This is a genomic window from Aeromonas diversa CDC 2478-85 (assembly GCF_000819805.1).
GTDB classification, from domain to species: domain Bacteria; phylum Pseudomonadota; class Gammaproteobacteria; order Enterobacterales; family Aeromonadaceae; genus Aeromonas; species Aeromonas diversa.
On sequence record NZ_CDCE01000033.1, the window covers coordinates 125,244 to 181,126 of the forward strand.

Consider the following 55,883-nt stretch of genomic DNA (forward strand, 5'->3'; position numbering starts at 1 on the left):
CGGGCTGCAGCTCCACCTGCTGAGCCCCCGGCTCTGCCAGCACGTGGCCGAGTCCATCGGACGCGAGCCGCTGACCCTGGCCGAGCTCACCGCCGAGTTGCTGCGCTGCGAGCTGCTCCCCCGGGTCCCCGGGATGGAGGCCGAGGAGCAGGAGGCGAGCTTCTCCCCCCGCCAGCTGGAGCAGATCCAGCTGCTGCTGAGCCATGCCCGAGCCAGCGGCGAGACGGCGCGGGAGGTGGCCGGAGAGGCCCATGAGGTGCTGCTCGATAGCCTGCTGGAGGCGCAGCAGGCCGAGTTTGCCCAGCTGCGCGGCGAGCTGGAGCGGCTGCGCGCACTGGCCGAGCAGCAGGCGTTGCAGCTGCAGCAGCTGAGGCTGAGCGGCCGTGCTGTGACCGGTGCGGTCGAGAGCAGCCGGGGCAGCAGCACGGAGGAGATAAGCCTGGCCGAGATGGCGCCACCGACCGAGAAGATGCAGAAGGTGAGGCAGAAGGGGATCTTCTGAGACGAGAGAGCGTGGCACCGGCCACGCTCTTCTGTTTTCAGGGGTTGCTCCACCAGAGCAGGGCGGCGAAGAAGAGCAGGTTGCCGGCCACGCTCAGCCACAGCGGCAGCTTGTACTCTTTCTTGCTCGACTTGTGGCGCAGAAACTGGCGCGCCAGCAGGGCGCCGGGCCAGCCACCGAGCCAGCTCCAGGTGTGCAGGGTCTGCTCGGGGACGCGCTGGCGCTTGAGACGGGCGGCCCGCTTGTCCCAGCCATAGACCAGGAAGGTGAGCAGGCTCATGGCGGCATAGAAGAGGGCGACCGGCAGGGGCAGGTGGCGACTCAACACCAGCAGGGGCAGGGCCAGCAGCTGGCCGAGGGCGAGCAGGGTCTGAAAGCTGGTCATCTAGTCTCCGATAGGGGCGCGGCGACCCGCCTTGATGGCCCCCTTGCGCTTTTTGGCGTCGACCCGGCGCACCTGGGAGCCGCGGGTTGGTCGGGTGGCGTGGCGCGTCTTGGGCCGCTCGGCGGCCTTCTTGAGCAGGGTGAGCAGGCGCTCGATGGCCTCCTGACGGTTCATCTCCTGACTGCGATGACTCTCGCTGCGGATCAGGATGAAGCCATCGTGGACCCGGCTGTCGCGCAGGCGATCCAACCCCTCCTTGTAGTGATCTGGCAGGGTGGGGGAGGCGCGATAGTCAAAACGCAGCCAGACTGCGGAGTCGGTCTTGTTGACGTGCTGGCCGCCGGCCCCTTGGGCGCGCATGGTCTGGAACTGCAACTCGTGCCATGGCAACAGGCAGCGTTGCGAGACAAACAGGCCGTTGGGGGGAGGTGAAAGCATGGTGAAACTGTCGCTGTGGTGCATGTCGTCAGCATTGTAATGCCTGTCTCTCCGAGGGTCGAATCCCGGTACACTCGCCTGTATAAATCCTGAATTTAATCGCAATCAAAAAAATATTTCCCGATAGGAGATCTGGACTTGTGCGGAGTGGGAGAGTATGCAAAATACAAACGCGAATTATTGCTACTTGCACCCTAGCTCCAGGAACACGAAGAGATGAAAAAGACACTGCTGGCTCTGATTTTCTCCGCCGTCGCCGCGCCTTCGGCCTTCGCCGCCCAAGAGGTGAACGTCTACTCCAACCGCCAGGATGAGCTGATCAAGCCCATCATCGAGCAGTTCGAGAAGGAGAGCGGCATCAAGGTGAACCTGGTGTTCGCCAAGGACGGGCTGACCGAGCGCCTGCAGCGCGAAGGCAAGCTGACCCCGGCCGATCTGATGCTGACCACCGATATCAGCCGCCTGACCGAGCTGGTGGACAAAGACCTGGTGCAACCGGTGCAAAACAAGACTCTGGAGGAGAACATCCCTGCCTCCCTGCGTGACCCCGATGATCGCTGGTTCGCCCTGACCACCCGGGTGCGTGCCATCTACTCCAGCAAGGATCGCCTCGGCAAGCTGGACGCCATCAGCTATGAGGATCTGGCCAAGCCCGAGTACAAGGGCAAGGTCTGCGTACGCAGCGGCAAGAACGACTACAACGTTGCTCTGATTGCCTCCATGATCGCCCACCACGGCAAGGCCGAGGCCAAGCAGTGGCTGGAAGGGGTCAAGGCCAACCTGGCTCGCAAGCCCCAGGGTAACGACCGGGATCAGGTCAAGGCGATCAAGGACGGGGTGTGTGACCTGTCGCTCGGCAACAGCTACTACCTCGGCAAGATGCTGGCCGACCCGGCCCAGAAGGCCTGGGCCGATGCCGTCTACATCAACTTCCCGAACCAGAAGGATCGCGGCGCCCACGTCAACGTGAGCGGCATGGCGATGACCAAGTACGCCAAGAACAAGGACGCCGCCGTCAAGCTGATGGAGTTCCTCTCCGGTGACGAAGCCCAGCACCTCTATGCCGAGCTCAACACCGAGTATCCGGTCAAGCCGGGTGTCGAGCGCTCCGAGCTGGTCAAGTCCTGGGGTGACTTCAAGGCCGACAGCCTGGCGGTGAGCGACTACGCAAAACTGCGTAAGGACGCCCTGACGCTGCTGGATGAAGTGAAGTTCGATCTGTAAGGTGTAGGGGTTTTCCCTACCCGTACCAGGAAACCGATGAAGTATTCCGGTTGGATGGCCGGCAGCTGGCTCGTGGGCCTGCTGCTGGCCTTGCCCATTGTGGCCCTCTTCGTTTCTGCCCCGTCTGCCGACGGGGCTGTGATCGCACATCTGGTCGACACAGTGCTCGGCACCTATGTGAGCAACACTCTGCTGCTGATGCTGCTGGTGGTGGGACTGTCGCTCCTGTTCGGGGTGCCAACCGCCTGGCTGGTCGCCATGTGCCAGGTGCCGGGACGGCGTGCCCTGGAGTGGGCGCTGATGCTGCCCATGGCGATGCCCTCCTACATAGTCGCCTACGTCTACACGGATCTGCTCGACTTCTCCGGCCCCCTGCAGGTGACGCTGCGCGCCTGGTTCGGGCCCGAGCTGCGACTGCCGGAGATCCGCTCCCTCGGCGGGGCGGGCTGGATGCTGGCGCTGGTGCTCTTCCCCTATGTCTACCTGCTGACCCGGGCCTCCTTCCTCGAGCAGTCGGTGAGCCTGATCCAGTCGAGCCGCCTGCTCGGCTGCAGCCCGTGGCAGAGCTTCCGTCGCCTCAGCCTGCCTCTGGCGCGGCCCGCCATCATGGTGGCCGCCTCTCTGGTGGCGATGGAGACGCTGGCCGACTTCGCCACCGTGCACTTCTTCGCGGTCAACACCCTCACCACGGCGGTCTATGACACCTGGCTCGGCTACGGCAGCCTCTCGGCGGCCTCGGCCCTCTCCTGCCTGATGCTGGTGGGGGTGGCGGTGCTCATCGCCCTGGAGCGGCTCAGCCGCCGTCGGCGCCAGGTGTTCCAGAAGGGAATGGGTCACGAGCCCCCCCTCTGCTATCCCCTCTCGCCGGTGCGCCGACTGTTGGCGGCCCTCTGGTGTTGGGGGCTGGTGCTGGCGGGCTTCGTGCTGCCGTTTGCCATCCTGCTCGGCTACGCCATCGACTACGCCGGTCCCTCCTGGACGCCGGAGTTCGTTCGCTTCTCGAGCAACAGCCTGATGATCTCGGGGCTGGTGGCCTTGCTGGCGGTGGTGCTCTCCCTGCTGCTGGTCTTCACCCGTCGCCTCGACGGCGGGGTGAAGAGTCTGATCCCCCTGCGCCTGGCGGCGCTCGGCTATGCCCTGCCGGGTACTGTGCTGGCCATCGGGGTGCTGGTGCCGCTGACCGCCCTAGACTTTGCCATCAACGATCTGGCCGAATGGCTGGGAATCAGCGGCCCCGGCCTGCTCTTCACCGGCACCCTCACCGCCATCGTCTTCGGCTATCTGGTGCGTTTCATCGCCATCGCCATCGGCTCGGTCGAGAGCAGCATGGGCAAGATTGCCCCCAGCCTCGACATGGCGGCGCGCACCCTGGGTGAGCGCAGCGCCGGCATGTTGCGCCGGGTGCACCTGCCCCTGGTGCGACGCGGTCTGCTGGCCGGTGCCATGCTGGTGTTTATCGAATCGATGAAGGAGCTGCCGGCGGCCCTGCTGCTGCGCCCCTTCAACTTCGAGACCCTGGCCACCCACGTCTATCAATTTGTTTCCGACGAGATGCTCGAGCGCGGCGCGCTCGGGGCCATCGTCATCGTCCTGGTCGGTCTGTTGCCCCTCATCTGGGTCAACCGCTCTCTCGACAGCCAGGGCCACTGATCCAAGGAGTCGCCGATGTCGGTGCTTTCGGTCGAGCGGGTGAGTTGCCGCTATAACGGCCACAACGTGCTGGAAGATCTCTCCCTGACCGTGGGGGAGAACGAGATCGTCTGCCTGCTCGGGGCGAGCGGTTGCGGTAAGACCACGCTGCTCAAGGCCATCGCCGGCCTGCTCCCCCTCGCCCGGGGCGCCATTCGTCTCGGCAGCGAGACCCTGGCAGAGGAGGGGGTGATGGTGGCGCCGGAAGAGCGCCAGATCGGCATGATTTTTCAGGACTATGCCCTCTTTCCCCACCTGACGGTGGCGGGCAACATCGCCTTTGGCATCAGTCATCTGCCCCCCGCCGAACAGCGGAGTGAAGTGGCCGAGGTGCTCGAGCTGGTCAACCTGCAGGGGCTGGCCGAACGCTACCCGCACCAGCTCTCCGGGGGGCAGCAGCAGCGGGTCGCCATCGCCCGCGCCCTGGTCTGCCAGCCGCGCCTGATGTTGCTCGACGAGCCCTTCTCCAATATCGACACCCAGGTGCGGATGAAGCTCATCGCCGAGATCCGTGCCCTGCTCAAGAGCCGTGGCATCGGGGCCGTGTTTGTCAGCCACAGCAAGGAGGAGGCGTTTGCCTTCGCCGATCGGCTGGCCCTGTTTCGCAGCGGTCACATCGAGCAGGTGGGGGAGCCGGAGCGGCTCTATCGCCGGCCCGAGAATCGCTTCGTGGCCGAGTTTCTGGGGGCGGTCAACTACCTGCCGGCCGAGGTGCTGGATGAGTGGCGGGTGATGACGGTACTCGGTGAGGTGACCGGCAGCGAGCCCCACGGTCACGCCGTCGGCAGCCGGCCTGCATTGATGCTGCGTCCGCGTCAGCTGCATCTGCAGCCCGATGAGGCGGGCTGGCCCGTGTTGGGACAGCAGTTCCTCGGCCACCACTGCAAGGTGAGCATCGCCTGTGGCGATCTGACGCTGGAGGCGAGCAGTGCCGAGCCGCTGCCCACGGAGCGGGTCAGGGTGGAGGTGGCTCCCCATCCGCTGGTATTGTTTGAAGCCTGATTTGTTCCCGAGCAAGGACCGGGCCTCTGACCGGCCTATAATGGTCCGCTCAACTCGATGAGGGAGATAGGATATGCAAGCCCAACACGGCGTCTGCGCCGAACCGAACCTGCACGCACTCTACCTGATGCTCAACCGCAGCGGCGATGCCGGCGAGCTGACTGACCGCTTGGCCAAGGTGCCGGCCTTGTGGCAAGCGGTGCAGGCCGATTTCCCGGATGCCGCCTTCAGCGGTCTGGTGGCCATCGGCTCCGAGGCGTGGGACTCCCTCTATCCTGCCGCCCGTCCCGAGCAGCTGCGTGGTTTCATGGCTCAGTCTGCCAACGGTCATGAGGCGCCCCACACCCCGTTCGATCTCTTCGTCCAGCTGCGTGCCGACCGGGTCGATGTGTTGCACCACGCCGGCCATCGCCTGCTGGCCCTGCTGGCCGGTCTGGTGACGATCGCCGAGGAGCAGCGCGGGTTTCGCAACCTCGATTGCCGGGATCTGACCGGCTTCGTGGATGGCACCGAAAACCCGCAAGGGGAGCACAGGCCCGAGGTGGCCCTGGTGGCGGACGGGGAGTTCGCCGGCGGCTCCTATCTCCACGTGCAGCGCTTCGTCCATGCCATGAGCGACTGGGAGAGGCTGGCCATGAAGGCCCAGGAAGACATCATTGGTCGCACCAAGGCCGACAACGTCGAGTATGAGTCGGCCGACAAGCCGCTCACCGCTCACATCAAACGGGTCAACCTGAAGACCCCCAAGGGCGAGTCGATGGAGATACTGCGCCAGAGCATGCCCTGGGGCACCATGACCGAGCAGGGGCTCTACTTCATCTCCTGTTGCCGCACTCCGCTCCACTTCAACGCCATGCTGGCCAGCATGTACAAGGGGGAGGGGGGCCACTTCGATCACCTGCTGCGCTTCACCCGCGCCGTGACCGGCGCCGCCTTCTTCGCCCCGAGCATCGACTTCCTGGTGCGTCAGGGTCGCTAAAGCCCCACAACGAACAAACCCGGCCAAGGCCGGGTTTGTTGTTTCTGAGCGAGTCTCAGGGAGTCTGTTCGAACAGCTCGAGGGCCGACATGTAGAGCTCCTCGATCTCGGTATCGCTGGTCGGGGTGATGAAGATGGTGTCATCACCGGCGATGGTACCGAGGATCCCTTCCGCCTTGCCGAGGGAGTCGAGCAGGCGGGCGATCAGCTGGGCCGCACCCGGGCTGGTGTGGATCACCACCAGGGCACCGTTGTGATCGATGTCCAGCACCAGGTTCTTGAGCGGGCTGGAGGTAGTGGGTACACCCAGCTCGACCGGCAGACAGTAGACCATCTCCATCTTGGCGTTGCGGGTGCGTACCGCGCCGAAGCGGCTCAGCATCCGTGACACCTTGGATTGGTTGATATTTTCGAAACCCATTTCCTGCAGGGCGGCAACGATCTCCGCCTGGGAGCCAAACCGTTCCTCCTTGAGCAAGGCCTTGAAAGCCTTAGCCAGCTTCTCTTGCTTGTCGTTATGTTTCATCTTGATCTCAGCGTAAAGATGCCTGTGGTGCCCAGGCGGCAGGGTATTTCGCCCGCTTATTCTGCATTCGGCCCCCGATTTTTGCAAGAAAGAGCGCTTTATACTGCATATCGATTCAAATTTGACTTGATTTGGCCGATGTTAAGGCTAGAATCGGAACTTATTTTTGCAAACTTATTCATTATAACTGTATGGCTATTGAGTTGTCCTGCGTGGTCAAAAGTTGGCAGGAACACCCCATTCTTCAGCACATCTCGTTTCGCACCGAAGCGGGAGAGACGCTGGTTCTGCTGGGGCCAAGCGGTGCGGGAAAGAGCTCGCTGCTGCGTCTGATGAACCTGCTCGACACCCCGGACAGCGGCACCCTGTCTATCGGTGGTGCTGAATTTTCTTTCCCGGCGGCCCTCGGCAGCCCCGACTATGCCCGCCAGAGCCAGGCCTTGCGGCGCAAGGTGGGCATGGTGTTTCAGCAGTATCATCTGTGGCCTCACCTCACCGTGATGGAGAACCTCATCGAGGCGCCGCTCAAGGTACTGGGGATGGGCCGGGCCGAGGCGACAGACAAGGCGCGCTACCTGCTCGCCCAGCTGCGCCTGGGGGACAAGCAGGATGCCTGGCCGGCGCGCCTCTCCGGTGGCCAGCAGCAGCGGGTGGCGATCGCCCGTGTCCTGATGATGGATCCCGAGATCCTGCTCTTTGACGAGCCGACTGCGGCCCTGGATCCCGAGATCACCAAGGAGGTGGCCGAGATCATCCGTACCCTGGCCGGCACCGGCATCACTCAGGTGGTAGTGACCCATGAGGTGGAGTTTGCCCGCCGCATCGCCAGCCAGGTGATCTACCTGGAACGCGGCCAGATTGTTGAGATGGGGGGCCCGGAGTGTTTCACTGCCCCCCGCACCGAGCGCTTCGCGCAATTTCTGATGCATTGATAAGGAAAGCTGTCATGAAAAAAGCGGTATTGCTGTTGGCTACTCTCGGCCTGATGGCCGGCTCTGCCGTCGCCAAGGAGATCAAGTTTGCCACCGAGGCGACCTATGCCCCGTTCGAATTTATCGACGACAAGAACGAGTTTCAGGGTTTCGACATCGATCTGGCCCGCGCCATCTGCGCCGAAGCCAAGCTGGAGTGCTCCTTCCACAACCAGGCGTTCGACAGCCTGATCCCGAGCCTCAAGTTCCGCCGCTACGACGTGGCCATCGCCGCCATGGATGTCACCCCGGAGCGTACCGCCCAGGTCGATTTCTCCGACATCTATTACGAGAACTCCGCCGTGTTTGTGGCCAAGAAGGGGGGGCTCAAGAGCCCGGAAGAGCTGGCCCAGAAGACGGTTGGCGTGCAAAACGGCTCCTCCCATCAGTCTTATGTACTGGATAACTGGAACAGCAAGGGCGTGCTGAGCGTGCCTTACGCCAGCTACCAGAATGCCTTCCTCGACATGCTCAACGGTCGTATCGATGCCGTGTTTGCCGACACCGCAGTGGCCGCCGAGTGGCTCAAGCAGCATCCGGAATACGCCATGCTGGGTGACAAGGTGACCGACGCCAAGTATTTCGGCACCGGCTTCGGGATGGCGGTGGCCAAAGGCAACGGCGAGCTGCTGGGTCAGCTCAACGCCGGCCTGAAGGCCATCAAGGCCAACGGTACCTACCAGAAGATCTACGACAAGTACTTCGCCCACTGATCCATGCTGAACCTGCTGTTACAGGCCACCCTCATGACCCTTGGTCTGGGGCTGGCCTCTCTGCTCGGCGGCCTGTTGCTGGCCATCCTGTTCAGCGCCGCCGAGCTCTCGGGCAAACGCCCCCTGGCCTGGCCGGTGGCCCTGGTCACCTCGCTTATTCGTGGCCTGCCCGAGATTTTGGTCGTGCTGTTCATCTACTTCGGCTCGACCCAGGTGCTGTTCCTCATCACCGGTGAGTACGTGGAGTTCAGCCCCTTCGCCTGCGGTGTGCTGGCCCTCTCGCTGCTGTTTGCCAGCTACGCCAGCCAGACCCTGCGTGGTGCCCTCAATGCGGTGCCCATGGGTCAGCGGCAGGCGGCCTGGGCGCTTGGGCTCGGACGCGTGCATACCTTCGTGCGTATCGTGCTACCCCAGGCCTGGCGCCACGCCCTGCCCGGGCTTGGTAATCAGTGGCTGGTGCTGCTCAAGGACACGGCCCTGGTGTCGCTCATCGGGGTCAACGACCTGATGCGTCAGGCCCAGCTCGCCTCGGCCAGCACCTATGAGCCTTTCACCTGGTACGCCGCGGCGGCCCTCATCTATCTGGTCATCTCCCTGTGCAGCGAGTGGCTGCTGGGACAGGCCGCCCGCTACACCCGCCGCTACGGAGGCTAGTCATGCTTGCCTATCTCGCCACCCTGCTCGAGGGGCTCGGCACCACCCTCGGCCTGACGGTGGCCAGCCTGCTGCTGGGGGTGACCCTGGCCCTGTTGATGACCTGGGTGCTGGAGCGCCGGGTGCCCCTGGTGCGCCAGCTGGTACAGACCTGGATCCTGCTGTTCACCGGTACCCCGCTCTTGGTGCAGATCTTCCTCATCTATTACGGACCGGGCCAGTTTGCCTGGCTCAAGGAGAGCTGGCTCTGGATCTGGCTCAAGCAGCCCTGGTTCTGCGCCATGCTGGCGCTTGGCTTCAATACGGCGGCCTACTCGACCCGCTTGTTCAAGGGGGCCCTCGACGCCATCCCGTCCGGTGAGGTGGAGGCGTGCCGGGCACTGGGCATGAGCCCGGGGCAGACGCTCTGGATGAAGGTGCGCCACGCGGCGCGGCGCCTGGTGCCGGCCTATTCCAACGAGGTGATCCTGGTGCTCAAGGGGAGCTCCCTTGCCAGCACTATCACCATCATGGACATCATGGGACTGGCCCAGCGACTCAACGCCCAGACCTACGACACCCTGGCCGTGTTCGGGGTGGCGGGTTCCCTCTATCTGGCCATGAACGGATTGTTAACGATTTTGTTTCGTCTGGTAGAAAAACGGGCCCTGCGTTTTCAGGCATGAGGGGCCGAATGAGCATAAAAATGGAAAAAAACCGTGCTTTGTATCCACTTGTGGGTATTTTTGTGCGGCTATTTTCTCCCCTTGTCTGATGCCTCACAGAACCCGACGTCGACCCTGTTATCAGATTGTTTTTTCGGGGGTGATCCAGTAAGGTGAGGCGCACAAGAACATAGTGCCTTAAACCTACGCTTAAACAGGGAGTTGATCATGAAAGTTGCCGTACTGGGTGCCGCAGGTGGCATCGGCCAAGCCCTCGCTCTGCTGCTCAAAAATCGTCTGCCGGCTGGCTCCGAACTGAGCCTCTATGACATTGCTCCGGTCACCCCGGGCGTCGCCGTGGATCTGAGCCACATCCCGACCGATGTGAAGATCAAGGGGTTCTGCGGTGAAGACCCGACTCCGGCTCTGGTCGGTGCCGACGTGGTGCTGATCTCTGCCGGTGTGGCCCGCAAGCCGGGCATGGATCGCTCCGATCTGTTCAACATCAACGCCGGTATCGTGCGCAACCTCATCGAGAAGTGTGCGGCCACCTGCCCGAAGGCGCTGATCGGCATCATCACCAACCCGGTCAACACCACGGTCGCCATCGCCGCCGAGGTATTGAAGAAGGCCGGTGTCTATGACAAGCGTCGCCTGTTCGGTGTCACCACCCTGGACGTGATCCGCGCCGAGACCTTCGTGGCCGAGGCCAAGGGTCTGAACGTGGACAAGGTTCGCGTCAAGGTGATCGGCGGCCACAGCGGCACCACCATACTGCCGCTGCTCTCCCAGATCGAAGGCGCCTCCTTCACCGAGGAAGAGGTCGCGGCCATGACCAAGCGTATCCAGAACGCCGGTACCGAAGTGGTCGAAGCCAAGGCCGGTGGCGGCTCTGCCACCCTCTCCATGGGTCAGGCGGCCTGCCGCTTCGGCCTGTCGCTGATCAAGGGCCTGCAGGGTGAAGCCAACGTCATCGAGTGTGCCTACGTGGAAGGCAACGGCAAACACGCCACCTTCTTTGCCCAACCGGTGCTGCTTGGCAAGAACGGGGTCGAGTCCGTGCTGGAGTACGGCAAGCTGAGCGCCTTCGAGCAGAAGGCCATGGACAGCATGCTGGATACCCTCAAGGGTGACATCCAACTCGGGATCGACTTCGTCAAGTAAGTTGTCTCTGGATGAAAGGGGAGCTCAGGCTCCCCTTTTGCATTTCAGGCTGTCGCCAAGCGGCCGATAAACAGGAACAGCAGGAGGTGGTATGAAAAAGATGCTCTGTTTGTCCCTGTGGGGCATGGCGGCGCTCGCCTGGGGAGCGGATGAGATCCCCGTGGTGCGCGCCCCGGAGGGGAGTGAGGCGCCCATGGAGGCGGTACAGCTCTATAGCCAGGATGAGTTGATTGGCTGGATCGAGCAGGGGACCCATCTCAAGCGGGTGCAGGATGACAAGTGTCAACTGACCCAGGACATTGAGGCGCGGGCCAGCGTGATGAAGATCCCGGCCTATCAGTTCCTGTGGGGAGATATGTTGGCCTGGGGGGTCTGCACCAAGGCCAATGCCGAGCTGGGGATCTCTTATCTGCGGGAGGCGGCCGATCAAGGCCTGGCGCCGGCGCTCGAGCAACTTGGCCGTTATTACTGGAAGGGCACTCTGGTACAAAAGGATCTGCGCCGTGCTGAGGTTATGTTGCGTGAGGCGGCCGGAGCCGGCTTTATCAAGGCCCAGATCCTCTGGGTGGAGTTTCTGGTGGCAGGCAATGGCAGCCCGCTCGATTACGAGAACGCCTATCACTTGCTGCACAACGCCGTGATAGGCGACAAGGCGCAGCACCAGAAGGCGGTTTCGCTGCTCTCACGACTGGCCAGCAAGATGCCTGAAAACGTGGTGGCTCGCGCTCAGGCGATGCATTAAAACAAGGGGCGTGCCAGGCACGCCCCTTCTCTTTTACAGGCTCTGATGGGGGCCGAAGAACTCGTAGTGCAAACGCCCCTCTTCGACCCCGCGTTCGCTCAACTGGCGTTTCACCTCTCGCATAAACCCTTCGGGGCCGCAGAAGTAGTAGTGGGCCCCTGCCGGTAACAGCTCATAGATCTGCTCCAGGTCCATCTGGCCACTAAAGTCGAATCTCCCCTTGTCCTCATCGCGTGGTTGGCGGTACCAGGTTCTGGCCTCCAGATTGGGGTGGCTGGCTGCCTTGGTGGCGATCTCGTCGGCGAAGGCGTGCAGGCCGCCATGCTCGCAGGCGTGCAGCCAGCGGATCTCTGCCTGATGCCCGCTCGTTAGCAGGTGGCCCAGCATCGACAGCATGGGGGTGAGGCCGACCCCTCCCGAGAGCAGCACCACCGGAGTGTCGGGCTCTGCCTGCAGGACGAAGTCCCCCGCCGGCGGCACCACCGCCAGTTCGTCCCCTTCCTCGAAGTGATCGTGCAGCAGGTTGGAAACCTGTCCACCCGCCTCGCGCTTCACGCTGATGCGGTAGTGGCGGCCGTTGGGGGCATCGGAGAGCGAGTATTGACGAATCTCGGTATGGGCAAGAGCGGGGTGGCTCAATTGCAGGCTCAGGTACTGGCCCGGGATGAAGTCGACCACCTGACCCCCGTCTTTGGGCTCGAGCACGAAGCTGGTGATGAGGTCGGATTCGACCCGTTTCTGGCGAATGATGAAGGGGCGAGTACCGCGCCAGCCGCCGGCCGCCTGCTCCCGTTCGGTGTAGATCTGCTCCTCACGACCGATGAAGACGGAGGCGAGCAGGCCATAGGCCTTCTCCCAGGCGGCCAGGATGCCATCGGTGACCGCCTCTCCCCCCAATTCTTTGAGCGTGGCCAAGAGATGGGTACCCACAATGTGGTATTGTTGCGGCTGAATCATAAATCCGGTGTGCTTATGGGCGATGCGTTCAACGGCGCCCGTGAGTGCGGCCAGATTGTCGATGTGCTGGGCATAAGCCGCGATGGCGTTGAAGAGGGCGACCGGCTGGCCACCACTGTGCTGATGAGCCAGGTTGAACACCTCTGTCAGTTCGGGGTTATGGGTGAACATACGCTGGTAGAAGTGCTTGGTCATGGCTGGACCGGCTGATTCCAGAAGGGGGATGGTGCTCTTGATGGTGGCAATCGTCTGTTGATCCAGCATGGTGATCTCCGCTTTAATTGAACATATAAAATGTCATTTACTTAAGTGGCATCCTAAATGTTTATTTGATTCAGATCAATAAATCTCCCTGCAGAGAGCAAGAGTCGACTATGAGACTGACCAGTTATACCGATTTTGGACTGAGAGCCCTGCTCTATCTGGCGATCCTGCCGGAGGGGGAACTGTCGAGTGTTGGCAAGGTTTCGGCCCTCTATGACGTCTCCCGTAACCACATGGTCAAGGTGATCAATCAGCTGGTGAAGCTGGGGTATCTAGGGTCACAGCGCGGTAAAAACGGGGGGATCTGGCTGGCCGTGAAGCCTGCCGAGGTGAACGTGGGGGCGGTGATCCGCGAGCTCGAGGGGAATCTCGACGGCATCGACTGCGGCTCACCGGTTTGCCACATCGTCTCCGTCTGCCTGCTCAAAGGGGCGCTCAAGGAGGCGATGAGTGCCTTCTTGCGGGTAATGGATGGCTATACCCTTGAGGATCTCCTCGCCAACCGGAGCGAATTACAGCAGGTCTTTGGACAGCTCATCCCTACCCTGACGGTAGAAGAGGATCCGGAAGAGTAAAAGGGGCGGCCAACGGGCCGCCCCTCTGTCAATGATCGCCGTCCTGTGTGCGCCGATAGAGATCGGGCATCAGACGCACCAGCTTCACCATGTTTTGCTCCACCTCGAGGACTTCGATGGGATAGCCAGCCAGTCGCAGGCTGATGTTGGGCTGGGGCAGATCTTCCAGATATTCGAGGATCAGGCCGTTGAGGGTGCGAGGCCCGTCGGTGGGCAGATGCCAGCCCATCTCCTTGTTGAGTTCGCGAATGTTGGCCGAGCCCTCCACCAGATAGGTGCCATCGGGCTGGGGATGGATCTCGTCGCTCGGCGTCGGGGCCATCGAGGTGGTGAAATCGCCCACTATCTCCTCGAGGATGTCATCCAGGGTGATGAGACCCTGAATATCCCCATACTCATCGACGATGAGGCCGATCCGCTCCTTGTTACGCTGGAACTTGGCCATCTGCACGTTGAGTGGCGTCCCCTCGGGGATGAAGTAGATCTCCTTGACCGCACGCAGCAGGCTCGACTTGTTGAACTGCTCCTTGGCCAGCAGGCGCAGGGCATCCCGCGCGTGCAGGAATCCCACCACGTCGTCGATGTTGTCCCGATAGAGCAGCGCCTTGGTATGGGGGCTGTGTACCAGCTGGCGCACTATGCTCTTCCAGTCGTCGTTGATGTCGATGGCATAGATGTCGCTGCGCGGCACCATGATGTCCTCGACCAGCACCTTGTCCAGATCCAGTATGCTGAGCAGCATGTCCTGGTGACGCTGGGGGATAAGGTTACCCGCCTCGTTGACTATGGTACGCAGCTCCTCTGGGCTGAGGGACTGATCCGAGCCCGGCTGTAGCCGCAGTAGCCGCAGCAGCAAGTTGGTCACCCCGTTGATCATCCAGACGAAGGGAGAGAGCGGCACCATCAGCCCCTTGAGAATCCAGGAGGCCGGGTAGGCAACCCGCTCAGGGAACATGGCGGCCAGTGTCTTGGGGGTCACCTCACCGAAGACGAGTACGACTATGGTGAGACCGAAGGTCGCGATGGCGACCCCGAGATCCCCGAACAGACGGATACAGACCACGGTGGCGATGGCCGAGGCGAGGATGTTGACCAGGTTGTTGCCGATGAGGATGAGACCGAGCAGACGGTCCGGCCGCTCGAGCAGCTTCTCGACCCGTCGTGCCGCTCTGTGTTTGGTCTGGGCCAGATGGCGCAACCGATAGCGGTTGAGCGACATCATGCCGGTTTCTGAACTGGAGAAGAAGGCGGAACAGAGGATGAGCAGCACCAGAACGATGAGTAGTGTGCCCGTCGATATGCTATCCAAAAAGGACTCCCTTGGTTGGTTGAAAGAGCGCAGCCGGCGCGGTTAGCTCAGGATGATCTCCTTGACGAAGCGGCTGCCAAAATAGGCGAGGGTGAGGATCAGGCTGCCCAGCAGGCTTAACCAGACTACCTTGCGACCCCGCCAGCCATGGACGTGATGTCCCCACAGCAGGAACACATACACACACCAGGCGATGATGGAGAGGATCGCCTTGTGCGCCTTGCCCTGAGCAAACATGTCGCTGAGGAAGAAGAAGCCGGAGGCGATGGAGAGGGTGAGCAGAAACAGACCCACCGTCATGAGACGAAACAGACGTTTCTCGACCGTCATCAGCGGCGGCATGGCGGGCAGGTGGGTGAGCTTGCGCGCCTTGAGGCGATAGTCGAGATAAGCCAGTTGCAGGGCAAACAGGCTGGCGATGGAGAGCACAGAGTAGGCGATGAGGGCCAGCCCGATATGCAGCAGTAGCTGGGGGTGTGACTCCAGATGGGTGATGAAGTGGTTCGGGATCAGGGTATCTGCCACGATAAGCAGCGCCGAGAAGCCGTACACCACGGGCAGCAGCAGCCAGCCGTTGAAACGCCGGGTCACACCGGTCATGAAGGCGCTGATGATGAAGCTGACCAGGGAAGCGACATTGAGCAGGCTCAGATTCTGGCCTGACTGGGTGACCACCTCCTGCGTGAGGGAAAACAGGTGGCAGAGCAGGGCCAGCCCGGCACAGGCAAACAGCTGCCTGTGACCCTGAGTGCCCGGTGCGAGCAGCAGATGCAGGGAGGCGATGATGGCCAGCAGATAAAAGGCCAGCGCCAGAACGGAGAGAACGATCATAGGTAAGTCGTTGCCGAGCAAGCTCTTCTGTGGTCAAGACTGGCAGTATACCCCCTGCGGCGCCCTGCTCGCCAGTTGTGCAATTCCGATCCTGCCCCCATATCCGGTGCATCGGACCTCGCTCGCCATCGTGCCGCGGCCGATGCTGGGTTATAATGCCGCCAATTTGCAACGCCAAGACATTCGGAACGCGTCATGTTTGAGAATTTGACAGATCGACTCTCGCGCACCCTGCGCAACATCAGTGGCCGTGGCCGCCTCACCGAGGAGAACATCAAGGAGACCCTGCGTGAAGTGCGCATGGCCCTGCTGGAAGCCGACGTGGCGCTGCCCGTGGTGCGTGACTTCGTGGGGCGCGTCAAGGAGCGGGCGGTCGGCCAGGAGGTCGCCAAGTCCCTGAGCCCGGGTCAGGCCTTCATCAAGATCGTCCACGCCGAGCTGGTCGGCGTGATGGGCGAGGCCAACGAGCAGCTGAATCTGGCGGCCCAGCCCCCCGCCATCATCTTGATGGCCGGTCTGCAGGGTGCCGGTAAGACCACCTCGGTGGGCAAGCTGGCCAAGTTCCTCAAAGAGCGCAACAAGAAGAAGGTGCTGGTGGTCAGTGCCGACGTCTACCGTCCGGCGGCGATCAAGCAGCTCGAGACCCTGGCCAGCGACATCGGCGTCGACTTCTTCCCGAGTGAGGCAACCCAGAAACCGATCGACATCGCCAGCGGTGCCGTCGACCACGCCCGCAAGAAATTCTACGACGTCGTGATCGTCGATACTGCCGGCCGTCTGCACGTGGATGGCGAGATGATGGAGGAGATCAAGGATCTCCACGCCGCCATCAAGCCGGTCGAGACCCTGTTCGTGGTCGACGCCATGACAGGTCAGGACGCCGCCAGCACCGCCAAGGCCTTTAACGAGGCGCTGCCGCTGACCGGTGTCATCCTCACCAAGGCGGACGGTGACGCCCGCGGTGGTGCCGCCCTGTCGGTGCGCCACATCACCGGCAAGCCGGTCAAGTTTATCGGGGTCGGCGAGAAGACCGACGCCCTCGAGCCGTTCCATCCGGACCGACTCGCCTCTCGCATCCTCGGCATGGGCGACGTGCTCTCCCTGATCGAGGAGGTGGAGCGCAGCGTCGACAAAGAGAAGGCCGCCAAGCTGGCCGAGAAGGTCAAGAAGGGGCAGGGGTTCGATCTCGAGGACTTCCGCGAGCAACTGGCCCAGATGCGCAACATGGGCGGCATGATGGGGCTGCTCGACAAGCTGCCCGGCATGTCCGGCCTGCCCGATAACGTCAAGGATCAGATGGATGACAAGCTCACCGTGCGTATGGAGGCCATCATCAGCTCCATGACCCGCAAGGAGCGCGCCCATCCTGATATCATCAAGGGCTCACGCAAGCGCCGCATTGCGGCCGGTGCCGGGGTGGAGGTGCAAGACGTGAACCGCTTGCTCAAGCAGTTCACCGAGATGCAGCGCATGATGAAAAAGATGTCCGGCAAGGGCGGCATGCGCAAGATGATGAGCCAGATGCGCGGCATGATGCCGCCGGGCTTTGGTGGCGGCCGCGGATTCTGACGGTCATGACCCGACAGGGGGCTCGCTACGGCGGGCCTCCTGCGTTTCTATTGGGCAAAAAATGGCAGGTTCGGTTGCATTTGTCCCGAATCCAAGTAGAATTATGCGGCTTATTTTAAGCTAGGGTCCGCGTGTTTGCGGGCCTTGTTCATTTGATGTTTATGAGGACGATATGGTAACCATTCGTTTACAACGTGGTGGCGCGAAAAAGCGTCCGTTCTACCAGGTAGTAGTTGCTGACAGCCGTAACGCCCGTGACGGCCGCTTCATCGAGCGCGTTGGTTTCTTCAACCCGATCGCCGCCGGTCAAGCTGAAAAGCTGAACCTGGACATGGCTCGCATCGAACACTGGGTTGCCACTGGCGCCAACGTGTCCGACCGCGTTGCCAAGCTGATCAAAGACGCCCGCAAGGCTGCTTAATCAGTCTGATTGGTAAGGAGTCCGAGGTGGAAAAACCTGTAGTCATGGGCACGCTCGGTACCGTTTACGGTATCAAGGGTTGGCTCAAAGTGAACTCCTTCACCGACGTTGCCGAAGCGATTTTCGATTACAACCCCTGGTTGATTCATCAAAACGGGGAGTGGCGCGAAATCCGGGTAGCCGGCTGGAAACGTCACAACAAGGGTCTGATTTGCAAGCTCGATGGTATCGACCTGCGCGAAGATGCCCTCGCATTGACCAATCTCGAGATTGGCGTCAACGCGGATCTGCTGCCCGATCTGCCCGATGGCGAGTTCTACTGGCGCGACCTCATCGGTTGCACCGTGGTGACCACCAAGGGGTATGACCTGGGCGAAGTGACCGAGTTGATGGAGACCGGCTCCAATGACGTGCTGGTCGTCAAGGCGAACGTAAAAGATGCCTTTGGCAAAAAGGAGCGGCTGTTGCCGTTTCTGGAAGGGCAGGTGGTCCTCAATGTGGATCTCGCTGCCAAAACAATCGAAGTTGATTGGGATCCTGGTTTCTAGTTCCCTGACATTCGGTGTCGGAGGTTTCATATGTGGATTGGGGTGATTAGCCTCTTCCCGGAAATGTTCCGAGCCATTACCGAACACGGGGTAACGGGTCGGGCCGTCAAGAATGGCCTGTTGCAGATTGAGTGCTGGAACCCCCGGGACTTTACCCACGATAAACACCGCACGGTCGACGATCGACCCTATGGTGGTGGGCCCGGCATGTTGATGATGGTTCAGCCGCTGCGTGATGCGATTCACGCGGCCAAGACGGCGGCAGGTGACGGGGCGAAAGTCATCTATCTCTCACCCCAGGGGCGCAAGCTGACACAGGCTGGCGTCACCGAGCTGGCGGTCAATCAGAAGCTGATTCTGGTGGCCGGTCGATACGAGGGTATCGACGAGCGGGTAATCCAGACCGAGGTCGACGAAGAGTGGTCCATCGGTGATTACGTGCTAAGTGGCGGCGAACTGCCTGCCATGACCCTGATCGACGCTGTATCGCGTCTGGTGCCAGGGGTCTTGGGGGATCAGGCAAGCGCCGAGCAGGACTCCTTTACGGATGGCCTGCTGGATCACCCCCACTATACCCGGCCCGAGGTGTTGGACGGGCTGACGGTGCCCGAGGAGCTGCTGAGTGGCAACCATGCGCTGATCCGGCGCTGGCGACTGAAGCAGTCTCTTGGACGGACCTGGCTGAGAAGGCCGGAACTTATTAACAACCTAGCTCTGACTGACGAGCAAGAATCGCTTCTTGCCGAGTATGTTCGCGAACAGCAGGACATCGTTAAGTAGAGTTATCAGTTAACCCTAGGTAGGAAAAGACTATGAGCAAGATTATTCAACAGCTTGAACAAGAGCAGATGCGTACCGATATCCCGGCTTTTGCCCAGGGCGATACCGTGCGTGTTCAAGTTCGCGTTAAAGAAGGTGGTAAAGAGCGTCTGCAGGCTTTCGAAGGCGTTGTTATTGCCAAGCGTAACCGCGGTCTGCACTCTGCTTTCACCGTTCGCAAGATCTCCAACGGCGAAGGCGTTGAGCGTGTATTCCAGACTCACTCTCCGCTGATCCACAGCGTAGAGCTGAAGCGTCGTGGTGACGTTCGCCGCGCCAAGCTGTACTACCTGCGCAACCTGTCCGGTAAAGCTGCTCGTATCAAAGAGAAGCTCAACTAATTCCGACAGGAACGAAAAGGCTCGCCAATGGCGAGCCTTTTTTGTTGGTGTTGGACTGATTACTGCACCCGGATCACCGAGTTGTCGCGGCCGAAGGGGCCGGGAACATAGTCGTCGGCTGCCCAGTCGTTGTCATAGCGCTCTTCCCCTTCCTGGTTGACCAAGCGGTAGCAGTATTGAAACTGCGCCTGCTGATCGGTCGGCAGGTTCAGGGTGGTCTTGAATTCACCGCTCTTCATCTTCTTGAGCTCCAGCGGTTCCCACTGATTGAACTCACCCAGCAAGAATACCTGCTCGGCCCCGGTGGCCGCCTCTCTATCGACCGCAAAGGTCACCTTCACTTCGGGTTTGGACTTGAGATATTGCTTCGACAACGGCATGACTAGCTCCTCTGAGTAATGTATTGGGTTCCATCATCTCAGGCTAGTTTTACACCAATTCTTGATGTGAGTGTTATTTGTCTCACTCGCCGTGGGCGTAATAGTGTTGCAGCAGGGTGTGGGTAAAGGGGATCTTGAGGTAGAAACCACGGGGGCGCGTCAGGACGGGATCGCCGTCTTGCCCGATGGCCCGGGTGAGTGCCTGTCCGTTGGCCGCCTTGGGGCGTAGCTGTAGCACCTGGCCGTGGCGGGCGGTGATCTGCTCGACCTGGCCCAGCACTATCATGTCCATCAGCTCTTCCCAATCCTGACGCAGCAGCGCCTCTTCCTCGGGCGAGGGGCGCCACAGCAAAGGCATGCCGACACGCCGCTCGGCGACCGGGATCTCGCGGGATCCCTCGACCGGGATCCAGAGCACCTGGGAGAGCTTGTTGCGAATATTGGAGTGCTCCCATGACAAACCGGTGAGGCCGACCAGAGGAGCAACGCAGACGAAGGTGGTCTCGAGGGGCTTGCCGGCTGGATCGATTGGGATCGTCTTGAGCTCGACGCCCAGCTCGGGAAAGTCCTGCTCCGGTTTGCTGCCGGCGGTGGCACCCAGATGCCATTCGATGAGCTGACCGACCCATCCCTTGTGGCGTCGCAGATCCTTGGGGACACGCTGGCCGGCGAGCCCGGCCAGTTCAGCCAGCGGTAGGCCAGCAATCTCGTTGGCTCGGAGCAACAACTGGTCGAGCGAGTGGGGAGGAAGTGGTGCTTTCATAGGGCGCTATTCTACTCGATCACAGAGATCTTATGGTTGTCTGTTTTTTGTACGGTTATGCCGGTGTCCAATCCTGACTGACCCACAGTGCTGTTTTTAGTGTAATTATATGTTTTTTATCGCTTTTTATTATGTTGACTTCATGGCTTTAACGGCTTGTTCAATCACAAACGGCTTGTCCAAGGGTTGAGCAGACCTGTTGCACATACTTATCCACAAAAAAATGGGATAACTCCCATTTTTCTTCCTCATCTCCGCCAGACGGAGAAAATTTTGTCCTTCACGCGCATTTTTACTGCCAAACTGGTCGATAATCTGGGCATCTTTTGTGGATAAAATGAGTTAGAGCGATCTTTGAGCAGGAAAACTTGTTCACAGTCCATAGGACAGATCCTGCGGGGATCTCGATCCGGCAAAAGGATCCTTTTATTCGGTGTATGATTATGTTTTTAAATGATTTATTATCTGTCTATACGATTTTTCAAGACACTAGGCCCATCGAGCGGCCGGCGTAGAATCGGGAGCTATACCAAGATATCCCAAGCTTTTTCCACAGAACAGGTGGGAAACTCGGGCGGTGGGTTACTCGAAAATGTTTATAACTTTGCTTGAAAAGTAAAGTTATCCATGATTCTTCCACTCCGCAGGTGGTTTACCGCCATAAGGCGAATGTGGAACAATCATCCTTAAATCAGATTTAGCCTTGTTAAGGTGATCACGTGATAGATGGTGACGGGTTTCGTCCCAATGTCGGCATCGTGATCTGTAACCGTGATGGACAGGTATTGTGGGCTAAACGCTATGGTCAGCACTCCTGGCAATTTCCCCAGGGGGGCGTCGACGATGGCGAGACCCCGGAGCAGGCCATGTACCGAGAACTCTATGAGGAGATCGGTCTCAAGCCGGAAGATGTTACCGTGCTGGCAACCAGCCGGAACTGGCTCAAGTATCGCCTGCCCAAACGCCTGGTTCGCTGGGACAGTTCACCGGTCTGCATAGGCCAGAAACAGAAGTGGTTTTTGCTCCAGCTCGACAAGAGCAAGGAGTCGCGTATTGAATTTGGCTGTCATGGCCACCCCGAGTTTGATGATTGGCGTTGGGTGAGTTTCTGGTATCCGGTTCGGCAGGTCGTCTCGTTCAAGCGTGAGGTCTATCGCCGGGTGATGAAGGAGTTTGCGCCTATCGCCATGCCGGTCTCGCAGCCGGTGCAACCCAAGAAGGAAAACAGGCGCCACCGCCCCCGTTAAGGAGAACACGATTGCTGACCCAGTTGCGCCATATCGTTGAGAGTATGACGGCGGCTTCCTCCCTCGAGCAGGCCCTGCAGACTCTGGTGCATCTGACCCGCACCGTGATGCAGGTCGACTGCTGCTCTGTCTATGTGGCCGAGCCGGAGCGGCGCTGCTATCGATTGGCGGCAACCGATGGGTTGGCCGAAGCGGCGGTCGGCAAGGCATTTCTTCCCTTCGATGAAGGGATCGTGGGGCTGATCGGTCAACGTGAGGAGCTGATCAACCTGGCCGACGCTCCCTCACATCCGGCGTTCAAGCTATTGCCGGATGTGGCGGAAGAGGCGTTTCGTTCCTTCCTCGGCACGCCGATCATGCATCAGCGCCAGGTGGTTGGCATCCTGGTGGTGCAACAGACCGAGAGCCGCCTCTTCGATGAAGGGGAGGAGTCCTTTCTGGTCACCCTGGCAGCCCAGCTGGCAGCCCGCATCGCTCATGCCCAGGCGCGCAGCCAGCTTAACCGGACCGATTGGGGCAAGCCCCTGCGCGGGGTGGCCGGCTCTCCCGGTGTGGCCATAGCGCGAGCCTGGGTCTGGCGACCGCGCAAGGAGCTCTCTGCCATAGTGCCGCGTAAGGCGGAGGAACCTGAGGCTCAGCTGGGGCGCTTCGATCTGGCCGTAGAGGCGGTCCGCCATGAGCTGGAGGCACTGGCGCTGCGCTTTCGTGAGTCGTCGAGTCAGGACTCGGTGGCGATCTTCGATATCTACCTTCACCTGCTGGCCGACCCCAGCTACATCAAGCCTATTCGTCTGCGTATCGAGCAGGAAGGGTGGACGGCCATCAGTGCCGTCAAACTGGTGAGCGAGACCCTGATCGGGCGCTTCGGATCGATGCAGGATCCCTATCTGAGGGAGCGGGCCAGCGATATCAAGGATATTGCCCTGCGCCTCATCAGCCGCCTGGTGCAGGACGAGCCGGAACACCTGACCATCAGCGAGCGGGTGGTGTTGGTGGCGGAGGAGGTGACCGCGACCATATTGGCCGAGGTGCCGCGCGAGTGTCTGGCCGGCGTGGTCTCCATCAAGGGGTCGAGTAACTCTCACACCGCGATCCTGGCGCGCGCCATGGGCGTGCCCGCCATCATGGGGGTCGAGTTTCCCCTGGCCGAGATCCATCGCCTCATGCTGGTGGTGGATGGCTACAGCGGCGATCTCTTCGTTGAGCCCAAAGAGCCCATCCTGGCCGAGTATCGTCAACTGCTCCATGAAGAGCAGGCGCTGGATCAGTTGGTGCACAGCACAGATGGACACCCGTCGGAAACCCTCGATGGGGTCAAGGTCTCCCTGCTGCTTAACGCCGGCCTCAGCGCCGATACCGAGATCGCCATCAATGATCTGGCGGATGGGGTGGGGCTCTACCGCACCGAGATCCCCTTCATGCTGCACGACAGCTTTCCCTCCGAGTGGGAGCAGACGGCGCGCTATCGGGGGATACTCGAGACCTACCGTAACCGGCCGGTCTGCATGCGGACCCTGGATGTGGGGGGTGACAAGCAGCTTCCCTACTTCCCTATTGTCGAAGAGAACCCGTTCTTGGGCTGGCGCGGCATTCGCCTGACCCTGGATCACCCCGAACTCTTTCTGGTGCAGCTCAAGGCGATGCTGCGTGCCAGCGAGGGGCTCGACAATCTGGCCATCATGCTGCCCATGATCAGCAGTGTGGGCGAGATCCGCGCCGCACGGCGGCTGCTCGATCAGGCCTGGAACGAGGTGTCTCAGGAGGTTGGCGCCCGCGGCGCCGAGATCCGCTATCCTGCACTCGGGGTGATGATAGAGGTGCCCTCGGCCCTCTACATCCTGTCCGAGATGGCTCCGCTCATCGATTTCTGGTCGGTCGGCTCTAACGACCTGACTCAATACTTGCTCGCGGTCGATCGTAACAACGCCCGGGTCGCCAGCATCTATGACTCCTTCCATCCGGCGGTGATCCGGGCCCTGCAACTGCTGGTCGATACGGCCCGTCGCTATGGCAAGCCGGTCTCGGTGTGTGGTGAATTGGCCGGCGAACCTATCGGTGTCTTGGTATTGCTGGCCATGGGATATCGGCGCTTCAGTATGAACACCCGCAATATCCCGCGCATCAAATATGTGCTGCGCAACACCTCTCTGGATGAACTGGTGCCACTGCTGGCGGAGGGGCTCAGGAGCGACTCACCCCATGCCCTGCGTGGGCTCTTCTCTCGCTATCTGGAAGAGCGTGGCATGGGCGGCTTTCTGCGGGCCGGCCACAAGGTGACGGCCTAATCAATCATCTCTGGATTGGCCTGTATGGTTGCCCGATGTGGGGAATGATAGGACAATGCGGCTCTTCAATTTCACGTGACAGAGTCTCCTATGCAAGTGCAAGACGGATATTGGGTATTCCCACAGTTTGATCCTGTGGCCTTCGCCCTGGGACCGCTCCAGGTTCGTTGGTACGGTCTGATGTACCTGTTCGGTTTCGCCTTCGCCATGTGGCTGGCGGGCCGCCGTGCCGATCAACCGGGCAGTGGCTGGACTCGCGATGAGGTCTCCGATCTGCTGTTCTACGGTTTTCTCGGCGTGATCCTGGGTGGGCGAGTCGGGTACGTGCTCTTCTATAATTTCGACCTGTTCCTGGCCGATCCCCTCTACCTGTTCAAGGTGTGGACCGGCGGTATGTCGTTCCACGGTGGCCTCATCGGTGTCATTACCGCCATGGTCTGGTTTGCCCACAAGACCAAACGCCACTTCTTCACCGTGGCCGATTTTGTCGCGCCGCTGGTGCCCTTCGGCTTGGGAGTCGGCCGCCTCGGTAACTTCCTTAACGGTGAGCTGTGGGGGCGCGTGACCGATGTGCCCTGGGCCATGATCTTCCCCGAGGCCGGCATTGAGCCGCGCCATCCTTCCCAGCTCTATCAGTTTGCCCTGGAGGGGGTGGTGCTGTTTATCGTTCTTAACCTCTTCTGGCGCAAGCATCCTCCGCGCGGGGCCATCTCTGGCATGTTCCTGCTCTGTTATGGCCTGTTCCGCTTCATCGTGGAGTTCGTGCGCCAGCCCGACAGCCAGCTCGGCCTCTATTTTAACGAGATCAGCATGGGGCAGATCCTGTCCACTCCCATGATCCTGGCAGGCTTACTGATGATCTGGGTCGCCTATCGCAAACCGGCGCTGTTTGGCGTCAAGGCGGAGGGGACAAAATGAAGGTCTATCAGGAGCTGATGCGCCAGATCCTGGCCGAGGGGACTGACAAGTCGGATCGCACCGGTACCGGTACGCGATCCATCTTCGGTCATCAGATGCGCTTCAATCTGGCCGACGGTTTCCCGTTGGTTACCACCAAGAAGTGCCATCTGCGTTCCATCATCCATGAGTTGCTCTGGTTCCTGCAGGGGGAGACCAACATCGCCTACCTCAAGGAGAACGGGGTCACCATTTGGGACGAGTGGGCCGATGAGAACGGCGATCTGGGGCCGGTGTACGGTGCGCAGTGGCGCTCCTGGCCAACCCGGGATGGTGGCGTGGTCGATCAGATCCAGAAGGCGGTGGACGATATCCGCAACAATCCGGATTCGCGTCGCATCATCGTCTCGGCCTGGAATGTGGGTGAACTCGACAAGATGGCGCTGGCCCCTTGCCACGCCTTCTTCCAGTTCTACGTGGCGGACGGCAAGCTCTCCTGCCAACTCTACCAGCGTAGCTGCGACGTCTTCCTCGGCTTGCCGTTCAACATCGCCAGTTATGCCCTGTTGACCCATATGATGGCCCAGCAGTGCGATCTGGAGGTCGGTGACTTCGTCTGGACCGGCGGTGATGTGCATCTCTACTCCAACCATATGGAGCAGACCGCCCTGCAACTGAGCCGTGAGCCTCGCCCGCTGCCCACCCTGGTCATCAAGCGCAAGCCAGAGTCGATTTTCGACTATCGATTCGATGATTTTGAGATAGTGGGCTATGACCCTTATCCCGGGATCAAGGCTCCCGTGGCCGTTTGAAAAGAGGCGCCGAAGGGCGCCTTAATTGTTTATAGCCTCTTCATTTTTCCATTTTTAACGGTATTAACCTCGGTTTTTCCGAGTATAAAGGTAGTTAGAATCGATTTTTAAAGGGGGAAAGCCTTAACTAGACTGGAGAAATCAAGCACAACGAGGTTTCAACGAAATGAGCGAAATGGTCAAAAGGTTTCTGCGGCTGGAGTCTGCATCGGGGATCATTCTGATCCTGTCGGCTGCCCTGGCGATGCTGCTGGCCAACACCTCATGGTCAGTCGGTTATCAGGCATTTCTGGATACACCGGTGCAGGTTCGTATCGCAGCCCTGGATATCAACAAGCCGCTGCTGCTTTGGATCAACGATGGGTTCATGGCCATCTTCTTCTTGCTGGTCGGTCTCGAGGTAAAGCGCGAGATGCTCGAAGGGGCACTGTCGACCCGTGAGCAGGCCACGTTTCCGGCCATCGCTGCTCTGGGGGGCATGTTGGCGCCTGCCCTGATCTACACCTTCTTCAACTACACCGACGAGATCGCTCGCGCCGGTTGGGCTATCCCGGCGGCAACCGACATCGCCTTTGCCCTCGGCGTCATGGCCCTGCTCGGCAAGCGCGTTCCGCTGAGCCTTAAAGTCTTTCTGTTGGCACTGGCCATCATGGACGACCTGGGGGTCATCGTCATCATCGCCCTCTTCTATACCAGCCAGCTCTCGACCATGGCGCTCGGTGTCGCCCTGGTGGCGGTCGGCGTGCTGTGGTGGATGAATCGACGTGGTGTCGACCGTATCTCTGCTTACATGCTGGTCGGCCTGGTGCTCTGGGTTGCCGTGCTCAAATCCGGTGTGCATGCCACCTTGGCGGGTGTGGTGGTGGGCTTCATGATCCCCATCAAGGGCGTGCGTCATGAGTCTCCCCTCAAGCACCTCGAGCACGCGCTGCACCCCTGGTCTGCCTATCTGATCCTGCCGCTGTTTGCCTTTGCCAATGCCGGGGTGTCGCTGGCGGGGATTGGCCTGGCCGACATGCTCAACCCGGTGCCGCTTGGCATCATGTTGGGGCTGTTCATCGGCAAGCCGCTGGGTGTGTTCACCATCAGCTGGTTGGCTGTCAAAGCCGGGATTGCCAAGATGCCAGATGGCATCAACTTCCGACACATCTTCGCCGTCAGCATCCTGTGCGGGATCGGGTTCACCATGTCCATGTTTATTGCCTCGCTGGCCTTCGAGCACGGTGGCCTGGACTATGGTAACTACTCTCGCCTCGGCATCCTGAGCGGCTCAACCCTGGCGGCCATCGTGGGGTATCTTGCCCTGCGCTGGGCCCTGCTACAGAACAAGCCAACGCAAGGAGACGAGAGATGAGAACCTTTTGGATGATGAGCGTGCTGCTTTCCGGATCGGTATGGGCACAGGGAGAGGGGATCGAGGCGTGCAAGAGCGAGGCGTCCTCCCCCGCGTGTGCCACCTACCTCAACGGGGTTGTCGACAGCGCCCTCATGATGGGCGACCGGCAGGCGCGTGCCACCTTCGGTGAGACGTTTGGCGAGCGGGCCCTCAGCAGTCGGGTCGGTGAGCGTATCAAGCAGACCGGGCGCAGCAGCTGTCGCCATGGCCGGCCCGATCCTTTTCATCTTAAAGGGGTGCTCAGGGAGGAGTTCGCCGCCGGCAAGGTTGACTCGACCAGCGACATGTACGACATTCTGGCCGCAGAGATGAGCTGCCCCGGCAGGCAGCGCACAGCGGAACCAAAACTGGATGTCACACCTTAACTACAACCACCTCTATTATTTCTGGATGACCCAGAAGAAGGGCTCTGTCACCCAAGCGGCAGAGGCCCTTTTTTTGACCCCCCAGACCGTCACCGGCCAGATCAAGCAGCTCGAGCAGCGTCTTGGTGGCAAGCTGTTCAAACGCAAGGGGCGCTCTCTGGAGGCAACCGAGCTGGGTCAGCTGGTCTATCGCTATGCGGATCGTATGTTCAGCCTCTCCTATGAGATGCTCGACATCGTCAATTATCGTAAAGAGAACCAACTCCTGTTCGATGTGGGGATCGCCGACGCCCTCTCCAAACGGCTGGCCAGTCGGGTCCTGCTCTCCGTCATTCCCAATGATGGCTCTATCCATCTGCGCTGCTTCGAGTCGACTCACGAGCTGCTGCTCGAGCAGTTGAGCGAGCACAAGCTCGACATGATCCTCTCCGATTGTCCGGTGGACTCCGCCCAGCATGCGGGGCTGCTTTCCAAGCGTCTCGGTGGCTGTGGGGTGAGCTTCTTCTGCAAGGCTCCCTTGCCGGAGCGCCCCTTCCCTGCCTGCCTCGAAGAGCGGAAGTTGTTGATCCTTGGCCGTCGTACCGCCATGGGACGTCAGCTGACCCAGTGGTTTGAAGAGCAGGGGGTGACGCCCAATATACTGGGGGAGTTTGACGACGCGGCCTTGATGAAGGCTTTTGGCTTCTTCAATCAGGGTATCTTCATGGCCCCCTCTATCTATCGGGAGGAGATCCTGGAGAGTGAGGGAGTGGTGTTGCTGGGGGAAACCCAGGATCTGAAGGAGGAGTATTACGTCATCTTCGCCGAACGGATGATCCAGCATCCTGCGGTGAAGCGCATCTGCGAGAGCGACTTCTCTCCCTTGTTCACCGAGAGCGAAAACCTCAACAACCTCTCACCGTTCGCGACCGGATTTTAAAAACGGCTCACTCCCAGTATGATACAACCCTTTCATCTATCGGAGAGCGGTCATGGAACTCGAGCAGATGGAGGCGAATGCGGCCCGCGCTGTTGCCCTGCTCAAGGCGCTGGCAAACGAGCGTCGGCTCTTTATCCTGTGTCATCTACTGGATCGGGAGCTGTCGGTCGGTGAGCTCAACTCCATACTGGGTTTAAGCCAATCGGCCTTGTCGCAGCATCTGGCTGTGTTGCGTCGAGATGGGTTGGTGGGGACGAGAAAACAGGCGCAGACTGTCTACTATTCTCTCAACAGTCGCGAGGTGCGGGAGGTGATAGCGTTACTCCATCGCCTCTACTGCAGCGAAGGGCAATAAAAAACCGGCATTTCTGCCGGTTTTTTCGTTCGATCGAACTTCGAGGCGTAGATTAGGCCAGAGCCTTGATCTGAGCAGCCAGACGGCTCTTGTGACGAGCAGCCTTGTTCTTGTGGATCAGACCCTTGGTGGCCATGCGGTCCAGGATCGGCTGAGCCTTCTCGAAAGCGGCAACTGCGGCAGCCTTGTCACCGGAAGCGATAGCAGCGATCACTTTCTTGACGTAGGTGCGGGTCATGGAACGACGGCTGGCATTGTGCTGACGACGTTTCTCTGCCTGAATCGCGCGCTTCTTAGCAGATTTGATGTTAGCCAAGTTAAACTCCTAAAACTGTCTTAGCGAGTGTATTGCAAAGGCCGAGGAATATGCCTCTGCAACCACATTTTGTCAAACAATTTGTGCAAATAAGCACCGACCCCCGATGGTGTGTCAGCGGGCGTGCGGGTAAACTGTCGGCCGATTCTATCAGCATTCATTTCTTTCTGACAGTTCCCGAGGCCTTCCTTGAGCAAGAAATTGATTAAATCGGGCATGATCGTCTCGTTCATGACCCTGCTGTCCCGCATCATGGGGCTGGTGCGCGATGTGGTCATCGCCAATCTGCTGGGGGCGGGGGCGGCGGCCGACGTCTTCTTCTTCGCTAACCGCATCCCCAATTTCCTGCGCAGGTTGTTTGCCGAGGGGGCCTTCAATCAGGCGTTCGTGCCGGTTATGACCGAGTACAAGAAGGAGGGGAATGAGGATAAGGTGCGCGAGCTGCTGGCCGTGGTGTCCGGTACTCTGGGAGGGATCGTCACCATAGTGACACTGCTCGGGGTGCTCTTCTCCGGCGTCCTGACCGCGCTATTCGGCTGGGGTTGGTTCTGGGATTGGTTGCACGGGGGGCCGGCTGCCGAGAAGTTCGAGATGGCGAGCCTGATGCTCAAGATCACCTTCCCCTACCTCTGGTTTATCACCTTTACCGCCATGGCGGGGGCGGTGCTCAATACCTTCGGCCGCTTCGGGGTCTCTTCCTTCACCCCTATCTTTCTCAACATCACCATGATCGCCGCCGCCTGGTGGATCTCGCCGCTGCTCGACGATCCCGAGCTGGCGCTGGCGATCGGGGTCTTTCTCGGCGGCCTGGTACAGTTCCTGTTTCAGTTCCCCTTTCTGCGCCGGCTCAACATGTTGGTGTGGCCCAAGTGGGGGTGGCATCACCCTGGGGTTGTGAAGATCCGCACCCTGATGATTCCGGCTCTGTTCGGCGTCTCGGTCAGCCAGATCAACCTGCTGCTCAACACCATGCTGGCCTCCTTCCTTGCCACCGGGGCTATCAGTCATCTCTATTACTCCGATCGCCTGCTGGAGTTTCCGCTCGGCCTCTTTGGCGTCGCCATCAGTACGGTGATCCTGCCCGCGCTGTCACGCAAGCATGTGGATGCGGATGCGGCGGACTTTTCCCGTACCATGGACTGGGGGGTGCGCATGGTTCTGCTGCTGGGATTGCCCGCCATGCTGGGAATCGCCGTGCTGCGTGAACCCATTCTGCGGGTGCTCTTCATGCGCGGTGAGTTCGGTATGCATGAGGTGACCATGTCCAGTGCCAGCCTGCTGGCCTCTGTCTCGGGATTGCTCTCGCTGATGCTGATCAAGGTGTTGGCCCCCGGCTACTACGCCCGGCAGGACACCAGGACGCCGGTGCGCATCGGCATCATCGCCATGGTGGCCAACATGGTCTTCAACCTGGCCTTCATCTATCCCCTCGACTACGTTGGGTTGGCCCTCTCCACCGCCTGCTCGGGCACCCTCAACGCCATCTTGCTCTATCGCGGACTTCGCAAAGGCGGGATCTATACCATCTCGCGCGAGACCTGGCTCTTCCTGCTGAGACTGGTGATCGCCAGTGCGACCATGGCGGGTCTGTTGGCCTGGCTCTCGCCCGATCTGGCTCAGTGGGGCGAGTGGTCCATGCTTAAGGCGACCCTGGAGCTGACCAAGCTGTTACTGCTCGGTGGCGCTGCCTATGCAGTAGTGTTGCTGGCCGGCGGAATCCGCCCCCGTCATCTTAAAGCCGGACGCGAGGGCTGATCGCAGGGCCCGGCTGAGATATAATCCGGCGATTTCGACAGCAGCAAGATACAAGGCACTGATGGAGCTTATCCGCGGTATCCACAATCTGCGCCCCCCTCACAAGGGGTGCGTGTTGACCATTGGCAACTTCGACGGGGTGCACCTTGGTCACCGCGCCGTGTTGGCGCGGTTGCAGGAGAAGGCGGCCAGCCTTGGTTTGCCCGCCTGTGTCATGCTGTTCGAACCGCAGCCTCTGGAGCTCTTTGCCGACGCCAAGGCGCCTCCCAGGCTGACCCGTCTGCGTGAGAAGGCCGAGGCCCTCAGGGGCATAGGCATCGACCGGGTGCTCTGTGTCCGGTTCAGCCACGCCTTCGCCGAACAGTCCGCCGAGACCTTTATCGAGGATCTGCTGGTTGGCAAGTTGGGGGTCCGTTATCTGGTGGTGGGGGACGACTTTCGCTTTGGCAAGGGGCGAGAGGGGGACTTCCACCGGCTGGAGACGGCGGGGCAGCGCTTTGGTTTTGAGGTGATCAGCACCCAGAGTTTTAACGTCTCCCGCCAGCGGGTGAGCAGCACGCTAGTGCGCGAGGCCCTGCTGGCTGGCCGTATGGCCGAAGTGGAGCTGATGCTGGGGCGCCCCTACAGCATCAGCGGGCGGGTAGCCCACGGTGACAAGTTGGGCAGGACCATAGGGTTTCCCACTGCCAATCTGGCCCTGAAGCGGCGTGTGGCGCCGGTCAGTGGCGTCTATGCGGTGGAAGTGTTATGTTCCGGCAAGACTTTCCCCGGCGTTGCCAATGTGGGGCAACGACCCACTCTGAACGGCACTCAGGCCCGTTTGGAGGTTCATCTGTTTGACTTCTCCGGTGATCTTTATGGTCAGCAGGTCAAGGTGCTGCTTCGCCACAAGTTGCGCGAAGAGCAAAAATTTGCCTCGTTTGATGCCTTGAAGGCGCAGATTGAACAGGATGCCCGCACGGCCCGAGCCTGGTTCGGGCTGGTTGCGGGATGACCGTTTCGTACTCAATTTAATGCACTCTTTAGTGATGACTCTTTAGTTATGACTCTTTAGTTATGAAGGGAACCCAGGATCGATGAGCGACTACAAACACACCCTGAATCTTCCGGAAACCGAGTTTCCGATGCGCGGCGATCTGGCCAAGCGTGAACCCCAGATGCTGCAGCGCTGGAACGATCAGGATCTCTACGGCACCATCCGTAGCGTCAAGAAGGGCAAGAAGTCCTTCATCCTGCACGATGGCCCTCCCTATGCCAACGGCAACATCCACATCGGTCACTCCGTTAACAAGATCCTCAAAGACATCATCATCAAGTCCAAGGGCCTGTCCGGCTTCGACTCTCCCTATGTGCCGGGTTGGGATTGCCACGGCTTGCCCATCGAGCTGAAAGTGGAAGGCATGGTCGGCAAACCGGGTGAAAAGGTGACCCCGGCCGAGTTTCGTGCCGAGTGCCGCAAGTATGCCAAGACCCAGATCGAGGCCCAGAAGGCCGACTTCATCCGTCTCGGTGTGCTGGGTGACTGGGAACATCCCTACCTGACCATGGACTTTGGCACTGAAGCCAACATCATCCGTTCCATGGCCAAGATCGTGGCCAACGGTCACCTGCACAAGGGCTCCAAGCCGGTGCACTGGTGTACCGATTGCGGCTCTGCCCTGGCCGAAGCCGAAGTTGAGTACTACGACAAGAATTCCCCCTCCATCGACGTCCGTTTCAAGGCGGCCGATGAGGCAGCCGTGGCCGCCAAGTTTGATTGCGCCGAAGGCCATTTCGGCCGTGGCCCCATCTCTGCCGTGATCTGGACCACCACTCCGTGGACCCTGCCGGCTAACCGCGCCATCGCCATGCACGCCGACCTCGACTATGCGCTGGTGCAGGTCGAAGGAGACAACCCAGAGCGTCTGATCCTGGCCACCGAACTGGTCAAGGACGTGATGGACCGCGCCGGCATCGAGCACTACCACAATCTGGGCTTTGCCAAGGGTGCTGCGCTCGAGCTGGTTCGCTTCTGCCACCCCTTCTACCACTTCGATGTCCCTGTGGTGCTTGGCGATCACGTCACCCTGGACGCCGGTACCGGCGCCGTCCACACCGCGCCTGGCCACGGCCCCGAGGACTTTGCGGTCGGTCAGAAATACGGTCTGGAAGTGGCCAACCCGGTTGGTAGCAACGGCGTCTATCTGCCCGATACCGAGCTGTTCGCCGGTCAACACGTGTTCAAGGCCAATGCGTCCGTGGTCGACGTGCTGACCGAACGCGGTGCCCTGCTGCACCATGAGGTATTCAACCACTCTTATCCACACTGCTGGCGTCATAAGACCCCGATCATCTTCCGTGCCACCCCCCAGTGGTTCATCAGCATGGATCAGAACGGCCTGCGTAAGCGTGCGCTGGAAGAGATCGATCGTATCGAGACCCAGGGGATCGCCGAGCACGGCCAGAGCGGTTGGGTTCCGGCTTGGGGTAAAAACCGTATCCAGGCCATGGTGGAAGGTCGTCCGGACTGGTGTATCTCCCGTCAGCGTACCTGGGGTGTGCCCATCTCCCTGTTCGTCCACAAAGAGACCCAGGCGATCCATCCGGACTCTGTGCGCCTGATGGAAGAGGTGGCCAAGCGGGTCGAACAGGCCGGTATCCAGGCCTGGTGGGATCTCGACAAGGCCGAATTGCTCGGTGCCGATGCGGATCTGTATGACAAGGTGCCCGACACCCTGGACGTCTGGTTCGACTCCGGCTCGACCCACGCCTCTGTGGTTGACGCCCGCCCCGAGTTCAACGGCAAGCCGGCTGACATGTATCTGGAAGGCTCTGACCAGCACCGCGGCTGGTTCATGTCGTCGCTCATGATCGGCGTCGCCATGAAGGACAAGGCCCCCTACAACCAGGTGCTGACCCACGGCTTCACCGTAGATGGTCAGGGCCGCAAGATGTCCAAATCCATCGGCAACGTGGTGAGCCCTCAGGATGTGATGAACAAGCTGGGTGCCGACATCCTGCGTCTGTGGGTCGCCAGTACCGACTACACCGGCGAGATGACCGTCTCGGACGAGATCCTCAAGCGCTCTGCCGACGCCTACCGCCGTATCCGTAACACTGCCCGCTTCTTGCTGGCCAACCTGAACGGCTTCAATCCGGCGACCGACATGGTGGCACCGGCCGACATGGTGGTGGTAGACCGTTGGGCCGTGGGTCGCGCCAAGGCCGTACAGGAAGAGATCATCGAGGCGTTCGATGCCTACAACTTCCACGGTGTGACCCAGAAGCTGATGCAGTTCTGCTCGGTTGAGATGGGCTCCTTCTATCTGGATATCATCAAGGACCGTCAGTACACCGCCAAGGCCGACAGCCTGGCCCGCCGCTCCTGCCAGAGCGCGCTCTATCACATCGTCGAGGCCATGGTGCGCTGGATGGCGCCCATCATGAGCTTCACCGCCGACGAGATTTGGGCCCTGCTGCCGGGTGAGCGCGCCGAGTTCGTGTTCACCGAAGAGTGGTACCAGGGACTGTTTGGCCTGGCTGCCGACGAGCAACTGGGTGACGCCTTCTGGTCCGAGATCCTCGACGTGCGTGGCGAGGTCAACAAGGCCCTGGAAGCGGCTCGTGGTGAGAAACGCATCGGTGGCTCCCTGCAGGCCGAGGTGACCCTCTATGCCAAGCCGGCGCTGGCCGAGCAACTCAAGGCCCTGGGCGACGAGCTGCGTTTCGTGCTGCTCACCTCCAAGGCCAGTGTCGCGGTCGCCGAGTCGGCTGCCGAGGGTGCCGTGGCGACCGAGCGTGACGATCTCTGGGTGAGCGTGGTGCAATCGTCCGCCGCCAAGTGCGAGCGTTGCTGGCACCATGTGGAAGACGTGGGCACCATTGCCGGTCACGAGCAGATCTGTGGTCGCTGCGTGACCAACGTCGACGGTGACGGCGAAGTCCGTTCCTTTGCCTGATGGGTGACATGATGCAACAAAAGAGTGGCCTGCGTTGGCTGTGGCTGGCCGCCCTGGCCTTTATCCTTGACCAGGCGACCAAGCTCGCCGTGGTCAAGATGCTGCCATATGGCTACCCGGGGGTGGAGATCACCCCCTTCTTTAACCTGGTGCACGTCTACAACAAGGGGGCTGCTTTCAGCTTCCTGGCCGATCAGGGAGGCTGGCAGCGCTGGTTCTTCGCGGCGTTGGCCTTCGCCATCTGCGGCCTGCTGACCCACTGGCTGCGCAAGCAGCCGGTCGAGCAGAAGTGGAGCGGCATCGCCTATGCCTGCATCATCGGCGGGGCGCTTGGTAACGTGTTTGACCGGTTGGTGTTGGGCCATGTGGTCGATTTCCTCGACTTCTACTGGGGTCGTGCCCACTGGCCGGCCTTCAACCTGGCTGACAGCTTCATCTTCATCGGTGCCGCCATGATAGTGCTGGACGGTCTGCGTGGCGACAAACAGAGCAAGGAGCACGCATGAGCCGAGTCATTGGGGCCGACAGTCAGGTCATCTTCCATTTCACCATCAAGCTGGAAGACGGCTCGGTGGCGGATAGCACCCAGCTCGGCGGCAAGCCGGCCAAGCTGGTGATGGGCGATGGCAGCCTGACCCCGCACTTCGAGGCCTGCCTGCTGGGCCTCTGTGCCGGTGACGCCAAGAGCTTTACGCTGGCACCGGAGCAGGCCTTCGGCCTGCCCAATCCCGACAACGTCCATCACCTGGATCGCGCCAAGTTCGGCGCCGATGCCGAACCCGAGGTGGGTGCCATCATCGGCTTCAGCCTGCCGAACGGCGGCGAGATCCCGGGGATAGTCCGGGCGGTGGAAGGGATGTCGGTGACCGTCGATTTCAATCACCCCCTGGCCGGGCACACCGTGACCTTCGAGGTCGAGATCCTGGCCGTGGACGAGGAGCTGGAGGAGGCCTGATGGAGATCCTGCTTGCCAACCCCCGCGGGTTTTGCGCCGGTGTCGACCGCGCCATCAGTATCGTCGAGAGTGCCCTGGAGAAGTTCGGGGCGCCCATCTACGTGCGGCATGAGGTGGTGCACAACCGCTACGTGGTCAACAAGCTCAAGGAGGCGGGGGCCATCTTCGTCGAGGAGATCGACGAGGTGCCGGATGACAACATCGTCATCTTCTCCGCCCACGGTGTCTCCAAGGCGGTACGCGAGAAGGCCAAGGCCCGCGCCCTCAAGGTGTTCGACGCCACCTGTCCGCTGGTGACCAAGGTGCACATGGAGGTCCATCGCGCTAGCCGCAAGGGCTCCGAAGCTGTGCTCATCGGTCACGCCGGCCACCCCGAAGTGATTGGCACCATGGGCCAGTACGAGAACCCGAATGGGGGCATGTACCTGGTGGAGACCCCGGATGACGTCGCCACACTCCGGGTGAAGAACCCGGACGATCTCTGCTTCGTCACCCAGACCACCCTGAGTGTGGACGAGACCTCCGACGTCATCGACGCCCTGCGCCGCCATTTCCCCAAGATCCAGGGGCCGCGCAAGGATGACATCTGCTATGCCACCCAGAACCGCCAGGACGCCGTGCGTGAGATGGCCGGTCTGGTGCAGGCCATGCTGGTGGTGGGGTCGCGCAACTCCTCCAACTCCAACCGCCTGCGCGAGCTGGCGGAAAAGGTGGGGGCGCGTGCCTATCTCATCGATGATGCCGCCATGATAGAGCCCCAGTGGCTGGAAGGCGTGGCGCGCATCGGTGTGACCGCCGGCGCCTCTGCCCCTGAGGTACTGGTGCAGCAGGTGATAGGCCGGTTGCGCGAGTTGGGTGGCGAGATGGTGGCCGAGCACCCGGGCCGCGAAGAGAACGTGGTGTTTGAGGTGCCCGCCGAGCTGCGGATCCTTTAAAAGCGAATGCCGGCCCTTGGGCCGGCATTTTTTTATGGGGATCGCGCCCCGGTCCGCGTTTATTTTGCTTGGTCGAGACGGCTCTGCGAGTGGCCCTTGGTCAATCGCCTGCGCTGACCCTGAAAACCAGGCTACCAGGTGCAGGCGTTGGACCAATGCCCCTGGCCCAACCAGTAAGGAAGAGCGAGTAATCCGTCGCGCTTTGGTATCAGTTCAGCCGATATGCGAGCTGCCCGGTTTCCAGTTCGCTTCTCTCTTGTTGACTCAGCAAACTGAAAACGTAGTCCAGTGCGTTATGGACACCCCATATATCGTGGTAGTCGTAATTTTCCTCTAGCGAGAGTGTGTGGGCATGCCTCTCGCGCAGCCTGGCATAGTCATACCACTGTCGAACGGTTCCGTAGCGGTGATGCCAGTCATGGCAGACCAAAGAGCCTTGGACAATCAGCATGCGGCTTGGCAGGTGGACCAGCAGATGCATCGCCAGCCACTTGGCCCATTGCGCGGCGTACTTGGGTGCAAAACCGTCTGGGCATCTCTCCCCACAGAAACGGGCAAGGCTGTTGTTGATGTGGCTATCCCGCACGGATTCTCCCTCACCGCGCACAATCCATACGTGTTCGGTCAGTAGATGCAGCAGTGATGCGACCTGATAAAACACCACGAATGGCAGCAGCAGGATCAGGATGGCATTCGAGGTGCCCAGTACGGTGCAGATGCCTGCCAGGGACGCCCACCAGCCGAGCGTCATCGCCAAGCGATAGAGGGGGACCCCAGCCAGATTGGATTTCAGGCGGCCATAGAAGAACACGAGGTGGAATTTGGGGCTGAGCAGGGTCAGGAAAAGATGTGTGTAGAGTTCGGCCTTGCCCTTGCCTGGCGTGAAGCCCAGTTGGTAGATAGCCGCCAGATCTTTGTCCTCAAAGGTCGAAAATGCACGACCGTGGTGTTCATAGACATGGAACTGGCGGTAGGATTCGTATGGCTGCACGATGAGCAGTGTCGAGAGTATCTCACACAGTGTCTTGTTCACCTTTTGTGACTTGTATAAATGACCATGGACCCCATGGTGGATAATGGTTGCCACGATATAGCGCGCACCAGCCGTGGAGAACAGGGCTCCGACAACATACAAGGCTATCGATGCACCAAGTGTGGATGCATAAAAAATAGCTGAACAGGTTAACCACACGCCAATGAATACCCACAGTACGGACCAGACAATCAACTCTGAGGAATTACTTTCCCAAAGCGGCTTGCGGCCCAGTATTTCTTTTCCTGTCAACCAACTCCATACTCCCTGAAAGGGTAATATTTCGTAGCTTTTTCTTATTTTCGTTGAGTGATGATAATCTTTTTCCACGCGGTCCATGCGTTATCCTCTGATAGCCGGGCTAGATGAAATAGTTGATGGTGTAAAAGGCAGCGAGGCTTAGCAAGACGGCGCTGACGATGTTCTTGATGTAAAATGAGATTACGATGCTGATCAGTGCGCCCAGAAAGTAAGGGTTGTTAGGAAATTCCCTTATGGCACCATGCTCCATGAGTATAATTGGGCCGCAGATCGCAGTCATGAGACATGGTGCAGAATACTTAAGGGCCCTGTTGACCAGGTTAGGTATTTTCAATGGTACGTTAGGTTCAAGAAAGACATAACGATTAAAAAATACAATTGTTGCCAGTGCTAAAATAAGAAGCCAACTCATCTTCAATCCTTATTGAGTCATTCTTGAGATTGCTCTTCATTCAGTAGTACAGATGCCAGTACGGCAGAGAACATGCCGCAGAGCCCGGAGATGACAATGGCGCCCTCTAGTTGCCAATAGCTAAGAAGCATGGAAAGCAGCAGTGAAACTGCAACACCAACCAGGGTGCTGATTTTTTTCACCATAGGTACCACAATAGTGATAAAGGTTGCGACAATAGAGTAATCGAGATGGTACTTTTCAAGGTTTGGTACCGAGGAGGCCATTAAAATACCCATCAAACTGAACGCATTCCAAGAGAGGTAGAAAGTCAGTCCGGCACCGATTAAATAACTGGGTGTTAATTCAGATTCTTTGTTTTTTGTCTCGCTCAAAGCAAATAGCTCATCGGTGAGCAGGAAACCAATAGGAAGGCGGAGCTTAATCTTCAGGTAGGACACAAATTCTCTGAGTGTGAGGCCGTATATGAAGTGCTGTGATGTGATAAAAAACACTGAAACAAGAATTGCAAATAAATTTGCTCCTGCCATTATCATGCCTAAGGTAACCAGCTGGGCCGCGCCGGCAAAAACAATCGCCGACATGCCTACGCTTTGCCAGAAGGTTAAACCGGCCTGTATTGCCATCGAGCCAGCCAGTATTCCCCATGGGATCACTGAAACGCACAGTGGAAGCATCTCAATAGCACCACGCATAAACGATGAGCTCGAAGAGGACTGTTGCGCAGGAGAGGAGCAGGTGCCTGATTCAATCATTGCTTTTCTCATGGATTAGGTAAAGGGAGCCGTTAACATTAACGGTCTCCGAGTCGGCAGTATTGAATGATCTTGCTGCTGGTGGCGAAGCCAGGCTGTGCGTTCGGGTGAGCGGCGGGTGGGGGGCGTTCAGTGCCTGATACCCTTGTCGGCACTATCGTGAGGCGGTGGTCTGTGTGCTGCTTGGCTCGACAAACAACCTGAGTGTGTTTTCGAGAGGTCAGGCCTTGATGAATTCGCCGGGAGTCAGACCCACAGAGTTTTTAAAATGGCGGTGGAAATGGCTTTGGTCGGTAAAGCCACAGAGGATGGCCGTGTCGAGGATAGTTACACCCTGACGCAGTAAGACGCGGGCCTTGCGAAGGCGTGCCTGCACCAGATAGGCGTGCGGTGTCATGCCGGTTACTGCCTTGAATTGTCTGAGAAAATGCCACTGACTCAGGTCAGCCAGCTGTGCAAGCCGAGTCAGGGTGTGCTCCTCTTGTGGGCAGCTGTCCATCAACTCCTTTGCTCGAAGGATAGGCAGAGTGGCGGCGGGAAGTTCTACCTGAGTTTTACGGGTTCTGCTGTAGCGAATGCTCAGCAGCATCAGTGAGGAGAGCAACAGGGACTCTTTAAGCAGGTTATTGCCGTCTTGCTCCAACATATTGAAGGTAAACAGCAACTGCTCTGAAAGAGCAGGGTCATGAATAACCGCATCGGGAAACCAGGGAATAAAGTCCGTCTCGTCAGGGGTCTGGCGCAGAATATTGCGCAGCATCTCAGGGTGCGGATAGATGGCTCGATAGCCCCAACCTTGCTCCAGTTCGGCGCTGCCGGTGTGCACGTCGTCAGCGTTGACTATGATGATATCCCCGCGCGGTGCGACGTGTTCTGCCCCGGAGCGGTAAAATCGTTGGGCCCCCTGATCGATGACACCAATGCAGAAGGTCTCATGGACATGGCGGGCAAAACGCTGCTTGTAATAGCGCGCCTGAAGCATATCGACGCCGCCGAGTGCATCGATGCGTTGAAAGTGGGTCTGCTCTTTCATCTCTGTCGTCACGATATCAACCTGTGCCCACTTTGTATAAAAGTGCTGTCGCCAGTTCGACGCTTGCGGGAATTTTCTCAGGCATCTTTTTTCGGTGTTGGTGGCCGTGCTATGGGCCTTGCTCGGAAATCGCGGCCACTCCTGGCCACGTTGTGGCGTCATATCCCTATCAAGAAATCCGCCTTGGAGTCGTTGAGTGTACCTCTCACTTGGCTTTGTATGAAGCCTTATATGTTTGCGCTCGATATATCGGGGGGCGTACGAGTCAGCGGTCGGCCTCTGTTCGAGGCGTGGCCCCTGACTCGATCGTTTGGGCTGTTACTTCCAGCAGTCGGCGGGTGTTTTGGTGTCGGCCTTGTTGATGGTCATGGTGGCGCAGGCCGTGTCTCCCGCCTGGCTCCCCTTGGCGGTGGCAGTGAGGGTATAGGCAGTGGCGGAGGCTCCGGAGACCGAGAAGTCATAGTAGTCGCTGCTCGGGCTGCCGAGCTGCGCCGTCGCACTACTATAGGTGGCATTGCTGATGCGGAACTCCTCCTGGCGAAGCTGCATGGAGAGTAATCCCTTGATGGCCTCTGCGCGCCTGGATTTCTGCAGACCCGAGGTGAAGGCGGGATAGGCGACGGCAGCTATGATGGCCACCACGGCAACGACAATCATCAGCTCAATCAGGCTGAATCCACATTGTGAGCGGGCTCTCATTAGCAGGCTTCTCCAATCAGGTTGATACTATAGGATAGTCTTTGCCGACCCCCGGCGGGCCTCAGACAGGAGTCGCTGGCACTCATGGATCGTCGTTACACGCCGCCTCAGGGCTTTACCTTAATCGAATTGCTGGTGGCCGTTAGCCTGGTGGCCATTCTGTTGACTATTGGCCTGCCCAGCTACCAGTCCTTGCGACAGGAGCAGATGGTGCGGGCCGCGACCAGTGCCCTCTACACCGACATGATGTTGCTCAAATCCGAGGCCATCAAGCGCAACCAATCCCTCTCACTCATTATCTTTAACAGCGGGCAGAATAGCTGGTGTTACCGCATCGCGATCGATGCCGGTAGTTGTGCCAGTTGTGCTGATAGCTGCTCCAGCGTAGAGGGGCGCAAGGGGGTCGATGCCAGCGAGTATCCGGGGATTGGGCTGGCGGCGAGTTACAGCGAGAGCGCCAGCAATGTTCGCCCCATTACCTTCTCCCCCCGGCGCGGCAGCATGCCGAGTGGCAACATTACACTTAGCGCCGATGTCTATAGCATGCAGGTGGTCTCGAGCAATGTGGGCCGAGTGCGAACCTGTGCCCCTGCGGGCAGTCAGGTGGGAGGGGTACCTTCATGTTGAGACGTTGCCGAGGGTTTAGTCTGGTTGAGTTGATGGTGGCCATGGTAGCAGGCCTGCTGTTGGTGGCGGCGGTGTCGGCGCTGTTTGCCTCTGTCGTGCGGGCCAACAAGACGGCCCTGCAGGTGAGCCGTCTCAATCAGGAGGTGCAGGCCATCACCGACATGATGGCGCGTGATATTCAGCGCGCCGGATATGACAGTGCCTCTGCCAGTGCGGGTTTTCTCACTGGCACTGCCTCTCTGTTCAAATTTGATTCGGTGGCTGATCTGATGAGTGAAACCGCCACAGGCTCAGGCCTCTATCGCTGTATTCGCCTTAGCTACGATGACAACGACAACGGGGCCCTCGATGGCAACGAAACCTATGTATATAACTACAGCTCGAGTGACAAGGGCGTGCGACTCGGAACGAGCTGCACCACGGGGAGTCTGCTCAGCACCGACAACACCATAGAGATTACCAACCTTACCTTCTCGCTGTTGACGGGGAGTGTCGCAACCGGCGCGCGAACCATTCGTATCGCCATCGATGGCAGAGACAAGTCTTCTCCCGCCCTGACCCTGAGCCTGCAGCGGGATATCAAGCTGCGTAACGACGGGTATTAAGACCATGAAACGACAGCGCGGTTTTACGACCTTCACCGTCACCCTGCTCATCATCACCATCTTGATCGGCATCTCGGTTCTGGTGGGTAAGTTGCTGGTGGCCGATCGGCGGATCACTCTCAACGAGGTGCAATACCAGCAGGCGATGGCACTCTCTGAGTTGGGGATAGCCGATGGTCTGGGGCGCCTGGCGATCGACACCACTTGGCGCAGCGCCGGGACGACCGTCACGCAGACCTTGGGGAGTTATCTGCTCTCGGCCAGCGAACTCGATGGCACTATCACCATTGGCTCTACTCAGGTGGTGCCCGTGACGGTGCGGGCCGTGTCGACCCTGGCTGATGGCAGTGCCACGGCGGCGGCTCAGGTTAAGGCCGTACGCTTTCGGGTGTTGGCAGGGAGCCCCGCGGCACCGTTAACCGTGGCGGGCGGCATGGCGGTGGGGGGGAATTTTACCGTGGTCGCCAACCCCAACGGTGGCGGTGCCGGGGTGCCGCTGTCGGTATGGACCGATGGTAACGTGGATCTCATCAATGGTTCGGGTCAGACCTGCCATCAGGGCGACTATAGCGGAGGATGTGCGGCCAACATCAGCCAGAAGGGGGACAAACAGTTCGATATCAAGGATAACGACCCCTCGTTTCCCCCCGATCTGGTCTGGTATCTCTTCAACGAGAATGATGATGCGGCCGGCTGGGCCAATCTCGAGTCGAGAGCGACCCAGCGGCTGACCAGCTGTGCCTCGTTGGGGCCCGCATCGACTGGGCTCATCATAGTCGACGGTGAGTGCAAGCCGAGCGGCGATGTGGGCAGCACGGCGGCTCCCGTGGTGCTTATCGTGCGTAACGGCGATCTGACGGTTAACGGCAACCAGAAACTCTACGGGCTGGTGTTTGCCTACTCCTCGACGCCGGCGACGGCAACGACGGATGTGAAATTGACCGGTGGCGCCATCGTTAACGGAGCCCTGGTGGCGAATTACCAACTGGGGAGCGCCAACGGCACCTATGACGCCAGGTATGACGCCGCCGTGCTTAGCAATATAGAGAATGGGGCGGCCTATCAGGTCATTAGTCTGATCCCGGGTAGCTGGCGGGATTGGTAGGAGGCAATATGAGGCAGCACAAGGGATTTGGACTGCTGGAGATCTTGGTTACTCTGGTACTGCTTGGCGTCGGCGTGGCGGGTTTGGTCGCCATGTCGCGAGGGGCGCTCTTCTCCTCCCAGGATGGGCGACGCTATGAAGTCGCCATGCGCCTGGCCGAATCGAGGCTCGATGCCTTTCGCAACTTCAATGGCGTCGTCGCGGCGACGGCGCCCCAGACAGCCTATGCCGCGATTGCGGCAGGCAGCAGCACGGCCACCCTCTCTGGCGACACCTACAGCCTAAGCTGGACCGTGGCCGACCGGTACTGGAACGGGAGTGGTTGGCAGGCCACAGCGCCGGCCGGATACCATTACACCTACCCCGGGCGTAAGGTGATCGATGTGACGGTCAGCTGGAGTGATAGCCAGAACCAGACGCGCTCTCTGCTGCTCTCCGGTGCCGTCTCCCCAACCGAGTCGCTGACAGGGGATCAGATCAATGGTGGTCTGGATACGGCGCGGCCTCAGCCTCAGGTCAGCTACACCCCTGGGGTGGCTCCCGATGTCATCTCGATCGAGATCGACTCGGAGGGGCGCAAGCAGGAGACCAGCAAGCCGCTGCCAACGGTGACGTCCAAGGATGGTACGGTTGGCAAGTTGGTTCAGTTTGAGACCGTTACTTATAAGCCCGATGCGACCGGTACGACCCGCCAAGTGCTGCAGGATCTTGCCTCCGTCTCCTGTGCCTGCACCTATGGCTCTACCTTGAGCGCTTATCTACCCGGTCAGGTCAGCCTCACATCGGGAAACCTCCTCTACTGGACAGTGGGGGCCCAGACCAGCAAGGTAACCGGGGTGCTCGACAACAGCGTCAAGGATCAACCCGACCTCTGCACCAGTTGTTGTAAGAATCACTTCGATGGCACTGGGACCAGCTTTGATCAGTTTTATGCTCCCCTTCGGACCCCGCGGCAGCGTTACAGCAGCTCGTTGTCGGTTGCCAACAGCGGCGACTATCTTGACGCCTGCCGCTTTGTGAGGCTCGATGGCTACTACCGACCACTCCCCGATTGGAACCTGATCAAGGTGGTGGTGACCACGGCAGACTTCCTGGCCAAGCCCGCCAACCAGACCAGCTATCAGAACTACATCAAGTATGTGGTGAAGGCCTATGTCACCTGGCAGAAGAACACTCTCAACTGGAGTTATGGCGGGAGTGCGTCCGCCCCGGCCATCGACGAGTTTGCCGACTGGTTGCCCGGTCATGCCGCCGCCGGGGGGGACACGACGACACTCCTGACTACCAGCACAGGCACGGCCCAGCTGATTGCCCGCGGCATCTATGTGGATCTGATGTCACCGGATTACCTGCAGCAGACCATCACGGATCTCAATGACGTGGATCTGCTGGCCAAGATCCCCTTCCAGGACATCAACCTCACCATGCTGGCAGAGTGGAGCCTTGTCCCCCTCAGCGGTCAGCTCAGCGGCAATGTCTCCGACTATGTGACGGTGACCAATGAACCGGTCAAGACGATCGTCGATATCAATAATTACTACTTCGGCAGCTACAGCCGGGGGTACCTCTCGGCCAAGCTGAGCACCAAGGATGCCAGCAACGTGCTGCAGTCGGTGGCCATCAAGGCCACGACCTATCAGGGGAACTCGGGGATCACCTCCACCCTGGTTTCCCCTCTCGATCAGAGTGGCAGCAAGACGGCGCAACTCCCCATTCAGATCGATGTGGGGGCCCAGGCGACACCGACCCTGACCGCCACCGGGCGCATCTCGTGCCTGGAGAAGACCAGCAATAACAACCCGGCTCCCGTGGCCTGTAACAAGAACACCTTCAACGGTTTGTCTATTTCGACTACGACGTCGGGGGCCAGTTGCCGCATCGACAAGCCCCAGGCCAACAACCAGCCGGCGACTTATTCCTGTGATGCGCCTGAAAACAGCACGCTGGTGGTGACGCTTTCCTACACGGCCCAAGGAAACGGCACCTTCCTGCTCAAGCCCTCGAGCATGAGCATCACCATGGCCTCTCCCGGCAGTGGCCAGGTCATCAGTGGCCCCTGCTCATTGCTGGTGGATAACGGGGTCACCAATGCCGCATCCCTCACCTGCTCGCCCTAAGGGTGGCAGGCGTGGCGGACAGGTTTTAACATAGGGGCCTTACCACCCCAAAATATAGAGATAGTGGCGATGATGATTGATGACCCTTGGGCCTTGTGCCACCTGGATGACTCCTTTGACGGCTCAGTGCTCGGCACCAAGGGGGCGCAATTGCTCTGGTTCGAGGAGCGCGATGCGCTGCTTGAGTATCTGCAAGGGGACTTTATCGATCTGCTGGCGGATGTGGGTGAGCTCGACGAGGATCAGGTCGAGGCTGCCCGTGAGCGTTTCGCGCTGGTCATTGAACAGAGCTTTGACGAGCGCGGCCTGATGGATGCGATTAACGATCTTGCCTCCGGGTTGCGCCGCATCGTCTGGATGGGCCCCCTCTCCGAGCTGGCTGAGGTGCAGGACGAGTTTGCCAGCGGGCTGCGTCGCTACTTCTGGAGTCAGTATGACGGGGACGAAGACGATCCTGAGGGTTGGGTGCCGGAAGAGCTCTGGCCTCAGCTGGCCGAGGTCGCCGATGAGTTCCTCGAAGAGGGCGAGTTTTGATGAGAGGCCGGTCACTGACCGGCCTCTTCAGTTATCGATATTGGGGATCAGATCGTCAAAGCTCTGGTAGCCGCAGTCGGCCAGTTGCAGCGACATGGTGTAGGTCTTGCTCCCTTCTCGCTGTCCTACCGCCGGGCGGTTGAGCTTGAGCTCGCTATGCCAGTACTCCTTCATCCGCTCGATGAGGGCCATGGCCTCCGGCTCTTCCAGATGAAGCTGGCACAGGGCCATGTAATTGTTGGGCTTGTGCATGTTGTCTACCAGGTAATCCCCCAGCATGGTCATGGCCTGACGGGCCTGGGCCCTGGCGAAACGGCTGTGCTGTTCGAAGCTTATCCGCTCGCTGATGAGGAAGTGGTAGCTGTTGTCGATGCCCAGTTGCAAGATGCCGAGCTTTTCCAGTTTGCGCAGATAGAGGTAGCAGGAGGCATCGGTGAGCCCGTATTCACGCTTGAGATCGATGAGGCTCTTTTCGCGCCAGAAGATGTTGGCGAGGAAAGCGTAAAGACCCGGCTCATTATGGAAGGCGTCGTCCTGCTCCTTGGTGAAGACGGCGCGCCGGCTCTGGGCATCCTGGGTTCGCTCCAGCAGCTCCTCGAAGGAGAGACCGGCCAGGTGGCAGATTTGCAGCAGAGTGTCGAAGGGCAGGGAAGGCTTGTTCATCATCCGCTTGATGGTGGCGATAGAGACATCCAGGGTCTCGGCCAGGGTCTGATAGCGGATCCCCTTATCATTGAGGGTTTTTTTGAGCGTTTCCAGAATATTGTTGGCCAACTCTTGGCTATAGGTCATGCATTCACTCCCTTAACGTGCATGTTTATGAAATTATCCCTTCTTCTGCCTCATCTCACGGGGGCAGCTTTTGATACTGCAAATAATAACTTCATGGTCCAGGTGGTCGAATCCTAGCCTTTTCAAGGGATTGGCCAGACCAGTGGGTTTTTAAAGGCTCACTATATGATACTAGTCGGTGCATATTCCTCTACCTGCATACAAAGTGCTGGTGATGAATAAAACTCCGTTCATACTCTCTCACGTGGTCGATTTCAAAGCCTTCCTGGTTGTGCTGTCGACCGTTTGCTTCCAATTTAAGGGTTTTAAACCGAAAGGTTTTTATTCTTTCCTGGCAAATTGAGCGGATCCCGACGGGGCTCCGCTTTCTTTTTTTCTATCCCCATAGCCGGGGGATCTCCCGCACCAGCCAGCTCTTGGCCTTGCCCATCACGTCGCGCCGCCAGGCCAGGACCACCTGTATCTTGTGGCGATACTCGGGGCTGATCACCTTGAGTCGCCCGGCCGTTATGTCCTCCTGCACCCAGCGCAGGGGCATGGTGCCAACGCCTATGCCCGCCAGCAGCGCGGTGCGTTTCTCGGCCATGGTGCTCACCGTGAGCCTGGGTTGCTTGTCAAACAATCGATAGGTGAGGGGAGGCTTGCGCAGTGCGGTATCCGCGACGGCGATGGCCCGGTAGCGACGCAGGGTCTCGTCGGCCAGTGGTTCGGGTTCACTATGCAGGGGATGCTCGGGGTGGGCCACGTAGAGCATCTCCTCTTCAAACAGCGGCTGATGCTTGATACCGGTCATGATGGTGCCGGGATTGAGGCTAGAGATGAGCAGATCGGCGCGCCCATCCTCCAGGCACTCCCAACTGCCGGCCAGGGCTTCGCCACGAAAGCGCAGCCGGGTATCGGTCTCTTTGGCGAACGGCTCGACCAGCGGATAGAGTGCCTCGACCGGCACCAGGGCATCCACCACCAGCGTGATGTCCGTCTCCCAGCCACGGGCCAGCGCCCGGGTTTCGCCCACCAGTTGCTCGGCTGCTTCCAGCAGCTGCCGCCCTCGTTCCAGCAGCATGCGACCGGCGGGTGTGAATCGGGTGCGATGGCCACTGCGATCGAAGAGCACCACATCCATCTCATCTTCGAGCTTTTGCACCGTATAGCTCAGCGCAGAGGGTACCCGACCCAACTCTTCCGCCGCGGCGGCAAAACTGCCTCGCCGTTCGATGGCATCCAGCGCCCTGATTGCCTCCAGCGTCAATGAACGCTCCTTGCCCATGTTGGCTCCTTCAAAAAAATTGAATGTCCGACTCAGATTAACTCGCTAACAACAGGACGCAAGCCTCTCTATGATTCTCATTATCGAATTGGATGGAGAGAGCCATGTTTGCATTGAGACGGTCCGAGGAGCGTGGACATGCCAACTTCGGTTGGCTCGACACCCGCCACAGCTTCTCATTTGGTCATTACTACGATCCCAAGTGGATGGGGCATTCGGCCCTGCGGGTCATCAACGAGGACTATGTGAAGCCGCAGGGGGGGTTTGCGACTCATCCTCACGCCAACATGGAGATCCTGACCTGCGTGCTGACCGGCACCATAGAGCACAAGGACAGCCTGGGCCATGTGGAGCAGATCCCCGCCGGCGAGTTCCAGTTGATGAGCGCGGGATCCGGCATCCGCCACAGCGAGTACAACCCGTCACCCGGCGAGGAGCTCTCCCTGTTGCAGATCTGGATTGAGCCGAATGAACAGGATACGGCCCCTGGCTATCAGCAAAAACGCATTGAGGCGCAGCCGGGGTTGACCCTGGTGGCCTCGCCAACCGGCGAAGGTGAATCTTTCCGGATCCGCCAGCAGGCCCGCGTCTGGCGACTACAATTGGCGGCGGGTGAAAGCCTCACCTGGGCCTTGCAGGGGCGTCACGGCTACCTGCATCTGATTACCGGGGAGTTGGCCGCTGGTGGCCTGACTGCCCGACCCGGCGACGGGCTGCTCAGTCGCGATGAAGTGAAATGGGAGCTCATGGCGAATACTGCCACGGAAGCCCTGCTATTTGACCTGCCATGAGATGACGAGGAATTGAACATGGACAAGATGAAAGATATCGCCCTGCTGCTGAGCCGCGTGTTGCTGGCCCTGATGTTTGTGGTCGCCGGTTGGGGCAAGATTGGCGGTTACGCTGGTACCCAGGGCTACATGGAGGCCATGGGGGTTCCCGGCATGCTGCTACCCCTGGTGATCCTGCTCGAGCTGGGCGGCGGCCTGGCCATCCTGAGCGGCTTGCTGACCCGTTCGGTGTCGCTGCTGCTGGCCGGTTTCTGTGTGGTGGCGGCCCTGTTGTTCCACTATCAGCCTGCCGATCAGATGCAGATGATCATGTTTATGAAGAACATCTCCATCGCCGGTGGCTTCCTGGCCCTGGCCGCAGCCGGACCCGGTGCCTTCAGCATCGACGCCAAGCTGGGCAAGTGCTGGTAACACCCTGTTTTAACGAAGTTTCCAATCTACCGTTTAGCCGGAGCACCCGCTCCGGCTTTTTTGCATCCGGCGCCCCAATCGCGGACAATCCTGCCATTGCCTTCGACGGGGATTGTCCATGTTCACTCTCTATCACTCCAATCAGCTCGACGTGCTCAAGGCCCTGCTGGTGGAACTGGTGCGCCGCGACCCGCTGACCGATCCGTTCGAGTGCGAGCAGATCCTGGTCCAGAGCCCCGGCATGGCCCAATGGCTCAAGCTTGAGCTGGCCAGCGCCTTCGGTATCGCCGCCAACATCGACTTTCCCCTGCCCGCCAGCTTCATCTGGCAGATGTTTATCGAGGTGCTGGGGGACGTGCCGGCGCGCAGCCCCTACAACAAGCCGAGCATGAGCTGGCAGCTGATGATGATTCTGCCGACCCTGCTCGAGCGGCCCGATTTCGCCCCCCTGCGCGGCTACCTGTCGCCGGAGGGGGAGGCCCCCGAGCAGGTGCGCCTGTGGCAGCTGTGCCAGAAGGTCGCGGATCTGTTTGACCAGTATTTGGTCTACCGCCCCGACTGGATCGAACGCTGGGAGCGCGGTGAGGGGCTGCCCGAGGAGCTCGGCGAGGTGACCGGGCAGGATTGGCAGCCCGTGCTGTGGCGCGAGCTGGTGGCCCGCACCCTGCAACTGGCCGACAGCGGCTATCACAGAGCGAACCTGTTCGAATCCTTTATTCAGGCTTTGCAGAGCGGTGCCCCTCTGCCGGGCAAGCTGCCCAAGCGGGTCTTCGTGTTCGGCATCTCGGCCCTGCCCCCCGGTTATGTGGAGGCGCTGCGGGTGCTCGGTGAGCGCATTGAGGTGCACCTGTTTGTCACCAACCCCTGCCGCTACTACTGGGGGGACCTGCTCGATCGCAAGACCATGGCCCGCCTCGAGCGGCGTCTGCGCCCCGGCACGGATCTTGAGACCCTGCAAGGTGAGACCAATCCCCTGCTCGCCTCCATGGGCAAGCTCGGGCGCGACTACCTGCACCACCTGATGGGGCTGGAGCCGCCGGAGGTGGAGGCCTTTGTCGACATGGCCGAAGACACCCTGCTGCATCGGCTGCAATCCGACGTGCTGGAGCAGCGCGACCGGGGCGCCGTGTTCGACAACCCCGATGCGAGCCACCACAAGACGGCGCTGCTGCCCGGTGATCGCAGCCTGCAGATCCACGCCTGCCACAGTCCCGTGCGCGAGCTCGAGGTGCTGCACGATCGCCTGCTCGATCTGTTCGAGGGCGACCCGACCCTGACCCCGAAACAGGTGGTGGTGATGATGCCGGACGTGGCCGGCTACGCCCCCTTCATCCAGGCGGTGTTCGGTGCCCGTGGCCAGATCCCCTTCTCCATCTCGGATCGGGCCGCCAGCCAGGAGAGCCCGCTGCTGCAAAGCTTCCTGGCGCTGCTGCGCCTGCCGCGCCAGCGCTTCGGGGCGGGCGAGCTGCTCGCCCTGCTCGAGGTGCCGGCGGTGCTGCGCCGCTTCGCCCTGACGGTGGAGGAGTTCGACACCCTGCGGGTCTGGGTGCAGGAGAGCGGCATCCGCTGGGGGCTCGACGATGCCTACCCGGAGCGCTTCGACCTGCCGGCCCTGTCGGGCAACTCCTGGCTGTTTGGCCTGCGCCGTATGCTGCTCGGCTACGCCATGGGGGAGGGGGAGCCGGTGGCCGGCATCCTCCCCTACGCCGAGATCGAGGGCCAGCAGGGGGTGACGCTCGGCAAGCTCGCCGCCTTCGTCGACACTCTGGCCCACTTCCTGCCGCTGCTCGACGCACCCCGCTCTCTGCCCGAGTGGAACCGGCTGCTGCACGCCCTGCTGGGGGCCTGCTACGAGCCTGACGAAGACGAGGAGCGCCACATCCAGCTGGTGCGCGACGCCATCGCCGACTGGCAACAGGCCCTCGGCGAGGTGCGCTTCGACGAGCCGGTGACGCCGGCGCTGCTGCAAGACGTGCTGGGCCAGGCCCTGGCCGCCCAGCGCTCGAGCCAGCGCTTCCTCGCCGGCCAGGTCAACTTCTGCACCCTGATGCCGATGCGCTCCATCCCGTTTCGCCAGGTCTGCCTGCTCGGCATGAATGACGGCGTCTACCCGCGCACTCTGCCGCCCATGGGATTCGATCTGATGGCGCTGGCCGGCCGGCGCGGGGACAGATCGCGCCGCGATGACGACCGTTACCTCTTCCTCGAGGCGCTCTTGAGCGCCCAGGACGGCCTCTACATCAGCTATCAGGGCTTCAGCGTGCAGGACAACAGCGAGCGCGAGCCCTCCGTGCTGCTGGCCGAGCTGCTCGACTACCTGCGCCAGGGCTTCGTGCTGGCCGGTGACGAAGCGCTGCCCGACGACGAATCGGGCCAGCGCCTGTTGCAGGCACTGGTGACGGCCCACCCGCTCACCCCCTACAGCCGCGACTACTTCTTCCCAAGCGACGAGCGCCTCTTTACCTACGCCGCCGACTGGCTGCCGGCGCTCACCCCCAAGGCTGGGATCGGTAAGCTGCATACGGGCGATCTGCCCCTGCCCCCCGAGATGGAGGGGGGCGAGCTGGAGCTGGCCGAGCTGCTGCGCTTCTACCGCAACCCGGCGCGCTACTTCCTCAACCGCCGCCTCAAGGTGTGGTTCGAGCTGGATGACACTCGGCTCGAAGAGAACGAACCCTTCGCCCTCGATGGGCTGGAGAACTACCAGCTCAAGGATCAGCTGCTGGCCGCCCACCTGGAGGAAGGGGGAACGGCGCGCCTGCGCGAGCGGCTGCGCCTGGCCGGTCAGCTGCCCCAGAGCTGGTTTGGCCCCCTGCTGCTCGATGAGCTCGATGACAAGATGGCCGAGCTCGCCGAGCGGGTGCGCCCCCTGCGATCGGAAAAAACGCCGGTGGAGATCGACATCCCCCTGCCCCAGGGGCGGCTGCTCGGCTGGCTCGACACCGAGCAGGGCAATCAACTCATCGTCAAACCCGGCAGCTTCCACGGCCGCGACTGGTTGCAGGGCTGGCTCAGGCATCTGTGCCTGTGTCTCTCGCGCTCTGCGGGCGAGACCCTGCTGCTCGACGGGACCAAGAGCTGGCGCCTGCCCGTACTTGCACCCGAGGTGGCCCGCAGCCACCTGCTCGCTCTGGTCGATGACTGGGTGGTGGGGCTGCGCCGTCCGCTGCCGCTCTTTCCCAAGAGTGCCTGGAGCTGGCTGGCCGAGCAGGCGAAGAGTGGTGACGAGGAGAAGGCCCAGCGCGCCGCCCGCACCAGCTTCGAAGGGGGTTGGCAGCTCACGGGCGAGGGGGAGGACCCCTACATCCAGCGCTGCTTCCCCGCCCTGGACGAGGCCCTGATGAGCCAGCTTGTCGCGCTCGCGCGCACCCATCTGCAACCCCTGTATCAGGCGCTGGAGGAGTTCGACTGATGTCCCGCACCCTGGAAACCCTGCGCTTTCCCCTGTTTGGCGAGCGCCTGATCGAAGCCTCCGCCGGCACCGGCAAGACCTACACCATCGCCGGCCTCTACCTGCGCCTCCTGCTCGGCCACGGCCCGGAAGATGAAGAGGGGCGGGTCACCGCCCACGCCCGGCCGCTTAGCGTGACCGAAATTCTGGTGGTGACCTTCACCGAGGCCGCCACCGCCGAGCTGCGCGGCCGTATTCGCGCCCGCATCCACGAGGCGCGCCTGGCCTTCCTGCGCGGGCAAAGCGGCGACCCTTTGCTGGCCCAACTGCTCGACGAGGTGCCGGATCACCAGCAGGCGGCGCGCCTGCTGCTCGCCGCCGAGCGGCAGATGGATGAGGCGGCGGTCTTCACCATCCACGGTTTTTGCCAGCGGATGCTCAAGAGCAACGCCTTCGAGTCGGGCGCCCTGTTCGAAACCGAGTTTCTCACCGACGACAGCCAGCTCAAGTTGCAGGCGGTGAGCGATTACTGGCGCGCCGACTTCTATCCGGCCGGGGAGTCTCTGGCCCGCGCCCTGCGTAAACACTGGAAGAGCCCGGCGGAGCTGCTCGCCGCCATCAAGGGCTGGCTCGACAACCCTGAGCTCGAGATCCTGCCGCCCGTGGGGGACGAGACCCTGTTCGATCGCCACGAGCGGGAGATGGCCCGTGTGGCGGCGGTGAAGGCCCAGTGGCGCGAGCACCTCGACGCCATCCGCGCCCAGACCGAGGGGGCTGTGAGCCGCTACACCGGCAAGAACTACGAGGGCTGGCTCGAGAAGATTGGCCAGTGGGCCCACAGCGACGAGCACGGCTACGCCCTGCCCGAGCCCCTGGCCCGCTTCGCCCGCTCGACCCTGCTCGAGAATCTCAAGAAGGGGGGGAATGCCCCCAGTCTGCCGCTGTTTGACGCCATCGAGGCGCTGGTGACCCGTCCCCCCGCCATCGACGATCTGGTGTTGCAGCGGGCCGCCCGCGAGGTGCACAGGCGCATGGGGCGCGCCAAGCGCGAGGCCTATCAGCTCTCGTTCTCTGACTTGCTGGGGGATCTCGACCGGGCGCTCGCCTCGCCTCTGGGAGAGCGGCTGCGCGATCGCATCCGTGCCACCTACCGGGTGGCCATGATCGATGAATTCCAGGATACCGACCCCCAGCAGTACCGCATCTTCCGTTCCCTCTACGGCGGACAGGAGGAGACAGCCCTGCTGATGATCGGCGACCCCAAGCAGGCCATCTACGGCTTTCGCGGCGCCGACATCTTCACCTACATCCAGGCGCGCCGGGCAGTGAGCAGTCACTACACCCTGGGGCGTAACTGGCGCTCGAGTCGGCCCCTGGTGGGGGCGGTCAATGCCCTGTTCGAGCTCGCCCGTGCCCCCTTCATCTATGACGATGACATCCCCTTCCTGCCGGTAGAGGCCCAGGGCAAGAGCAAGTGCCTGACGCTGGCGGGGGCCGAGGCGCCGGCCCTGTGCTGCTGGTGGCTGGGGCAGAGCCCCACCATCAACAAGGGGAGCTATCAGTCGCGCATGGCGAACGCCACGGCGGCGGAGATCCACCGGCTACTGACCCTGGCGCGCCAGGGGGAAGCCTCGATCGGCGACACACCCCTGCGTGCCGGCGACATCGCCGTGCTGGTGCGCACCGGCAGCGAGGGGCGGGTGATGCAGCAGGCCCTCTCGGCGCTCGGCATCGCCTCTGTCTATCTCTCCAACCGCGAGAGCGTGCTCGAGAGCACGGAGGCACGCGAGATCCTGCTGATCCTGCACGCCTGCCTGCACCCGAGCGACGAACGGGCCCTGCGCGCGGCGCTCGCCACCTCCCTGTTTGACCTCGACGCCAAGGCGCTGGACGCCTTCAGCCGCGATGAGAAGCTGTGGGAAGCCACGGTGCAGGAGTTCAGCGACTACCGCCGCCAGTGGCGCCGGGTTGGCGTGCTGGCCATGCTGCGTGCCCTGTTGCACCGGCGCCAGCTGGCCGCCAGCCTGCTCGCCGGCCCGTTCGGCGAGCGGCGCCTGACCAACTATCTGCACCTGGCCGAGCTGCTGGAGCAGGCGGCGGGCGAGCTCGATGGCGAGTATGCCCTGCTGCGCTGGCTGGCCGAGGCGACCCGGGATGGCGGCCAGGCCGAGGAGCAGGTGCTGCGCCTCGAGTCCGAACGCAAGCTGGTGCAGATCGTCACCATCCACAAGTCCAAGGGGCTCGAATACCCGCTGGTGTTCCTGCCGTTTATCTGTTCCCACCGCGAGAGCGACACCCCCCTCTATCACGAGGAGAGCCGGACCCTGCTCGATCTCACCCGCTCTGCCAAGGCGCTGGAGCAGGCCGAGCGCGAGCGGCTGGCCGAAGATCTTCGCCTGCTCTACGTGGCCCTGACCCGGGGCGTCTACGCCACCTGGTTGGGGCTGGCGCCGGTGCGCTCGGGGGCGGGAAAGTCCAGCAAGACCGACCTGCACAAGACCGCCATCGGTTACCTGCTGCAACGGGGCGAGGAGGGGGAGGCCGAGCTCATGGCCGAGGCCCTGGCCGCCCTGGCGCGGGAGGTGCCGGGGGTGGTGGTCGGTGAGCCGTCACTCGCTCGCCCGGCCCCGCTGGTCGATGAGCATGGGGAAGCGTCTGCGCCCCGGGTGCGCCGCTTCGGCGGTCGCATCGAGCGCGACTGGTGGGTCAGCTCCTACTCGGCGCTCTCGACCTCCGGCAGCCACCACGACCGGGGCGTGCTGGCGACCCCGGGGTTCGATGCCGAGGTGGCCCGCGAGCGCGGCGAAGAGGCGGCGCCTGAGCGCTCCATCTTCACCTTCCCGCGCGGCGCCCGGCCCGGCACCCTGCTGCACACCCTGTTTGAGGAGATCCCCTTCGCGCTGGCACGCGACCCCGCCAGCCACGGCGAGGTGGCCCCCAGGGTGGCGGCCCTGCTCGAGCGCGACGGGTTCGACCCCGAGTGGAGCTATGTGCTGACCGCGCACCTGGCCGCCGTGCTCGGCACCGAGCTGCTGCCCGGGCTGCGCCTGGGGGAGGTGGCGAACCATCAGGCCGAGCTCGAGTTCTTCCTGCCCATGGGGCGGGTGACGGCAGAGGGGCTCGATGCGGTGCGAAAGGCCCACGATCCCCTCTCGGCGCGCGGCAAGCCCCTCGGTTTTCAGAGCGTGCAGGGCATGCTCAAGGGCTTTATCGATCTGGTGTTCGAGTGGCAGGGGCGCTGGTACGTGCTCGACTACAAGTCCAACTGGCTGGGCAATAGCCCCCTCGACTACGCCGGCGCGGCCCTCGAGCAGGCCATGCTCGATCACCACTACGATCTCCAGTACCAGCTCTACACCCTGGCGCTGCACCGACTGCTGGCCCACCGCCTGCCCGATTACGACCCGGCCCGCCACCTGGGCGGCGTCTTCTATCTCTTCCTGCGCGGCATGCCCGAGGCCGGCG

General features: G+C 60.9%; 56 protein-coding genes (2 of these 56 cut by a window edge). 40 read left to right on the top strand and 16 right to left on the bottom strand.

Annotation, left to right across the window (positions count from 1 at the left end):
• Window positions 1-502, top strand: the 3' portion of a protein-coding gene (locus BN1121_RS14020) for a hypothetical protein (RefSeq protein ID WP_005345551.1). 176 nt of this gene lie to the left of the window's left edge; 502 of the gene's 678 nt are visible here — the last part of the coding sequence; its start codon lies beyond the left edge, outside the window; the stop codon is at window positions 500-502.
• Window positions 503-539: 37 nt separating this feature from the next.
• Here BN1121_RS14020 and BN1121_RS14025 read toward each other — a convergent pair whose 3' ends face one another.
• Both BN1121_RS14025 and arfB read right to left on the bottom strand, forming a co-directional pair.
• Window positions 540-887 carry a DUF1294 domain-containing protein gene (locus BN1121_RS14025; protein ID WP_005345552.1) on the bottom strand — a complete coding sequence of 116 codons (348 nt, stop codon included), beginning with the start codon at window positions 885-887 and terminating at the stop codon, window positions 540-542.
• Complete coding sequence (gene arfB / locus BN1121_RS14030; RefSeq protein WP_043156938.1) at window positions 888-1,325, bottom strand: alternative ribosome rescue aminoacyl-tRNA hydrolase ArfB; 438 nt, start codon at window positions 1,323-1,325, stop codon at window positions 888-890.
• Between the two features lie 216 nt (window positions 1,326-1,541).
• On the opposite strand from arfB, the gene BN1121_RS14035 reads away from it, so the two are divergent.
• From BN1121_RS14035 to BN1121_RS14050, 4 genes are all read left to right on the top strand, one after another.
• Entirely contained in the window at window positions 1,542-2,549 is a 1,008-nt protein-coding gene (locus BN1121_RS14035; protein ID WP_005345558.1) for a Fe(3+) ABC transporter substrate-binding protein, read from the top strand.
• A gap of 36 nt (window positions 2,550-2,585) precedes the next feature.
• The gene (locus tag BN1121_RS14040) at window positions 2,586-4,199 is read left to right on the top strand and encodes an ABC transporter permease (RefSeq protein WP_005345562.1); all 1,614 of its coding nucleotides are present in this window, start codon (window positions 2,586-2,588) and stop codon (window positions 4,197-4,199) included.
• Window positions 4,200-4,214: 15 nt separating this feature from the next.
• Window positions 4,215-5,240: an ABC transporter ATP-binding protein gene (locus tag BN1121_RS14045; protein ID WP_005345565.1), complete on the top strand. Its 1,026-nt coding sequence runs from the start codon at window positions 4,215-4,217 to the stop codon at window positions 5,238-5,240.
• A 73-nt stretch (window positions 5,241-5,313) separates the two neighbouring features.
• Window positions 5,314-6,219 carry a Dyp-type peroxidase gene (locus BN1121_RS14050; RefSeq protein ID WP_005345568.1) on the top strand — a complete coding sequence of 302 codons (906 nt, stop codon included), beginning with the start codon at window positions 5,314-5,316 and terminating at the stop codon, window positions 6,217-6,219.
• Window positions 6,220-6,274: 55 nt separating this feature from the next.
• Here the strand turns inward: BN1121_RS14050 and argR are convergent, their stop codons facing one another.
• Window positions 6,275-6,745, bottom strand: coding sequence for a transcriptional regulator ArgR (gene argR / locus BN1121_RS14055; protein ID WP_005345571.1), 471 nt, complete (start codon window positions 6,743-6,745; stop codon window positions 6,275-6,277).
• A 191-nt stretch (window positions 6,746-6,936) separates the two neighbouring features.
• Here argR and BN1121_RS14060 point away from each other — a divergent pair, with 191 nt between their 5' ends.
• The 6 genes from BN1121_RS14060 (at window position 6,937) to BN1121_RS14085 (ending at window position 11,633) form a co-directional block, all read left to right on the top strand.
• Window positions 6,937-7,677: an ATP-binding cassette domain-containing protein gene (locus tag BN1121_RS14060; protein ID WP_005345572.1), complete on the top strand. Its 741-nt coding sequence runs from the start codon at window positions 6,937-6,939 to the stop codon at window positions 7,675-7,677.
• 14 nt (window positions 7,678-7,691) lie between these two features.
• The gene (locus BN1121_RS14065) at window positions 7,692-8,429 is read left to right on the top strand and encodes an arginine ABC transporter substrate-binding protein (protein WP_005345573.1); all 738 of its coding nucleotides are present in this window, start codon (window positions 7,692-7,694) and stop codon (window positions 8,427-8,429) included.
• A 3-nt stretch (window positions 8,430-8,432) separates the two neighbouring features.
• On the top strand, window positions 8,433-9,083 hold the full coding sequence (gene artQ / locus BN1121_RS14070; RefSeq protein WP_005345576.1) for an arginine ABC transporter permease ArtQ: 651 nt from the start codon (window positions 8,433-8,435) through the stop codon (window positions 9,081-9,083).
• A 2-nt stretch (window positions 9,084-9,085) separates the two neighbouring features.
• Window positions 9,086-9,748, top strand: a complete 663-nt coding sequence (gene artM / locus BN1121_RS14075; protein ID WP_005345581.1) for an arginine ABC transporter permease ArtM — start codon at window positions 9,086-9,088, stop codon at window positions 9,746-9,748.
• Between the two features lie 207 nt (window positions 9,749-9,955).
• Entirely contained in the window at window positions 9,956-10,891 is a 936-nt protein-coding gene (gene mdh / locus BN1121_RS14080) for a malate dehydrogenase (RefSeq protein WP_005345584.1), read from the top strand.
• A 193-nt stretch (window positions 10,892-11,084) separates the two neighbouring features.
• A complete protein-coding gene (locus tag BN1121_RS14085) occupies window positions 11,085-11,633 on the top strand; it encodes a tetratricopeptide repeat protein (RefSeq protein WP_043597995.1) in 549 nt (182 codons plus the stop codon).
• 33 nt (window positions 11,634-11,666) lie between these two features.
• Here the strand turns inward: BN1121_RS14085 and hmpA are convergent, their stop codons facing one another.
• Entirely contained in the window at window positions 11,667-12,854 is a 1,188-nt protein-coding gene (gene hmpA / locus BN1121_RS14090) for an NO-inducible flavohemoprotein (RefSeq protein WP_005345589.1), read from the bottom strand.
• Window positions 12,855-12,964: 110 nt separating this feature from the next.
• Here hmpA and BN1121_RS14095 point away from each other — a divergent pair, with 110 nt between their 5' ends.
• Entirely contained in the window at window positions 12,965-13,429 is a 465-nt protein-coding gene (locus BN1121_RS14095) for an Rrf2 family transcriptional regulator (RefSeq protein WP_005345594.1), read from the top strand.
• 28 nt (window positions 13,430-13,457) lie between these two features.
• On the opposite strand, the gene BN1121_RS14100 is transcribed toward BN1121_RS14095, so the two are convergent.
• Both BN1121_RS14100 and BN1121_RS14105 read right to left on the bottom strand, forming a co-directional pair.
• A complete protein-coding gene (locus BN1121_RS14100) occupies window positions 13,458-14,738 on the bottom strand; it encodes an HlyC/CorC family transporter (protein WP_005345597.1) in 1,281 nt (426 codons plus the stop codon).
• Window positions 14,739-14,780: 42 nt separating this feature from the next.
• A complete protein-coding gene (locus BN1121_RS14105) occupies window positions 14,781-15,569 on the bottom strand; it encodes a cytochrome C assembly family protein (protein WP_005345600.1) in 789 nt (262 codons plus the stop codon).
• Between the two features lie 195 nt (window positions 15,570-15,764).
• Here BN1121_RS14105 and ffh point away from each other — a divergent pair, with 195 nt between their 5' ends.
• From ffh to rplS, 5 genes are all read left to right on the top strand, one after another.
• Window positions 15,765-17,138 carry a signal recognition particle protein gene (gene ffh, locus BN1121_RS14110; RefSeq protein ID WP_005345605.1) on the top strand — a complete coding sequence of 458 codons (1,374 nt, stop codon included), beginning with the start codon at window positions 15,765-15,767 and terminating at the stop codon, window positions 17,136-17,138.
• A gap of 172 nt (window positions 17,139-17,310) precedes the next feature.
• The gene (gene rpsP / locus BN1121_RS14115) at window positions 17,311-17,559 is read left to right on the top strand and encodes a 30S ribosomal protein S16 (protein WP_005345614.1); all 249 of its coding nucleotides are present in this window, start codon (window positions 17,311-17,313) and stop codon (window positions 17,557-17,559) included.
• A 26-nt stretch (window positions 17,560-17,585) separates the two neighbouring features.
• On the top strand, window positions 17,586-18,107 hold the full coding sequence (rimM, locus tag BN1121_RS14120) for a ribosome maturation factor RimM (protein ID WP_005345618.1): 522 nt from the start codon (window positions 17,586-17,588) through the stop codon (window positions 18,105-18,107).
• Between the two features lie 30 nt (window positions 18,108-18,137).
• Window positions 18,138-18,887, top strand: coding sequence for a tRNA (guanosine(37)-N1)-methyltransferase TrmD (trmD, locus tag BN1121_RS14125; RefSeq protein WP_005345621.1), 750 nt, complete (start codon window positions 18,138-18,140; stop codon window positions 18,885-18,887).
• 32 nt (window positions 18,888-18,919) lie between these two features.
• Window positions 18,920-19,267: a 50S ribosomal protein L19 gene (gene rplS / locus BN1121_RS14130; RefSeq protein WP_005345623.1), complete on the top strand. Its 348-nt coding sequence runs from the start codon at window positions 18,920-18,922 to the stop codon at window positions 19,265-19,267.
• A 59-nt stretch (window positions 19,268-19,326) separates the two neighbouring features.
• Here the strand turns inward: rplS and BN1121_RS14135 are convergent, their stop codons facing one another.
• Both BN1121_RS14135 and mutH read right to left on the bottom strand, forming a co-directional pair.
• The gene (locus BN1121_RS14135) at window positions 19,327-19,647 is read right to left on the bottom strand and encodes an isoamylase early set domain-containing protein (RefSeq protein WP_005345628.1); all 321 of its coding nucleotides are present in this window, start codon (window positions 19,645-19,647) and stop codon (window positions 19,327-19,329) included.
• 82 nt (window positions 19,648-19,729) lie between these two features.
• Window positions 19,730-20,410 carry a DNA mismatch repair endonuclease MutH gene (gene mutH, locus BN1121_RS14140; protein WP_005345631.1) on the bottom strand — a complete coding sequence of 227 codons (681 nt, stop codon included), beginning with the start codon at window positions 20,408-20,410 and terminating at the stop codon, window positions 19,730-19,732.
• A 719-nt stretch (window positions 20,411-21,129) separates the two neighbouring features.
• Here mutH and rppH point away from each other — a divergent pair.
• The 8 genes from rppH to BN1121_RS14180 all read left to right on the top strand — a co-directional run bounded on the left by rppH (window position 21,130) and on the right by BN1121_RS14180 (window position 28,686).
• Window positions 21,130-21,657 (top strand): RNA pyrophosphohydrolase, encoded by a 528-nt coding sequence (gene rppH / locus BN1121_RS14145; protein WP_005345634.1) that lies wholly within the window; start codon window positions 21,130-21,132, stop codon window positions 21,655-21,657.
• Between the two features lie 11 nt (window positions 21,658-21,668).
• Window positions 21,669-23,942 carry a phosphoenolpyruvate--protein phosphotransferase gene (gene ptsP, locus BN1121_RS14150; RefSeq protein ID WP_005345636.1) on the top strand — a complete coding sequence of 758 codons (2,274 nt, stop codon included), beginning with the start codon at window positions 21,669-21,671 and terminating at the stop codon, window positions 23,940-23,942.
• A gap of 90 nt (window positions 23,943-24,032) precedes the next feature.
• Window positions 24,033-24,860 carry a prolipoprotein diacylglyceryl transferase gene (lgt, locus tag BN1121_RS14155; RefSeq protein ID WP_005345642.1) on the top strand — a complete coding sequence of 276 codons (828 nt, stop codon included), beginning with the start codon at window positions 24,033-24,035 and terminating at the stop codon, window positions 24,858-24,860.
• Entirely contained in the window at window positions 24,857-25,651 is a 795-nt protein-coding gene (gene thyA, locus BN1121_RS14160; protein ID WP_005345645.1) for a thymidylate synthase, read from the top strand. Before lgt ends, thyA begins: the two co-directional genes overlap by 4 nt.
• A gap of 166 nt (window positions 25,652-25,817) precedes the next feature.
• Window positions 25,818-27,005: a Na+/H+ antiporter NhaA gene (nhaA, locus tag BN1121_RS14165; RefSeq protein WP_043156906.1), complete on the top strand. Its 1,188-nt coding sequence runs from the start codon at window positions 25,818-25,820 to the stop codon at window positions 27,003-27,005.
• Window positions 27,002-27,412 (top strand): hypothetical protein, encoded by a 411-nt coding sequence (locus BN1121_RS14170; RefSeq protein WP_005345650.1) that lies wholly within the window; start codon window positions 27,002-27,004, stop codon window positions 27,410-27,412. Before nhaA ends, BN1121_RS14170 begins: the two co-directional genes overlap by 4 nt.
• A complete protein-coding gene (nhaR, locus tag BN1121_RS14175) occupies window positions 27,399-28,331 on the top strand; it encodes a transcriptional activator NhaR (protein ID WP_005345653.1) in 933 nt (310 codons plus the stop codon). Before BN1121_RS14170 ends, nhaR begins: the two co-directional genes overlap by 14 nt.
• Window positions 28,332-28,383: 52 nt before the next feature.
• Window positions 28,384-28,686: an ArsR/SmtB family transcription factor gene (locus tag BN1121_RS14180; protein WP_005345655.1), complete on the top strand. Its 303-nt coding sequence runs from the start codon at window positions 28,384-28,386 to the stop codon at window positions 28,684-28,686.
• Window positions 28,687-28,738: 52 nt separating this feature from the next.
• Here BN1121_RS14180 and rpsT read toward each other — a convergent pair whose 3' ends face one another.
• Window positions 28,739-29,002, bottom strand: coding sequence for a 30S ribosomal protein S20 (gene rpsT, locus BN1121_RS14185; RefSeq protein WP_005345658.1), 264 nt, complete (start codon window positions 29,000-29,002; stop codon window positions 28,739-28,741).
• A gap of 189 nt (window positions 29,003-29,191) precedes the next feature.
• Between rpsT and murJ the strand changes: the two genes are divergently transcribed.
• From murJ to ispH, 6 genes are all read left to right on the top strand, one after another.
• Entirely contained in the window at window positions 29,192-30,757 is a 1,566-nt protein-coding gene (gene murJ, locus BN1121_RS14190; protein ID WP_005345666.1) for a murein biosynthesis integral membrane protein MurJ, read from the top strand.
• Between the two features lie 61 nt (window positions 30,758-30,818).
• Window positions 30,819-31,751 carry a bifunctional riboflavin kinase/FAD synthetase gene (ribF, locus tag BN1121_RS14195; protein ID WP_005345673.1) on the top strand — a complete coding sequence of 311 codons (933 nt, stop codon included), beginning with the start codon at window positions 30,819-30,821 and terminating at the stop codon, window positions 31,749-31,751.
• A gap of 82 nt (window positions 31,752-31,833) precedes the next feature.
• Window positions 31,834-34,695: an isoleucine--tRNA ligase gene (gene ileS, locus BN1121_RS14200; RefSeq protein WP_005345677.1), complete on the top strand. Its 2,862-nt coding sequence runs from the start codon at window positions 31,834-31,836 to the stop codon at window positions 34,693-34,695.
• Window positions 34,695-35,201 carry a signal peptidase II gene (gene lspA, locus BN1121_RS14205; protein WP_005345679.1) on the top strand — a complete coding sequence of 169 codons (507 nt, stop codon included), beginning with the start codon at window positions 34,695-34,697 and terminating at the stop codon, window positions 35,199-35,201. The genes ileS and lspA overlap by 1 nt, the downstream gene beginning before the upstream one ends.
• On the top strand, window positions 35,198-35,650 hold the full coding sequence (gene fkpB, locus BN1121_RS14210) for an FKBP-type peptidyl-prolyl cis-trans isomerase (RefSeq protein WP_005345682.1): 453 nt from the start codon (window positions 35,198-35,200) through the stop codon (window positions 35,648-35,650). Before lspA ends, fkpB begins: the two co-directional genes overlap by 4 nt.
• Entirely contained in the window at window positions 35,650-36,585 is a 936-nt protein-coding gene (ispH, locus tag BN1121_RS14215; RefSeq protein WP_005345685.1) for a 4-hydroxy-3-methylbut-2-enyl diphosphate reductase, read from the top strand. The genes fkpB and ispH overlap by 1 nt, the downstream gene beginning before the upstream one ends.
• A 208-nt stretch (window positions 36,586-36,793) precedes the next feature.
• On the opposite strand, the gene BN1121_RS14220 is transcribed toward ispH, so the two are convergent.
• The 5 genes from BN1121_RS14220 to BN1121_RS14240 form a co-directional block, all read right to left on the bottom strand.
• Window positions 36,794-37,957, bottom strand: a complete 1,164-nt coding sequence (locus BN1121_RS14220) for a fatty acid desaturase (RefSeq protein ID WP_197065762.1) — start codon at window positions 37,955-37,957, stop codon at window positions 36,794-36,796.
• A gap of 22 nt (window positions 37,958-37,979) precedes the next feature.
• The gene (locus BN1121_RS14225; protein ID WP_005345694.1) at window positions 37,980-38,291 is read right to left on the bottom strand and encodes an AzlD domain-containing protein; all 312 of its coding nucleotides are present in this window, start codon (window positions 38,289-38,291) and stop codon (window positions 37,980-37,982) included.
• A gap of 17 nt (window positions 38,292-38,308) precedes the next feature.
• Window positions 38,309-39,046 (bottom strand): AzlC family ABC transporter permease, encoded by a 738-nt coding sequence (locus BN1121_RS14230; RefSeq protein WP_043156909.1) that lies wholly within the window; start codon window positions 39,044-39,046, stop codon window positions 38,309-38,311.
• Window positions 39,047-39,266: 220 nt separating this feature from the next.
• Complete coding sequence (locus tag BN1121_RS14235) at window positions 39,267-40,241, bottom strand: helix-turn-helix transcriptional regulator (protein ID WP_197065763.1); 975 nt, start codon at window positions 40,239-40,241, stop codon at window positions 39,267-39,269.
• Between the two features lie 156 nt (window positions 40,242-40,397).
• Window positions 40,398-40,778 carry a type IV pilin protein gene (locus tag BN1121_RS14240; protein WP_005345697.1) on the bottom strand — a complete coding sequence of 127 codons (381 nt, stop codon included), beginning with the start codon at window positions 40,776-40,778 and terminating at the stop codon, window positions 40,398-40,400.
• Between the two features lie 84 nt (window positions 40,779-40,862).
• Here BN1121_RS14240 and BN1121_RS14245 point away from each other — a divergent pair, with 84 nt between their 5' ends.
• The 5 genes from BN1121_RS14245 (at window position 40,863) to BN1121_RS14265 (ending at window position 45,766) form a co-directional block, all read left to right on the top strand.
• Window positions 40,863-41,405 carry a GspH/FimT family pseudopilin gene (locus BN1121_RS14245; protein WP_005345698.1) on the top strand — a complete coding sequence of 181 codons (543 nt, stop codon included), beginning with the start codon at window positions 40,863-40,865 and terminating at the stop codon, window positions 41,403-41,405.
• The gene (locus BN1121_RS14250) at window positions 41,399-42,010 is read left to right on the top strand and encodes a PilW family protein (RefSeq protein ID WP_081606375.1); all 612 of its coding nucleotides are present in this window, start codon (window positions 41,399-41,401) and stop codon (window positions 42,008-42,010) included. The genes BN1121_RS14245 and BN1121_RS14250 overlap by 7 nt, the downstream gene beginning before the upstream one ends.
• Before the next feature lie 4 nt (window positions 42,011-42,014).
• Window positions 42,015-43,115, top strand: a complete 1,101-nt coding sequence (locus tag BN1121_RS14255; RefSeq protein WP_005345701.1) for a PilX N-terminal domain-containing pilus assembly protein — start codon at window positions 42,015-42,017, stop codon at window positions 43,113-43,115.
• Window positions 43,116-43,123: 8 nt separating this feature from the next.
• Window positions 43,124-45,232, top strand: a complete 2,109-nt coding sequence (locus BN1121_RS14260) for a type IV pilus modification PilV family protein (RefSeq protein ID WP_005345702.1) — start codon at window positions 43,124-43,126, stop codon at window positions 45,230-45,232.
• Between the two features lie 72 nt (window positions 45,233-45,304).
• Window positions 45,305-45,766 carry a hypothetical protein gene (locus BN1121_RS14265; RefSeq protein WP_043156945.1) on the top strand — a complete coding sequence of 154 codons (462 nt, stop codon included), beginning with the start codon at window positions 45,305-45,307 and terminating at the stop codon, window positions 45,764-45,766.
• Between the two features lie 27 nt (window positions 45,767-45,793).
• On the opposite strand, the gene BN1121_RS14270 is transcribed toward BN1121_RS14265, so the two are convergent.
• Together BN1121_RS14270 and BN1121_RS14275 are read right to left on the bottom strand one after the other, a co-directional pair.
• Window positions 45,794-46,558: a helix-turn-helix domain-containing protein gene (locus tag BN1121_RS14270; RefSeq protein ID WP_005345704.1), complete on the bottom strand. Its 765-nt coding sequence runs from the start codon at window positions 46,556-46,558 to the stop codon at window positions 45,794-45,796.
• 376 nt (window positions 46,559-46,934) lie between these two features.
• Window positions 46,935-47,825 (bottom strand): LysR family transcriptional regulator, encoded by an 891-nt coding sequence (locus BN1121_RS14275; protein WP_005345705.1) that lies wholly within the window; start codon window positions 47,823-47,825, stop codon window positions 46,935-46,937.
• Window positions 47,826-47,929: 104 nt separating this feature from the next.
• Between BN1121_RS14275 and BN1121_RS14280 the strand changes: the two genes are divergently transcribed.
• The 4 genes from BN1121_RS14280 to recB form a co-directional block, all read left to right on the top strand.
• Window positions 47,930-48,616: a pirin family protein gene (locus BN1121_RS14280; RefSeq protein WP_005345707.1), complete on the top strand. Its 687-nt coding sequence runs from the start codon at window positions 47,930-47,932 to the stop codon at window positions 48,614-48,616.
• An 18-nt stretch (window positions 48,617-48,634) separates the two neighbouring features.
• Entirely contained in the window at window positions 48,635-49,027 is a 393-nt protein-coding gene (locus tag BN1121_RS14285; RefSeq protein WP_005345708.1) for a DoxX family protein, read from the top strand.
• A 118-nt stretch (window positions 49,028-49,145) separates the two neighbouring features.
• Window positions 49,146-52,439, top strand: a complete 3,294-nt coding sequence (gene recC, locus BN1121_RS14290; protein WP_005345710.1) for an exodeoxyribonuclease V subunit gamma — start codon at window positions 49,146-49,148, stop codon at window positions 52,437-52,439.
• Window positions 52,439-55,883 carry the 5' portion of an exodeoxyribonuclease V subunit beta gene (gene recB, locus BN1121_RS14295; protein WP_005345712.1) on the top strand. It continues 74 nt past the right edge of the window, so the window shows 3,445 of its 3,519 coding nt (coding positions 1-3,445); it begins with the start codon at window positions 52,439-52,441; its stop codon lies off the right edge, out of view. Before recC ends, recB begins: the two co-directional genes overlap by 1 nt.

Bases quoted from the DNA above. Each gene is read 5' to 3' on its own strand.
- BN1121_RS14250 (WP_081606375.1), top strand. From the start codon at position 41,399: ATGTTGAGACGTTGCCGAGGGTTTAGTCTGGTTGAGTTGATGGTGGCC.
- rplS (WP_005345623.1), top strand. From the start codon at position 18,920: ATGAGCAAGATTATTCAACAGCTTGAACAAGAGCAGATGCGTACCGAT.
- BN1121_RS14060 (WP_005345572.1), top strand. From the start codon at position 6,937: ATGGCTATTGAGTTGTCCTGCGTGGTCAAAAGTTGGCAGGAACACCCC.
- BN1121_RS14260 (WP_005345702.1), top strand. From the start codon at position 43,124: ATGAGGCAGCACAAGGGATTTGGACTGCTGGAGATCTTGGTTACTCTG.
- BN1121_RS14170 (WP_005345650.1), top strand. From the start codon at position 27,002: ATGAGAACCTTTTGGATGATGAGCGTGCTGCTTTCCGGATCGGTATGG.
- lspA (WP_005345679.1), top strand. From the start codon at position 34,695: ATGGGTGACATGATGCAACAAAAGAGTGGCCTGCGTTGGCTGTGGCTG.
- ribF (WP_005345673.1), top strand. From the start codon at position 30,819: ATGGAGCTTATCCGCGGTATCCACAATCTGCGCCCCCCTCACAAGGGG.
- BN1121_RS14095 (WP_005345594.1), top strand. From the start codon at position 12,965: ATGAGACTGACCAGTTATACCGATTTTGGACTGAGAGCCCTGCTCTAT.
- BN1121_RS14220 (WP_197065762.1), bottom strand. From the start codon at position 37,957: ATGGACCGCGTGGAAAAAGATTATCATCACTCAACGAAAATAAGAAAA.
- BN1121_RS14035 (WP_005345558.1), top strand. From the start codon at position 1,542: ATGAAAAAGACACTGCTGGCTCTGATTTTCTCCGCCGTCGCCGCGCCT.
- artM (WP_005345581.1), top strand. From the start codon at position 9,086: ATGCTTGCCTATCTCGCCACCCTGCTCGAGGGGCTCGGCACCACCCTC.
- arfB (WP_043156938.1), bottom strand. From the start codon at position 1,325: ATGCTTTCACCTCCCCCCAACGGCCTGTTTGTCTCGCAACGCTGCCTG.
- BN1121_RS14235 (WP_197065763.1), bottom strand. From the start codon at position 40,241: ATGACGCCACAACGTGGCCAGGAGTGGCCGCGATTTCCGAGCAAGGCC.
- BN1121_RS14040 (WP_005345562.1), top strand. From the start codon at position 2,586: ATGAAGTATTCCGGTTGGATGGCCGGCAGCTGGCTCGTGGGCCTGCTG.
- thyA (WP_005345645.1), top strand. From the start codon at position 24,857: ATGAAGGTCTATCAGGAGCTGATGCGCCAGATCCTGGCCGAGGGGACT.
- BN1121_RS14240 (WP_005345697.1), bottom strand. From the start codon at position 40,778: ATGAGAGCCCGCTCACAATGTGGATTCAGCCTGATTGAGCTGATGATT.
- BN1121_RS14085 (WP_043597995.1), top strand. From the start codon at position 11,085: ATGGAGGCGGTACAGCTCTATAGCCAGGATGAGTTGATTGGCTGGATC.
- trmD (WP_005345621.1), top strand. From the start codon at position 18,138: ATGTGGATTGGGGTGATTAGCCTCTTCCCGGAAATGTTCCGAGCCATT.
- mutH (WP_005345631.1), bottom strand. From the start codon at position 20,410: ATGAAAGCACCACTTCCTCCCCACTCGCTCGACCAGTTGTTGCTCCGA.
- BN1121_RS14270 (WP_005345704.1), bottom strand. From the start codon at position 46,558: ATGACCTATAGCCAAGAGTTGGCCAACAATATTCTGGAAACGCTCAAA.
- artQ (WP_005345576.1), top strand. From the start codon at position 8,433: ATGCTGAACCTGCTGTTACAGGCCACCCTCATGACCCTTGGTCTGGGG.
- BN1121_RS14285 (WP_005345708.1), top strand. From the start codon at position 48,635: ATGGACAAGATGAAAGATATCGCCCTGCTGCTGAGCCGCGTGTTGCTG.
- BN1121_RS14275 (WP_005345705.1), bottom strand. From the start codon at position 47,825: ATGGGCAAGGAGCGTTCATTGACGCTGGAGGCAATCAGGGCGCTGGAT.
- rpsP (WP_005345614.1), top strand. From the start codon at position 17,311: ATGGTAACCATTCGTTTACAACGTGGTGGCGCGAAAAAGCGTCCGTTC.
- BN1121_RS14265 (WP_043156945.1), top strand. From the start codon at position 45,305: ATGATTGATGACCCTTGGGCCTTGTGCCACCTGGATGACTCCTTTGAC.
- BN1121_RS14105 (WP_005345600.1), bottom strand. From the start codon at position 15,569: ATGATCGTTCTCTCCGTTCTGGCGCTGGCCTTTTATCTGCTGGCCATC.
- BN1121_RS14045 (WP_005345565.1), top strand. From the start codon at position 4,215: ATGTCGGTGCTTTCGGTCGAGCGGGTGAGTTGCCGCTATAACGGCCAC.
- BN1121_RS14280 (WP_005345707.1), top strand. From the start codon at position 47,930: ATGTTTGCATTGAGACGGTCCGAGGAGCGTGGACATGCCAACTTCGGT.
- ileS (WP_005345677.1), top strand. From the start codon at position 31,834: ATGAGCGACTACAAACACACCCTGAATCTTCCGGAAACCGAGTTTCCG.
- BN1121_RS14135 (WP_005345628.1), bottom strand. From the start codon at position 19,647: ATGCCGTTGTCGAAGCAATATCTCAAGTCCAAACCCGAAGTGAAGGTG.
- BN1121_RS14050 (WP_005345568.1), top strand. From the start codon at position 5,314: ATGCAAGCCCAACACGGCGTCTGCGCCGAACCGAACCTGCACGCACTC.
- recC (WP_005345710.1), top strand. From the start codon at position 49,146: ATGTTCACTCTCTATCACTCCAATCAGCTCGACGTGCTCAAGGCCCTG.
- BN1121_RS14255 (WP_005345701.1), top strand. From the start codon at position 42,015: ATGAAACGACAGCGCGGTTTTACGACCTTCACCGTCACCCTGCTCATC.
- mdh (WP_005345584.1), top strand. From the start codon at position 9,956: ATGAAAGTTGCCGTACTGGGTGCCGCAGGTGGCATCGGCCAAGCCCTC.
- hmpA (WP_005345589.1), bottom strand. From the start codon at position 12,854: ATGCTGGATCAACAGACGATTGCCACCATCAAGAGCACCATCCCCCTT.
- BN1121_RS14180 (WP_005345655.1), top strand. From the start codon at position 28,384: ATGGAACTCGAGCAGATGGAGGCGAATGCGGCCCGCGCTGTTGCCCTG.
- BN1121_RS14065 (WP_005345573.1), top strand. From the start codon at position 7,692: ATGAAAAAAGCGGTATTGCTGTTGGCTACTCTCGGCCTGATGGCCGGC.
- BN1121_RS14225 (WP_005345694.1), bottom strand. From the start codon at position 38,291: ATGAGTTGGCTTCTTATTTTAGCACTGGCAACAATTGTATTTTTTAAT.
- BN1121_RS14245 (WP_005345698.1), top strand. From the start codon at position 40,863: ATGGATCGTCGTTACACGCCGCCTCAGGGCTTTACCTTAATCGAATTG.
- ffh (WP_005345605.1), top strand. From the start codon at position 15,765: ATGTTTGAGAATTTGACAGATCGACTCTCGCGCACCCTGCGCAACATC.
- fkpB (WP_005345682.1), top strand. From the start codon at position 35,198: ATGAGCCGAGTCATTGGGGCCGACAGTCAGGTCATCTTCCATTTCACC.
- nhaA (WP_043156906.1), top strand. From the start codon at position 25,818: ATGAGCGAAATGGTCAAAAGGTTTCTGCGGCTGGAGTCTGCATCGGGG.
- ispH (WP_005345685.1), top strand. From the start codon at position 35,650: ATGGAGATCCTGCTTGCCAACCCCCGCGGGTTTTGCGCCGGTGTCGAC.
- lgt (WP_005345642.1), top strand. From the start codon at position 24,033: ATGCAAGTGCAAGACGGATATTGGGTATTCCCACAGTTTGATCCTGTG.
- nhaR (WP_005345653.1), top strand. From the start codon at position 27,399: ATGTCACACCTTAACTACAACCACCTCTATTATTTCTGGATGACCCAG.
- BN1121_RS14025 (WP_005345552.1), bottom strand. From the start codon at position 887: ATGACCAGCTTTCAGACCCTGCTCGCCCTCGGCCAGCTGCTGGCCCTG.
- BN1121_RS14230 (WP_043156909.1), bottom strand. From the start codon at position 39,046: ATGATTGAATCAGGCACCTGCTCCTCTCCTGCGCAACAGTCCTCTTCG.
- argR (WP_005345571.1), bottom strand. From the start codon at position 6,745: ATGAAACATAACGACAAGCAAGAGAAGCTGGCTAAGGCTTTCAAGGCC.